The organism is Falsiroseomonas sp. (genome assembly GCF_041690465.1).
Classification (GTDB): Bacteria; Pseudomonadota; Alphaproteobacteria; order Acetobacterales; family Acetobacteraceae; genus Falsiroseomonas.
In genome coordinates, this window is sequence record NZ_JAWLHG010000003.1 from 274,770 (window position 1) to 328,666 (window position 53,897).

General features: G+C 73.3%; 58 protein-coding genes and 1 tRNA gene (2 of these 59 cut by a window edge). 25 read left to right on the plus strand and 34 right to left on the minus strand.

What is annotated here, in order from left to right; translation table 11 throughout:
* Both ACESM1_RS05265 and ACESM1_RS05270 read right to left on the minus strand, forming a co-directional pair.
* On the minus strand, positions 1-1,489 hold the 5' portion of the coding sequence (locus ACESM1_RS05265; protein WP_372618397.1) for an FAD-dependent oxidoreductase. The gene continues 122 nt to the left of window position 1, outside the view; the window shows 1,489 of its 1,611 coding nt (coding positions 1-1,489); its start codon is at positions 1,487-1,489; its stop codon lies beyond the left edge, outside the window.
* A gap of 75 nt (positions 1,490-1,564) precedes the next feature.
* Entirely contained in the window at positions 1,565-1,870 is a 306-nt protein-coding gene (locus ACESM1_RS05270; RefSeq protein WP_372618398.1) for a hypothetical protein, read from the minus strand.
* 177 nt (positions 1,871-2,047) lie between these two features.
* Here ACESM1_RS05270 and ACESM1_RS05275 point away from each other — a divergent pair, with 177 nt between their 5' ends.
* On the plus strand, positions 2,048-3,109 hold the full coding sequence (locus ACESM1_RS05275) for an AbrB family transcriptional regulator (protein ID WP_372618400.1): 1,062 nt from the start codon (positions 2,048-2,050) through the stop codon (positions 3,107-3,109).
* Positions 3,110-3,128: 19 nt separating this feature from the next.
* Here ACESM1_RS05275 and ACESM1_RS05280 read toward each other — a convergent pair whose 3' ends face one another.
* The 3 genes from ACESM1_RS05280 to ACESM1_RS05290 form a co-directional block, all read right to left on the minus strand.
* A complete protein-coding gene (locus ACESM1_RS05280; RefSeq protein WP_372618402.1) occupies positions 3,129-4,127 on the minus strand; it encodes a hypothetical protein in 999 nt (332 codons plus the stop codon).
* Positions 4,128-4,208: 81 nt separating this feature from the next.
* Complete coding sequence (locus ACESM1_RS05285; protein WP_372618404.1) at positions 4,209-6,326, minus strand: ATP-binding protein; 2,118 nt, start codon at positions 6,324-6,326, stop codon at positions 4,209-4,211.
* Positions 6,327-6,345: 19 nt separating this feature from the next.
* Positions 6,346-6,915 (minus strand): adenine phosphoribosyltransferase, encoded by a 570-nt coding sequence (locus ACESM1_RS05290; protein WP_372618406.1) that lies wholly within the window; start codon positions 6,913-6,915, stop codon positions 6,346-6,348.
* A gap of 222 nt (positions 6,916-7,137) precedes the next feature.
* Between ACESM1_RS05290 and ACESM1_RS05295 the strand changes: the two genes are divergently transcribed.
* Positions 7,138-7,332, plus strand: a complete 195-nt coding sequence (locus ACESM1_RS05295; protein WP_372618408.1) for a DUF2842 domain-containing protein — start codon at positions 7,138-7,140, stop codon at positions 7,330-7,332.
* Positions 7,333-7,414: 82 nt separating this feature from the next.
* Here ACESM1_RS05295 and ACESM1_RS05300 read toward each other — a convergent pair.
* Positions 7,415-7,491: transfer RNA gene (locus ACESM1_RS05300), tRNA-Pro, on the minus strand.
* Between the two features lie 161 nt (positions 7,492-7,652).
* On the opposite strand from ACESM1_RS05300, the gene ACESM1_RS05305 reads away from it, so the two are divergent.
* On the plus strand, positions 7,653-8,108 hold the full coding sequence (locus ACESM1_RS05305) for a cytochrome c (protein WP_372618410.1): 456 nt from the start codon (positions 7,653-7,655) through the stop codon (positions 8,106-8,108).
* Between the two features lie 52 nt (positions 8,109-8,160).
* On the opposite strand, the gene ACESM1_RS05310 is transcribed toward ACESM1_RS05305, so the two are convergent.
* The gene (locus ACESM1_RS05310) at positions 8,161-8,859 is read right to left on the minus strand and encodes a cytochrome b/b6 domain-containing protein (protein WP_372618412.1); all 699 of its coding nucleotides are present in this window, start codon (positions 8,857-8,859) and stop codon (positions 8,161-8,163) included.
* A gap of 109 nt (positions 8,860-8,968) precedes the next feature.
* On the opposite strand from ACESM1_RS05310, the gene ACESM1_RS05315 reads away from it, so the two are divergent.
* Positions 8,969-9,757, plus strand: coding sequence for a hypothetical protein (locus ACESM1_RS05315; RefSeq protein ID WP_372618413.1), 789 nt, complete (start codon positions 8,969-8,971; stop codon positions 9,755-9,757).
* Between the two features lie 296 nt (positions 9,758-10,053).
* The gene (locus ACESM1_RS05320) at positions 10,054-11,562 is read left to right on the plus strand and encodes a LysM peptidoglycan-binding domain-containing protein (protein ID WP_372618415.1); all 1,509 of its coding nucleotides are present in this window, start codon (positions 10,054-10,056) and stop codon (positions 11,560-11,562) included.
* Here the strand turns inward: ACESM1_RS05320 and ACESM1_RS05325 are convergent.
* On the minus strand, positions 11,508-11,996 hold the full coding sequence (locus ACESM1_RS05325) for a hypothetical protein (protein WP_372618416.1): 489 nt from the start codon (positions 11,994-11,996) through the stop codon (positions 11,508-11,510). The two genes, ACESM1_RS05320 and ACESM1_RS05325, sit on opposite strands and share 55 nt — an antisense overlap.
* Positions 11,997-12,041: 45 nt before the next feature.
* On the opposite strand from ACESM1_RS05325, the gene ACESM1_RS05330 reads away from it, so the two are divergent.
* From ACESM1_RS05330 to ACESM1_RS05345, 4 genes are all read left to right on the plus strand, one after another.
* Positions 12,042-12,728, plus strand: coding sequence for a phosphatidylserine decarboxylase (locus tag ACESM1_RS05330; protein WP_372618418.1), 687 nt, complete (start codon positions 12,042-12,044; stop codon positions 12,726-12,728).
* Between the two features lie 2 nt (positions 12,729-12,730).
* Positions 12,731-13,621, plus strand: a complete 891-nt coding sequence (locus ACESM1_RS05335; RefSeq protein WP_372618420.1) for a CDP-alcohol phosphatidyltransferase family protein — start codon at positions 12,731-12,733, stop codon at positions 13,619-13,621.
* 93 nt (positions 13,622-13,714) lie between these two features.
* On the plus strand, positions 13,715-14,554 hold the full coding sequence (locus ACESM1_RS05340) for a c-type cytochrome (RefSeq protein WP_372618421.1): 840 nt from the start codon (positions 13,715-13,717) through the stop codon (positions 14,552-14,554).
* Positions 14,551-14,964: a tyrosine-protein phosphatase gene (locus ACESM1_RS05345; RefSeq protein WP_372618422.1), complete on the plus strand. Its 414-nt coding sequence runs from the start codon at positions 14,551-14,553 to the stop codon at positions 14,962-14,964. The genes ACESM1_RS05340 and ACESM1_RS05345 overlap by 4 nt, the downstream gene beginning before the upstream one ends.
* Here ACESM1_RS05345 and ACESM1_RS05350 read toward each other — a convergent pair.
* The 5 genes from ACESM1_RS05350 to ACESM1_RS05370 all read right to left on the minus strand — a co-directional run bounded on the left by ACESM1_RS05350 (position 14,951) and on the right by ACESM1_RS05370 (position 19,925).
* Positions 14,951-15,865 (minus strand): DMT family transporter, encoded by a 915-nt coding sequence (locus ACESM1_RS05350; RefSeq protein ID WP_372618424.1) that lies wholly within the window; start codon positions 15,863-15,865, stop codon positions 14,951-14,953. The genes ACESM1_RS05345 and ACESM1_RS05350 overlap by 14 nt on opposite strands.
* A 61-nt stretch (positions 15,866-15,926) precedes the next feature.
* Positions 15,927-17,108 carry a 5-demethoxyubiquinol-8 5-hydroxylase UbiM gene (gene ubiM, locus ACESM1_RS05355; protein ID WP_372618426.1) on the minus strand — a complete coding sequence of 394 codons (1,182 nt, stop codon included), beginning with the start codon at positions 17,106-17,108 and terminating at the stop codon, positions 15,927-15,929.
* A 5-nt stretch (positions 17,109-17,113) separates the two neighbouring features.
* Complete coding sequence (locus tag ACESM1_RS05360) at positions 17,114-18,358, minus strand: CaiB/BaiF CoA transferase family protein (protein WP_372618428.1); 1,245 nt, start codon at positions 18,356-18,358, stop codon at positions 17,114-17,116.
* On the minus strand, positions 18,355-19,104 hold the full coding sequence (locus ACESM1_RS05365; RefSeq protein WP_372618430.1) for a CoA-transferase: 750 nt from the start codon (positions 19,102-19,104) through the stop codon (positions 18,355-18,357). The genes ACESM1_RS05360 and ACESM1_RS05365 overlap by 4 nt, the downstream gene beginning before the upstream one ends.
* Positions 19,101-19,925 (minus strand): CoA transferase subunit A, encoded by an 825-nt coding sequence (locus tag ACESM1_RS05370; protein ID WP_372618432.1) that lies wholly within the window; start codon positions 19,923-19,925, stop codon positions 19,101-19,103. Before ACESM1_RS05370 ends, ACESM1_RS05365 begins: the two co-directional genes overlap by 4 nt.
* 112 nt (positions 19,926-20,037) lie before the next feature.
* On the opposite strand from ACESM1_RS05370, the gene ACESM1_RS05375 reads away from it, so the two are divergent.
* From ACESM1_RS05375 to ACESM1_RS05395, 5 genes are all read left to right on the plus strand, one after another.
* Positions 20,038-20,274, plus strand: a complete 237-nt coding sequence (locus ACESM1_RS05375) for a hypothetical protein (RefSeq protein ID WP_372618433.1) — start codon at positions 20,038-20,040, stop codon at positions 20,272-20,274.
* Entirely contained in the window at positions 20,271-20,465 is a 195-nt protein-coding gene (locus ACESM1_RS05380) for a hypothetical protein (RefSeq protein ID WP_372618435.1), read from the plus strand. Before ACESM1_RS05375 ends, ACESM1_RS05380 begins: the two co-directional genes overlap by 4 nt.
* A complete protein-coding gene (locus tag ACESM1_RS05385) occupies positions 20,462-21,058 on the plus strand; it encodes a hypothetical protein (protein WP_372618437.1) in 597 nt (198 codons plus the stop codon). Before ACESM1_RS05380 ends, ACESM1_RS05385 begins: the two co-directional genes overlap by 4 nt.
* Entirely contained in the window at positions 21,055-21,621 is a 567-nt protein-coding gene (locus ACESM1_RS05390; protein ID WP_372618439.1) for a GNAT family N-acetyltransferase, read from the plus strand. The genes ACESM1_RS05385 and ACESM1_RS05390 overlap by 4 nt, the downstream gene beginning before the upstream one ends.
* Positions 21,622-21,699: 78 nt before the next feature.
* Positions 21,700-22,719, plus strand: coding sequence for a PEP-CTERM sorting domain-containing protein (locus ACESM1_RS05395; protein WP_372618567.1), 1,020 nt, complete (start codon positions 21,700-21,702; stop codon positions 22,717-22,719).
* 33 nt (positions 22,720-22,752) lie between these two features.
* Here ACESM1_RS05395 and ACESM1_RS05400 read toward each other — a convergent pair whose 3' ends face one another.
* Complete coding sequence (locus ACESM1_RS05400; RefSeq protein WP_372618441.1) at positions 22,753-23,457, minus strand: dienelactone hydrolase family protein; 705 nt, start codon at positions 23,455-23,457, stop codon at positions 22,753-22,755.
* Between the two features lie 61 nt (positions 23,458-23,518).
* Here ACESM1_RS05400 and ACESM1_RS05405 point away from each other — a divergent pair, with 61 nt between their 5' ends.
* Positions 23,519-24,229 carry a DUF3047 domain-containing protein gene (locus tag ACESM1_RS05405; RefSeq protein WP_372618443.1) on the plus strand — a complete coding sequence of 237 codons (711 nt, stop codon included), beginning with the start codon at positions 23,519-23,521 and terminating at the stop codon, positions 24,227-24,229.
* Positions 24,230-24,305: 76 nt separating this feature from the next.
* A complete protein-coding gene (locus ACESM1_RS05410) occupies positions 24,306-24,812 on the plus strand; it encodes a flavin reductase (RefSeq protein ID WP_372618445.1) in 507 nt (168 codons plus the stop codon).
* Between the two features lie 60 nt (positions 24,813-24,872).
* On the opposite strand, the gene ACESM1_RS05415 is transcribed toward ACESM1_RS05410, so the two are convergent.
* Entirely contained in the window at positions 24,873-26,435 is a 1,563-nt protein-coding gene (locus ACESM1_RS05415) for a sulfatase-like hydrolase/transferase (protein WP_372618447.1), read from the minus strand.
* Between the two features lie 127 nt (positions 26,436-26,562).
* On the opposite strand from ACESM1_RS05415, the gene ACESM1_RS05420 reads away from it, so the two are divergent.
* Positions 26,563-27,522, plus strand: a complete 960-nt coding sequence (locus ACESM1_RS05420) for a Bug family tripartite tricarboxylate transporter substrate binding protein (protein ID WP_372618448.1) — start codon at positions 26,563-26,565, stop codon at positions 27,520-27,522.
* A gap of 39 nt (positions 27,523-27,561) precedes the next feature.
* Here ACESM1_RS05420 and ACESM1_RS05425 read toward each other — a convergent pair whose 3' ends face one another.
* Together ACESM1_RS05425 and ACESM1_RS05430 are read right to left on the minus strand one after the other, a co-directional pair.
* On the minus strand, positions 27,562-28,683 hold the full coding sequence (locus tag ACESM1_RS05425; protein ID WP_372618450.1) for a branched-chain amino acid ABC transporter substrate-binding protein: 1,122 nt from the start codon (positions 28,681-28,683) through the stop codon (positions 27,562-27,564).
* A gap of 82 nt (positions 28,684-28,765) precedes the next feature.
* On the minus strand, positions 28,766-29,068 hold the full coding sequence (locus ACESM1_RS05430; RefSeq protein ID WP_372618452.1) for a 4a-hydroxytetrahydrobiopterin dehydratase: 303 nt from the start codon (positions 29,066-29,068) through the stop codon (positions 28,766-28,768).
* A 27-nt stretch (positions 29,069-29,095) separates the two neighbouring features.
* On the opposite strand from ACESM1_RS05430, the gene ACESM1_RS05435 reads away from it, so the two are divergent.
* On the plus strand, positions 29,096-29,515 hold the full coding sequence (locus ACESM1_RS05435) for a metallopeptidase family protein (RefSeq protein ID WP_372618453.1): 420 nt from the start codon (positions 29,096-29,098) through the stop codon (positions 29,513-29,515).
* 1 nt (position 29,516) lies between these two features.
* Here ACESM1_RS05435 and ACESM1_RS05440 read toward each other — a convergent pair whose 3' ends face one another.
* Together ACESM1_RS05440 and ACESM1_RS05445 are read right to left on the minus strand one after the other, a co-directional pair.
* Positions 29,517-30,254 carry a trypsin-like serine peptidase gene (locus tag ACESM1_RS05440; RefSeq protein ID WP_372618455.1) on the minus strand — a complete coding sequence of 246 codons (738 nt, stop codon included), beginning with the start codon at positions 30,252-30,254 and terminating at the stop codon, positions 29,517-29,519.
* A complete protein-coding gene (locus tag ACESM1_RS05445) occupies positions 30,245-30,961 on the minus strand; it encodes an NAD-dependent deacylase (RefSeq protein WP_372618457.1) in 717 nt (238 codons plus the stop codon). Before ACESM1_RS05445 ends, ACESM1_RS05440 begins: the two co-directional genes overlap by 10 nt.
* A 146-nt stretch (positions 30,962-31,107) precedes the next feature.
* On the opposite strand from ACESM1_RS05445, the gene ACESM1_RS05450 reads away from it, so the two are divergent.
* A complete protein-coding gene (locus tag ACESM1_RS05450) occupies positions 31,108-32,406 on the plus strand; it encodes a calcium-binding protein (protein WP_372618459.1) in 1,299 nt (432 codons plus the stop codon).
* Between the two features lie 221 nt (positions 32,407-32,627).
* Here ACESM1_RS05450 and ACESM1_RS05455 read toward each other — a convergent pair whose 3' ends face one another.
* From ACESM1_RS05455 to ACESM1_RS05480, 6 genes are all read right to left on the minus strand, one after another.
* Positions 32,628-32,978 carry a hypothetical protein gene (locus ACESM1_RS05455; protein ID WP_372618461.1) on the minus strand — a complete coding sequence of 117 codons (351 nt, stop codon included), beginning with the start codon at positions 32,976-32,978 and terminating at the stop codon, positions 32,628-32,630.
* Between the two features lie 48 nt (positions 32,979-33,026).
* A complete protein-coding gene (locus ACESM1_RS05460; protein WP_372618463.1) occupies positions 33,027-34,148 on the minus strand; it encodes an MFS transporter in 1,122 nt (373 codons plus the stop codon).
* A 145-nt stretch (positions 34,149-34,293) separates the two neighbouring features.
* A complete protein-coding gene (locus tag ACESM1_RS05465; protein WP_372618465.1) occupies positions 34,294-34,776 on the minus strand; it encodes a copper chaperone PCu(A)C in 483 nt (160 codons plus the stop codon).
* Positions 34,777-34,818: 42 nt separating this feature from the next.
* Complete coding sequence (locus tag ACESM1_RS05470) at positions 34,819-35,193, minus strand: DUF2946 family protein (protein ID WP_372618467.1); 375 nt, start codon at positions 35,191-35,193, stop codon at positions 34,819-34,821.
* Positions 35,194-35,235: 42 nt separating this feature from the next.
* On the minus strand, positions 35,236-35,772 hold the full coding sequence (thpR, locus tag ACESM1_RS05475; protein ID WP_372618469.1) for an RNA 2',3'-cyclic phosphodiesterase: 537 nt from the start codon (positions 35,770-35,772) through the stop codon (positions 35,236-35,238).
* Positions 35,773-35,808: 36 nt separating this feature from the next.
* Entirely contained in the window at positions 35,809-36,366 is a 558-nt protein-coding gene (locus tag ACESM1_RS05480; protein ID WP_372618471.1) for an arylesterase, read from the minus strand.
* 136 nt (positions 36,367-36,502) lie between these two features.
* Here ACESM1_RS05480 and ACESM1_RS05485 point away from each other — a divergent pair, with 136 nt between their 5' ends.
* From ACESM1_RS05485 to ACESM1_RS05505, 5 genes are all read left to right on the plus strand, one after another.
* The gene (locus ACESM1_RS05485) at positions 36,503-37,213 is read left to right on the plus strand and encodes an ABC transporter ATP-binding protein (protein ID WP_372618473.1); all 711 of its coding nucleotides are present in this window, start codon (positions 36,503-36,505) and stop codon (positions 37,211-37,213) included.
* The gene (locus ACESM1_RS05490) at positions 37,210-39,726 is read left to right on the plus strand and encodes an ABC transporter permease (RefSeq protein WP_372618474.1); all 2,517 of its coding nucleotides are present in this window, start codon (positions 37,210-37,212) and stop codon (positions 39,724-39,726) included. Before ACESM1_RS05485 ends, ACESM1_RS05490 begins: the two co-directional genes overlap by 4 nt.
* Before the next feature lie 20 nt (positions 39,727-39,746).
* Positions 39,747-40,277: a deaminase gene (locus ACESM1_RS05495; protein WP_372618476.1), complete on the plus strand. Its 531-nt coding sequence runs from the start codon at positions 39,747-39,749 to the stop codon at positions 40,275-40,277.
* A 119-nt stretch (positions 40,278-40,396) separates the two neighbouring features.
* Positions 40,397-41,200, plus strand: a complete 804-nt coding sequence (locus tag ACESM1_RS05500) for a Bax inhibitor-1/YccA family protein (protein ID WP_372618478.1) — start codon at positions 40,397-40,399, stop codon at positions 41,198-41,200.
* 237 nt (positions 41,201-41,437) lie between these two features.
* The gene (locus ACESM1_RS05505) at positions 41,438-43,426 is read left to right on the plus strand and encodes a methyl-accepting chemotaxis protein (RefSeq protein WP_372618480.1); all 1,989 of its coding nucleotides are present in this window, start codon (positions 41,438-41,440) and stop codon (positions 43,424-43,426) included.
* Between the two features lie 174 nt (positions 43,427-43,600).
* On the opposite strand, the gene cysD is transcribed toward ACESM1_RS05505, so the two are convergent.
* The 5 genes from cysD to ACESM1_RS05530 form a co-directional block, all read right to left on the minus strand.
* A complete protein-coding gene (cysD, locus tag ACESM1_RS05510; protein WP_372618482.1) occupies positions 43,601-44,521 on the minus strand; it encodes a sulfate adenylyltransferase subunit CysD in 921 nt (306 codons plus the stop codon).
* 124 nt (positions 44,522-44,645) lie between these two features.
* Positions 44,646-45,971, minus strand: coding sequence for a CarD family transcriptional regulator (locus ACESM1_RS05515; protein ID WP_372618484.1), 1,326 nt, complete (start codon positions 45,969-45,971; stop codon positions 44,646-44,648).
* 272 nt (positions 45,972-46,243) lie between these two features.
* Positions 46,244-46,576, minus strand: coding sequence for a ferredoxin FdxA (gene fdxA / locus ACESM1_RS05520; RefSeq protein ID WP_372618486.1), 333 nt, complete (start codon positions 46,574-46,576; stop codon positions 46,244-46,246).
* A 112-nt stretch (positions 46,577-46,688) separates the two neighbouring features.
* Complete coding sequence (locus tag ACESM1_RS05525; protein WP_372618487.1) at positions 46,689-46,979, minus strand: RNA-binding S4 domain-containing protein; 291 nt, start codon at positions 46,977-46,979, stop codon at positions 46,689-46,691.
* Between the two features lies 1 nt (position 46,980).
* The gene (locus ACESM1_RS05530; protein WP_372618489.1) at positions 46,981-50,010 is read right to left on the minus strand and encodes a helicase-related protein; all 3,030 of its coding nucleotides are present in this window, start codon (positions 50,008-50,010) and stop codon (positions 46,981-46,983) included.
* A gap of 91 nt (positions 50,011-50,101) precedes the next feature.
* On the opposite strand from ACESM1_RS05530, the gene ACESM1_RS05535 reads away from it, so the two are divergent.
* A complete protein-coding gene (locus ACESM1_RS05535; RefSeq protein ID WP_372618490.1) occupies positions 50,102-51,292 on the plus strand; it encodes an MFS transporter in 1,191 nt (396 codons plus the stop codon).
* 25 nt (positions 51,293-51,317) lie between these two features.
* On the opposite strand, the gene ACESM1_RS05540 is transcribed toward ACESM1_RS05535, so the two are convergent.
* The 4 genes in view from ACESM1_RS05540 to ACESM1_RS05555 are tightly spaced (at most 38 nt apart) and all read right to left on the minus strand, a layout consistent with a single transcriptional unit that may run on beyond the window.
* A complete protein-coding gene (locus ACESM1_RS05540) occupies positions 51,318-52,094 on the minus strand; it encodes a metallophosphoesterase family protein (protein ID WP_372618492.1) in 777 nt (258 codons plus the stop codon).
* Positions 52,091-52,996 (minus strand): diacylglycerol/lipid kinase family protein, encoded by a 906-nt coding sequence (locus tag ACESM1_RS05545; RefSeq protein ID WP_372618494.1) that lies wholly within the window; start codon positions 52,994-52,996, stop codon positions 52,091-52,093. The genes ACESM1_RS05540 and ACESM1_RS05545 overlap by 4 nt, the downstream gene beginning before the upstream one ends.
* 38 nt (positions 52,997-53,034) lie before the next feature.
* A complete protein-coding gene (locus ACESM1_RS05550; RefSeq protein ID WP_372618495.1) occupies positions 53,035-53,286 on the minus strand; it encodes a hypothetical protein in 252 nt (83 codons plus the stop codon).
* Positions 53,287-53,304: 18 nt separating this feature from the next.
* Positions 53,305-53,897, minus strand: partial view of a hypothetical protein gene (locus ACESM1_RS05555; RefSeq protein WP_372618497.1) — the 3' portion only. 49 nt of this gene lie beyond the right edge of the window; 593 of the gene's 642 nt are visible here — the last part of the coding sequence; its start codon lies off the right edge, out of view; its stop codon occupies positions 53,305-53,307.

Consider the following 53,897-nt stretch of genomic DNA (forward strand, 5'->3'; position numbering starts at 1 on the left):
CGAAGAGGCCGGCGATGACGCTGCCGTCAGGCCGCAGCACCTGCGCATCCGCATCGGTGCGCGGCCCGCCCTTGGTGCCCAGAATGGAGCGGTTGAACGGCATGGCGAGGAAAGGCGGCCGCGTGATCGCCTCCAGCCCGCCGCGCCGGCGCTTGTCGCCGGAGGCGGCGGCATCGGCGGCGGAGGGCCGGCCGAACTCGGCGTCGCGGCCCGCGGCGCTGGCCGCATTGTAGCGCGCCACGGTCGCCTCCAGCGTTGCGGGATCGAGGCCGACCAGCGCCGCGAGTTCTGCGATGCTCTGCGCCTGCCGCAGCCAGCCGGGATCGGCGCGCGCCGCCCAGCGCGCCGGCGGCAGGCGCTCCAGCAGACTTGCGTCGCTGATCACCCAGCAGGGCTGGTGCACCGGCTGCCCCGCGGCGTCGCGCGCATCCATCGACTCGCCGATGTTGAAGCGCAGCTCGTTGGCGAAGCGGACGGCGTGGCGGTTCACGATGATGGCATTGGGCTCGGTGTGGAACGGCACCGGGCGCGCCATCAGCCGCCCGCCATGCCGCGTGGGGACGGAGGGCGTCAGCGTCGCCTGGTCCATGCGGTCGAGTGCCGCACCCGTAGCCTCCGCCATGCGGTGGCCGTCGCCGGTGTTGGAAGGCGGACTGCCGAGGTAGTCCACCGGGCCGGGGAAGTGCCGTTCCAGCCTCTCCCGGTCCCATTCGAAGCCGCCCGTCGCGATCACCACGCCGCGCCGGGCGGTGATGCGATGGCGCGCGCCGCGATGCTCCACCACCGCCCCGGTCACCGCGCCCGCCTCGTCCTGCAGCAGGTCCACCGCGCGCGCCCGCGTCTCGACCCGCACGCCGGCATCGAGGCAGCCGCGCAGCAGCCCGGTGATGAGCGCCGTCCCCTTGCCGCGCGTATTGGTCAGCAGCCGCCAGGCCAGCCGCGGCCAGAGCTGCCAGGCGGTGCGGAAGGGGTGGTGGTAGAGGTCCGTCTCCACCGCCTCGTGATAGGTGAACAGCTCGGGGATGGTGGATCTGCGGATGCGGAAGGCGAAGCGGCCGGCCCGCCAGCGGCTGAGCGGCAGCGGCGAGAGCATCCTGCCGCGTGGCTTGGCGCCGGGCAGGTCGCGCAGCGGGTCCGGCTCGGGCGTCAGCGCGAAGCGGAGCGGCGAATGCGCCTCGACGAAGCGCAGCATGGCCGGCGAGGCTTCCACCAGCCGCTGCCACAGCGCGTCCTCGGTCTCGGCCCAGCCCTCCGGCGCGGCGGCGCGTATATAGGCCAGTGCCTCCGCCGGGCTGTCGGCGATGCCGGCGGCGGCGGCGTGGTGGTTGGCGGGGATCCAGGTGCCGGCGCCGGACATCGCGCTGGTGCCGCCGAGGCGGTCGGATTTCTCCAGCACCGTCACGCGCAGCCCGGCGACGGCGGCGGTCAGTGCCGCCGTCAGGCCCGCGGCGCCGGACCCCAGGACCAGCGCATCCGTCTCGTGCTGCACAGCCGTCTCACCGTCCCCCACCCGCGCGGATGCTAGCGGCCCGGCGGCCGTGCCGCATCCTCCCGGTGGCGGCGCTCAGCCCTCGAGGTCGAGGTCGGGCTGGGGCGGCGGTGCCGCCGGCTCGTCCGGGCCGGCGGAGCGGTAGGCGGCGATCTCGCGCGGGGAGGGCATGGTGTTGCGCACCTCGCCGACTGCGTCGCGGAACTCCAGGACCACCAGGTTCAGCTCCGAGTCGATGCGGAGATGCGGGTTGCGGATGGAGGGCGCGGAGCCGGCCGCGGCAGGCTCCGGCGTGGCGGCCGGTGCGGGCGGCGAGGCAGGGCCCGGTGCCTCGGCACGAGCGGCAGGCGGCGGGGGCAGGGCGGCGACGTCGCGAATCATCGGTGGCGTTCCGGGCGGCGCCATCCTGGCGGAAGGGGATGGCGGCACCTGATTGGCGCGGCCAATGCCCACCCTATGCGACAGGGGTTGCCGCAAGGTGAACGCACCGCGCGGATCGCACCATCGTTTGACGCGCCCGCGGCGTGAGCCGATGCTGCGCTGCGAGATCACCGCCACTTGCCCCTGCTCCCCCCGCCCCGCCGGCTTCTTTCCGTGCTGCTCACCGTCGCCGTTGCCACCCTCGGCGGCGCGGTGTTCTGGCTGCTGCAGGTTCCGCTGGCGTGGATGCTCGGCTCCATGGCCGCGACCGGGCTGCTGACCTGGCATGAGCGGGCCACGGTGCCGCCGCCGCTGCGGCCGGCGGCGCTGATCATGCTCGGCCTCGGCCTCGGGCAGACCTTCACCGCGCCGGTGATGGCGGCGCTCGCGCTTTCCTTCGGGTGGCTGGTGCTGGCGGGGCTGCTGTCCATCGTCGCCGGCGCGCTGACCTCGCGGCTGTTCGCCCGCATCGCCGGCACCGATGCGGCGACCGGCTACTACGCCTCGGTGCCGGGCGGGGTGGTGGTGATGGCGATCCTGGCGGGGCGCGCGGGCGTCTCGGTGCCCGCGGTGACGCTGGCGCAGACCATCCGGGTGATGATCGTGGTGGTGCTGGTGCCGCCGCTGATCACCTGGCTGGCGCCACGCGGCGGCGCTGCGACCGCGGCCTTCCTGGCAGACCGGCCGGAGGTGCACCTCGCGGGGCTCGCGGCGCTGCTGCCGGGAGGGCTGCTGGCCGGCCTGCTGGCCGGGCGCGTCGGGCTGGCCAATCCGTGGATGCTGGGGCCGTGCTGCCTGATGATCGCGCTCTCCACGGCCGGGATGCTGCCCTCCGGCGTGCCGATGTGGATGGTGGATGCGGCGCAGGTCGGCCTCGGCATGGCGCTCGGCAACCGGATCAGCCGCAGCTTCCTGCTCTCCGCACGCCGTCTGGCGGTGGCCTCGGCGGTGACGACGCTGCTGCTGGTGGCGCTGATGGCCGCGATGGCGGTGGGCTACGCGCTGGTTTCCGGGCTGCCGCTCGGCGCCGTGCTGCTCGGCATGTCGCCGGGCGGGATGCCGGAGATGACGATCACCGCCAAGGCGCTGGAGCTCGGCGTGCCGCTGGTGCTGGGTTTCCACCTCGTGCGGATGCTGGTCTGCAACCTCACGGTGGCACCGATCTGGCGGCTTGCAGTGCGGCTCGGCCTGGCGAGGTAGACGCGCCGCGCCAGCCGGGTCAGCCGGCCTGCCAGCCCAGGCGCCGGTGCAGCCATTCGCGGTACGCCAGGGCCACCTCGGGCTGTGGGCACATCGTCGCAAGCGCATCGGCTGCCTGCTGCGCCGCCAGCAGCCGCGTGCCGGCCGCCGCGGCTTCGGGCTCGTCCTCGATCCAGCGCCGCGCCGCGCCGCGCCACAGCGCCACCGAATCGGAGGCGGTCAGCGCCGGCAGCACCAGCAGGCCGCGGATGCGCAGCGCCGCACCGGCCGCGCGGACAGCGGCGACCAGGTCGGGCGCGGCCGGATCGGCCAGCAACTCGCCCAGTGCCGGCAGGTCCGGCAGCGCCGGATCGCGCGCCCCGGCCGGGCCGTCGAAGGCGAACCACGGCGTCAGGCCGAGCGCCGCGGCGCGTTCCATCGCCCCCGGGCCGGTCATCACCGCCGCATCGGCCGCCCCGGCCGCCACCGCCGCCTCCGCCGACATGCCGGCCGGCAGCACCACCGCGCTGCCGGTCGCGCCGAGCGCCTCCAGCGCGAGCAGCGCGGCGGTCTCCGGCGCGGCGGGGGAGGGGGTGGCCAGCCGGACCGACTGGTCGGCGGCCGCGCCGCGCCCGGCCAGGATCGCCGGCTGGAGGCTGCCGGCCACGGCCGGCCACAGGCGAGGCTCGAAGCGCGCGCGCGGATCGCCGACCAGCAGCGCCTGCGCGGCGAGGCCCGGCAGCAGCAGCAGCACCGGATGCTCGACCGGCATGGAGGTGGCGAAGCGGTTGGCGGCGGTGATGCCGTCGGGCCCGCCGACCACTGCGAAGCGCAGCGCGGCGGCCTGCACCAAGCCACGCGCAAGGCCGCGCACCGCCTCGCCGGCGAGGCGCGCGCCCGCGCCCTCCTGCGGGCCCGGCGCGATCAGCAGGGCGGCTTCCGGCACGCCGGTGGCCGCATGCAGCGGCGAGGCAGCGCCACTGGACACGGCCAGCGCGACCCCGAGCAGCCCCCTGCGGGTGGCGAGCAGACGGGTCATTGCCTCCGGCCTCCCTTCGGTTGGGCGTCCAACTAGCCTCCCGAATGGGGCGAAAAGGTGGCGAGGGGTCGCCGGCCCGGTCTACCCGTCGCTGCCGGCGGTCACGCCGGCGGCGCGCGCCAGGGCGGCGAGGGTGCGTTCCACCAGCCTTGGCAGGGCGCCGATCACCGCCGCCAGGGCGGCTGGATCGGCGGCGCCGGCGGCGCGCTCCAGCGCCGTCGCGGCTTCCCGCAGGGCGGCGGCGCCGAAGGTGCCGGCGGCGGATTGCAGGGCATGGGCCTCCGCCTCCACCGCCGCCGGCGATGGGTCGTCGGCGAGCCGGCGCAGCCGCGCCAGCGTCTCGGCGGCGAAGACGCCGATCAGGTCCGGCAGGCGCCCCGGCCCGACAGCGGCGCGCAACTCCTCCAGCGTTTCGCGCACCAGCAGGGCGTGGGCGGGGCCGGGCTCGGCGGCCGGGGCGGCGGCGCGGGCCGGCACCGAGGCCAGCAGCGCGGCCACCGCGCCGAGCAGCCCGGCGCGGTCCACCGGCTTGGCGAGATGTGCGTCCATCCCCGCGGCCAGGCTGCGCTGCACGTCGCCCGGCATGGCGGAGGCGGTGAGCGCGAGGATGCGCACCCGCCCGGCCGCCCCTTCCAGCGCGCGGACCCGCCTGGTCGCCGCGTAGCCATCGAGGCCCGGCATGTGCACATCCATCAGGATCGCGTCGTAGGAGCCGCTTGCCGCGGCGGCGACGGCGCTTTCGCCGTCGCGCACCAGGTCCACCGCATAGCCGGCCCGGCGCAGGATGGCGGCGGCGACCAGCTGGCTTGCCTCGCTGTCCTCGGCGAGCAGCAGGCGGGCGAAGGGGGCGTCGCCGGGCACCCGGCGCGGGCTTACGTCGCCGGGCACCCGGCGCGGGATATCATCGCCGGGCGTCCGGCGCGGGACAGGGGCTTCCGCGGCGCGGGGGGAGCGCGCCTCCTCCGGCGCGGGCGCCGGCAGGGCGGGCGCATCAGCCTGCGCCGGCCTGAGCGGCAGGTCGAATCGGAACACGCTCCCCGCGCCGGGCTCGCTCTCCACGTCGATCTCGCCGCCCATCAGCCCGACCAGCCGGCGGCAGATCATCAGCCCGAGCCCCGATCCGCCATGCCGCCGCGCGGTGCCAGCATCGGCCTGCTGGAAGCGGCGGAACAGCCGGCGGCGGAGCGAGGCCGGGATGCCGGCGCCGGTGTCGCGCACCTCCACGACCAGGCGCTCGCCCTCGCGCCCTTCCTCCCGAGCGCCTGCGCCCCCATGCTCCCGTGCGCCTTCGCCCCCATGTCCCCGCGCGCCTTCGCGCGACAGCTTGATCTCGACGGTGCCGGCGGCGGTGAACTTCACCGCATTGTCCACCAGGTTGAGCAGCACCTGCCGGAGGCGCCGCGGGTCGCCCATGATGCGCGGCGGCAGCGTGGCATCGAGGCTCGCGGACAGCCGCAGCCCCTTGTCGGCGGCGGCGGCGGCCTGCAGCGCCAGCACCTCCCGCATCGGCTGGCCGGGCGCGAAGGCGAGCTCCTCCAGCTCCAGCTCGCCGGCCTCGATGCGGCTGAGGTCGAGCAGCTCGTTCACCGTCCACAGCAGCGTCTCGCCCGACCGCCGCGCCGTCTCGGCATAGGCGCGCTGCTCCGCGTCCAGCGGCGTGTCGAGCAGCAGTGAGAGCGTGCCCAGCACGCCGTTCAACGGCGTGCGCACCTCATGGCTGACGAAGGCGAGGAAATCGGACTTCTCGGCGGAGGCGCGCTCGGCGGCACGCCGGGCAAGCACCTCCGCGCGCTGCGCGCGACGCGCGGCTTCCTCCGCCCGCACGCGCTCGGTCACGTCGTGCTGGATGCCCATGAAGTAGATCAGCTTCCCCGCCGCGTCGTGCACCGGGGAGATGTGCAGCTCGTTCACGAAGCGCTTGCCGTCGCGCCGGTAGTTCACCAGCCGGATGTCGAGCGGCCGCGCCGCCGCCAGCGCCTCGCGCAGCCGCGCCACGGCAGCAGGGTCGGTGCCTGGCCCCTGCAGGAAGCGGCAGTTGCGGCCGATCACCTCCGCCGGCGGGTAGCCGGTGATCCGGTGGAAGGCGGGGTTGGCGAAGACGATCGGGCAATCCGGCTGGTTCGGATCGGAGATCACCACCCCTGTCGGCGCCGCGGCGACCGCGGCGGCAAGCGCGTCGGCGAAGCGCGCTGCCTCCACCACGGCCGCCCGGCCGCCCTCACTCGTCGTAGGCGACGAGCGCTTCGAACGGGACATCGAGGCGTTCACGGCCCTTCAGGAAGGTCAGCTCGATCAGGCAGGCGGCGCAGGGCACCACCGCGCCGGCCTGCCGCAGCAGCGAGATGCCGGCCGCCATGGTGCCGCCGGTGGCGAGCAGGTCGTCCAGCACCACCACGCGCATGCCCTTCTCGACGGCGTCGGCCTGCATCTCGATCCGATCGGTGCCGTATTCGAGCGCGTAGTTCAGCCCGATGGTCAGCCCCGGCAGCTTGCGCGGCTTGCGCAGCATGACGAAGCCGAGGCCAAGTTCGAGCGCCAGCGGCGCGGCGACCAGGAAGCCGCGGCTTTCGATGCCGGCGAGCATCGTCGGCTTGTGCGGCGCCACGATGTCGGCCAGCCGCGCCATCGCGGTCCGCCAGGCGCGGCCGTGCCGGAGCAGGGTGGAGATGTCGTAGAAGAGGATCCCCGGCTTCGGGAAATCTGGGATGCCGCGGATGTGCTGCCTGAGGTCGAGGCCCGGATCGGATTCGAGCCGCGAGAAGGCGGCGGTGCTGGGCTGGTCATTCATCGTGCGTATCGCGCGGCTCCGTTCGGGCGGTCGGCACGACGCACGAAACCCGCCCGCGCGCGGTGCGGGGGTGGTCCGGATCGCCAGCCTTCCTCGCTTCGGAAGCTACGCTGGCACGGGGCGCCGCCGCAACCGGCTTGGCGGCCACCGGCGGCGGCGCGGCTCGGGCCGCCTGCGGCAGCGGGGCTTGGCGATGTGCAGGGGTTGGGCCACATCGGCGAAATGCCCCGCCCGCTTCTTGCCCTGCTCGCCGGTGTCCTCGGCTTCCTGCTCTATGTCGGCATCGTGGTGGCGGTGGCGGACTGGGTCTTGGCGCTGCACTGGCTGGTGCAACTGGCCTACTTCCTCATCGCCGGCATCGCCTGGGTGCCGCCGGCACGCGCACTGATGTTCTGGGCGGCGCGCAGCGGGGGGTGAAGCGATCCGGCGTGGGAGGCTGAGAAAGAAAAAACCCCGCCCGGGATCGCTCCCGGGCGGGGTTCCTGCGCCGCGCGCGTTCTGGTCGGAGTGAGAGGATTCGAACCTCCGGCCCCTGCGTCCCGAACACAGTGCTCTACCAGGCTGAGCTACACTCCGGCATGCGCGTGCAAGGCGCGTCCGGCCGCATCGCGGCGAGGCGGGCCGTATAGCGAAGCGGCGGCGGGGGGGCAAGCCGGGGTCACAGTTCGTGACGCGGAGCGCGGTTGTGTCGCCACGCTCATTGCGCGAGGCTTCGTTGCCAAAGTGGAGAAACCGGAATGCAGGCATGGGTCTTGGCCGCGGCAGTCGCCGCGGGCGTGGGAGTGGCTGGCGTTGCGCTGGCGCAGGGGGATGTGGTGGCCGAGCGCCGCACGGGCCTGCGTGAGATGCAGGCGCATATCGAGGCGATCGGCGCCATTGTGCAGTCGCGCGGCGACCAGCGCCAGATCGTCGAGCGGGTGGACCAGATGGTCCCGTTCTACCGCTCCCTGCCGGGGAGATTCCCGGCTGCCACGCTGACCCCGCCCGTCGCGCAGGGCACGGAGCCCGGCCAGACCCGAGCCCTGGCGGCGATCGAGGCCAACCGCGCCGTCTTCGGCGCGCGCGCGGAGGCGATGGTTGCGGCACTCGGCACGCTGCGCACAGCCGCCGCTGCCGGCTCCGTGACGCCGGACGCCGTCCGCAGCACGATCGGAACCTGCATCGCCTGCCACCGCGACTTTCGCGGCCGCTGAAGCGCCCCGTGCGCCGCCGCTCCGGCCCCTGGGGCCAGGCTGGACAGCCCGGCTAGAAGGCCGGCAGCGGCGCGCGCGAGGCGATCGCGAAGACCAGCGCGGCCGAGAGCGCCAGCAGCACCAGGGCGCGCAGCGGCCCCGCCATGCGCGGCGGCCGCACCGGTGCCGTGGCGGGCACCGCGAGCCGGCCGGTGATCATCGCCCGCACCAGGTTGCGCCCGAACACCACGCGGTAGGCGATCACAGCCAGGATGTGCAGCGCCGCGCCACCGACGATGACCCAGAACACCGTCAGGTGGACCGAGCTGGCCAGGCTGTTCCATCCCTCGTCCACCGTACGCGCCAGCGGGCCGCGGTTGAACACCAGGTCGTCGGCGAACAGCCCGCTCGTCGTCTGCGCCAGCAGCAGCGCGAGCAGCAGCAGCACCACCCAGCCGCCGGCCGCGTTGTGCCCGACCTCCGGCGGCGCTGCGCGGTCGCGCAGATGCGCGAAATGCCGCAGCGCCGCGGCCGGGCCGCGCAGGAAGCTGCCGAACCGCGCCGTCTCGGAACCGACCAGGCCCCAGGCGATGCGGAACAGCACCAGCGTCAGGATCGTGTAGCCGGAGAGGAAATGCAGGCGGAAGAACTCGTTCTCCGCCGCCCACCAGGAAAAGGGCAGCAACACCACCAGCGCCCAGTGCACCAGCCGGACCCAGGGATCCCATACCGCAAGCCGCCGGGTCGGCGCGCTCCTCTCCTCGCCCGTCATGCCGCCATCCGCCTTCGCATCTGCACAGTCTGGCCGGCCGTTGCTGCGCCGGGCAAGTTTCCGACGGTGACGATTGCCCACCACCGGCCGGGGCAGGCAGGAAGGCGCCATGGATCTCATCGAGTCGCTGCGGCCCTATCACGGCGCGGCGCTGGCCTTTGCCGTCGCGATTGCCGCCGTCCTCGCGGCCCGCGCGCTGCGCCGCCCGCTGCCGGGCGGCGTTGCCGCCGGGATCGGCGCGCTTGCCGGCTGGTGGTTCGCCTTCGGGCTGCTGACCGCCTCCCCGCGGCAATTGCCGGAGCGGCTGCCCCTGCTGCTGCTGGTGCTGGTGCTGGCGGTGCCGCTGCTTGCGGCGCTGGCGCGGCGCTGGCGCTGGTTGGCGCTGCCGGGCGCGCTGCTCGGCGCCGGCTGGGTCGGCTGGTGGATGGCCGGGGCACCGCTGACGATGCCGGATCTGCGACGCGCCGGGATGGTGCTCGTCGCCGTGGCGGGCGCGACGCTGCTGCTGGCGCTGCGCGGCGGGCCGCGCTGGGCGGGACCGGTCGCCGCTGCCGCGCTGCTCGGCGGGCTGGCGGCGGCTGCCCTGCCAGGGCCCTATGTCGTGCTCGGCGCGGCGCTGTTCGCCGCCGCCGCGGGGGTGGCGGCGCTCGGCCCGCGGGGCGGCGGGGCGGCGCCCATGCTGGATGCGCTGCCGCTCGCCGGCGCGCTCGCGGCGCTGGCAGCCATCCCGGTGATCGCGCGCGGCGCGCCGGCCGATTGGGCGGCGGCGGCCGCGCCGCTCGCCGCGCTGGCGCTGGGTGCACCGGCCGGGGCCCGGCTCGGCGGGCGGTTCGGGGCCCTGTTCGGGGCGGTGTTGGCTGGCGCTGCCTGCGCGACTGTCGCGTTCCTGATCGCATGACAGACATTTGAGTTGACCTTCCTCCTTGTGGTCCGGCGGGCGAGACGCGTAGTTTTGTGGACATGACGTCCAGCGGGCGGGCTCTCCTCATCGTCGTGGTGGTTTCCGCGGGGCTTTCGGCCTTCGTGGCGGGGCGATTCCTTGCCGATGTGTCGCCTTCCGCAACGATCTCCGCCGCGGCGCCTGCCGCATCGGCCCCGGTCGCCGAATCGCGGCCGGCTGCGCCCTCGCCGGCAACGCCGCGCACGGCCGCCGCTGCCGCGCAGCCTTCCGCCGCCGCTGTGCAGCCCGTCGCCATGCCAGCACCCGCCCCGGCGAAGCCGCCAAGCTTCGACGTGGTGCGGGTCGGTGCCCGTGGCGTCGCCGTGGTCGCCGGGCGCGCCGCCGCCGGCGCCGAGGTCGTGCTGTTCGACGATGGGCGTGAGATCGGCCGCGCGCGGGCCGATCCGCGCGGCGAGTGGGTGATCCTGCCCTCCGAGCCGCTGCGCCCCGGCACCCGCCAGTTCTCGCTGCTCGCCCGGCTTGGCGGCACGGATCTGGCCGGGCCGGATGTCGTCGTGGTCTCGGTGCCCGCGCCGGCCCCGGCGATCGCCGAGGCATCCCGCCCTGATCCGGACGGCGCCGCCCGCACCGAGGCCGCCCTGCGCGCCGAGGCGGCCGCCCGTGCCGAAGCCGTCGATCGCGCGGAGGCGGAAGCCCGCGCGCTCGCGCAGGCCGAGGCCGCCCACCGGGCCGCGGAGGCCGCCATCGCCGCCGCCCACACCGAAGCCGAACGTGCCGAGACCGCGCGCCAGGCCGCGGCGCGCCAGGCCGTCACGCTGGCCGAGGCCTCGCAACGCGCGTTGCAGGCGCGCCGCCGCGCCGATCTCGCCGCCGTCGAGGCCGCCCGCGCCGAGGCGGCGGAGCGCCGGGCGATCCAGGACGAAGCACCCGATCAGCAGGCCGCCCGCGCCGAGGCCGAGCGTCGCCGCCGCGCCGAACTCGCCGCGGCCGAACTGGCCCGGCAGGAAGCCACCCGCCGCGATGCCGCGCGTCGCGAAGCCGTCCGCCTGGAGGCGGAGGCGCGCCGCCGCGCCGACCTCGCCGCGGCCGAGGCCGCCCGTGCGGAGGCGGCGCGCCAGCAGGCCGCACGCGCCGACGCCGCGGTGCGGCAAGCCGCCCGTCTGGACGCCGAGGCGCGCCGGCGCGTCGAGACCGCCGCCGCCGAGACCTCCACCGCCGAGGCCGCCCGGCTCGCCGATGTCGCGCCGCGCGCGGCACCCGCGCAGCCGCTGGTGGTGCTGCTGCCGCAGGCGCAGGCGACGCCGCGCGTGCTGCAGGGCCCGGCGCCGCGGCAGGGGCTCGCGCTCGGGCTGGTGGATTACGACGAGGCCGGCAGCATCCGCTTCGCCGGCACCGCGGCGCCCGGCGCGACGGTGCGCCTCTATGTCAACGACCGGCACGCCGGCGACGCCAAGGCCGATGCCCAGGGGCAATGGGCGCTCGCGCCCGGCGAGACGATCGCCTATGGCCGCCACCGGCTGCGGCTCGACCAGATCGCCGCGGCGGGGGCGGTGGCGGCGCGCATCGAGGTGCCGTTCCAGCGCGACCGCGTGGCCGAGGGCCCGGCGGCGGAGGGCCGCGTTGTGGTGCAACCCGGCAACAATCTCTGGCGCCTGGCGCGGGCCGCCTATGGCAGCGGCATGCGCTTCACGGTGATCTACGAGGCCAATCGCGACCAGATCCGCAACCCGGACCTGATCTTCCCCGGTCAGGTCTTCGCGCTGCCGCCCGAGACGCCGGCGGAGTCCAACCGGTCCAGATAGGGGTCGAGCGCCAGCGCGAAGCCGACCATCGCGGCGACCAGCGCGATCGCCGTGGTCGGCGCCGGCAGCGGCACACCGGTTTCCAGCCGCAGCCGATGATCCGGCAGCACGCGCAGCCGCCAGCCTTCCGGCAGTTCCAGCGGCAATTGCCCGATCGCCGCGAGCGTGGCGGCACGGTCCACCGGCCGTTCGGCGGTGTAGGGCACCGCCCCGGCACTCACCGCCAGCCGGAGCCGGCCATCGGCGATCCGCGCCTCGCAGGCGCGGCCGCGCCAGGCGAAGCGCAGCGCCGGCACGCCGGTGGTGCGCAGCCCGCCATCCGGCTCCACCAGGAAGGGTCCGTGCGGGAAGGGCCCGTCGGGGAAGCCCTCCCCGGCCAGGAGCGCGCTCGGAACGCCGCCCGACGCTGGCGGAATGTCGTGGATGGCATGCATGCGCCCTTGTTGTCCGGAGGTGGTGAAGGGACCATAACCGCGAGCATGAGCCTTGCCTCCACCATCCGCCTCGTCATCGCCAAGCCGCACCCGGTGGGCCGCCCCTTCATCTGGGGCGGCGCCGGTGTTGCCGTGGTGGGCGGGGCCATCCTCGGCGCTTGGCTGTTCTGGCTGGGCGTAGCCTTCACCCTGTTCTGCCTGTATTTCTTCCGGGATCCGGAACGATATCCGCCAACCGGGCGCAATATCGTGGTGGCGCCGGCGGATGGCCGCGTGGTCTCCGTCGCGCCCGCCGTGCCGCCGCCCGAGCTCGGCCTGGGCGACACCCCGCGCTGGCGGGTGGCAATCTTTCTTTCCGTTGTTGACGTGCATGTGAACCGCATGCCGATCGAAGGACGCGTCACGCGCATCGCCTATCGCCACGGCGCCTTCGTCAACGCCGCCCTCGACAAGGCGAGCGAGGACAATGAGCGCAACGCGCTGGCCATCCGGACCACCGATGGGCGCGACCTGGCCGTGGTGCAGATCGCCGGGCTGATCGCCCGGCGCATCGTCTGCACCGTGCGCGAGGGCGATCAGGTGCAGACCGGCGAGCGCTTCGGCATCATCCGCTTCGGCAGCCGCACCGATCTCTACCTGCCGCCGGGCGTGCGCTCCACCGCGCTGGTGGGCCAGACGATGATCGGCGGCGAGACGGTGATCGCGGAGCTGCCCCCGCTGGTGGCGCGCTGAGCATGGAGCCGCAGCGCGCCCCGCCGCCGCTGCACCGCCTGCGGCGGCGCTTCCGCCCGCGCACGCGGCCGCGCTTCGAGGGGCTGAGCTTCAACCGGCTGATCCCGAACATCCTCACCATGCTCGGCCTCTGCGCCGGGCTGGTGGCGATCCGTTTCGCGATCGACGGGCGCTGGCCGCAGGCGGCGACCTTCATCGTCGTCGCCGGCGTGATCGACGGGCTGGACGGGCGGCTCGCACGGCTGCTGAAGGCGACCAGCCGGTTCGGCGCGGAGTTCGACAGCCTGGCCGACTTCCTCTCCTTCGGGGTGGCGCCGGCGCTGGTGCTCTATCTCTGGTCCCTGCACACGGTCGGGCCGCTGGGCTTCGTGCCGTGCCTGTTCTTCGCCGTCTGCTCGTCGCTGCGGCTGGCGCGGTTCAACGCCGCGCTCGACATCGGGCCGGGCAAGCCGAAGCCGGCCTATGCCTACAACTTCTTCAGCGGCGTGCCGGCGCCGGCGGGCGCCGGCTGCGCGCTGTTCCCGCTGTTCCTAGCCATGGCGCTGGACGAGCGCGGCTGGCTGGCGACGGCGGAATGGATCCGCCACCCGGTGCTGGCCGGAATCGTGCTGGTGGGGGTGGGCGGGCTGATGGTCAGCACCTTGCCCACCTGGTCGTTCAAGAACTTCAAGGTCCCGCGCGAGGCGGTGCTGCCGCTGCTGCTCGGCGTCGGGCTCTTTGTCGCGCTGCTGGTGGCGGAGCCCTGGGCGGCACTCGCCGCGGCGGGCATCATCTATCTCGGCATGCTGCCCTTCTCCGTCCGCTCCTACCTGGCGCTGAAGCGGGAGGCGGAGGCTTTGATCGAGCAGGTGCCGGAACCCGCCGCGTCGAAGCCGGCCGCCAACGCGCCCTGACCGGACGTTCCGGCAATGTCATTGCCGGGCCGGCGGGGTCCCATGCATGATCCTGACCGCGCGGCGCCGCCGCGGTTGGGGAAGGAACAGTTCATGCGATGGATGCTGGGCGCGGCGGTGGCCGCGTTGTGCTTCGCCGCGCCCGGCGCGGCCCTGGCGCAGGAGGCCGCGCTCCTCGAGCGCGGGCGCTACCTGGTCGAGGTGACCGGTGCCTGCGGAAATTGCCACACGCCGATGGGCCCCCAGGGCCCGCTGCCTGGCCGCCACCTGGCGGGCGGCACCGTGTTCGACGAGCAGCCCTTCCGCGCGGTCGCGCCCAACATCACGCCGGACCCGGAGACGGGGATCGGCCGCTGGACCGATGCGCAGATCGCCACCGCCATCCGCGAGGGCAAGCGGCCGGACGGCAGCATCATCGGACCGCCCATGCCCATGGCCTTCTACCGCGGCCTTGCGGATCGCGACCTCGCCGCGATGGTCGCCTATCTCCGCACCGTGCCGCCGGTGCGCAACGCCGTGGAGAAGAGCGTCTATCGCATCCCGCTGCCGCCCTCCTACGGCCCGCCGGTGGCCAGCGTGGCGATGCCGGCCGAGGATCCGGTGGCGCGCGGCGCCTATCTCGCCGGGCCGGTCGCGCATTGCCTGGAATGCCACACCCCGATGCTGCCGAACGGGCACAGCGACATGACGCGGCTCGGCGCCGGCGGCATGGTGTTCCGCGGACCCTGGGGCGAGACCGTCGGCCGCAACATCACCCCGCATGCGCTGCGCGACTGGACCGATGCGGAGATCGAGCGGGCGATCCGCACCGGCGTCTCGCGCGACGGCTCGCGGCTGCGGCCGCCCATGGCCTTCTGGGCGTATCAGCACATGTCGCCGCGGGACATGGGCGACCTGATCGCCTATCTGCGGAGCATGCCGGCGCAGCAATGACGATCCGGGGCCGCCTGCCGCTGACCGTGGCGGGCCGCGCGGTGACCATCACCGGCGGCCCCTTCGACGCGATTCCGGAGGGTGCCTTCGGCGTCTGCCTGGAGCCGGATGCGGTGAAGGCCTGGCTAGCCGATGTCGCTTTGCCGGTGCCGGATTACGGCGTGCCGGAGCCGACGGCCCTTCGCGCGGCCGTCGCCGCCGTGCTGGCGCAGCTCGAAGCGGAGCCGGGGCGCCCGGTGCATGTCGGCTGCCGCGCCGGGATGGGGCGCACCGGCCTGTTCCTCGCCTGTCTGGCGCGCGCAGCGGGGGTGGAGGGCGACGCGCTGGACCATGTGCGCGCCCATTACCTGCCGCATGCCGCGGAGACGCCGGAGCAGGAGGCGATGGCCCGCGCCTTCACTTGGCCCTGAGGCGCGCCGGCAGCAGCCGCCCGTCGATCGCCAGCAGTCCGAGCCCGATCACTGCCATGCCGGCCAAGTGCCGCGGCGCCAGTTCCTCCTCCAGCACCAGCGCGCCGAGCAGCAGCGCGGTGACGGGCACCAGCAGCGTCACCAGCATCGCATTCGTCGCGCCGGCGCCGGCGAGGATGGCGTAGAACAGCGCATAGGCCAGCGCGGTCGCCAGCAGCCCGAGCGCCAGCAGCGCGGCCACCGCCTCGCCCGGCGGCGCGGGCAGGGCCCAGGGACGGTCGAACAGCAGGACTAGCGGCAGCATCATCAGCGCCGCGACGGTGCACTGCCCGGTGGCCGCCGTCAGCGGCGCCAGCCGCGCCCGGCGCACCCGGCGCGACCACACGCCCGACAGCCCGTAGGAGAGGCAGGCCACGAGGCAGAGCGCGATGCCGAGCAGCTCCGCCCCGTGTCCGGCGGTAAAGGCCGCCGGCCCGGCCAGGACCGCCACGCCGAGCAGCCCGGTCAGCGCACCGGCCAGCCGGTTCGTGGTGAGTTTCTCGTCGCTCGTCAGCCAGTGCGCGCAGAGCACCGCGAAGACTGGCGTCGCGGCGTTCACCACCGCGGCGAGGCCGGAGGGGATGTACTGCTGCCCGACCACGATCAGCGTGAAGGGGATGGCGTTGTTGAGCAGCGCCATGCCGCCGCAGGCCATCCAGGCCTCCCGGCCGCGCGGAAGTGCCAGCCCGAGTGCCTGGCACGCCAGCGCCAGCGCAGCGGCCGCGAGTGCAACGCGGGCGAGGACGATGGTGAAGGGCGGGAAGCCCCGCAGCGCCACCGCCATGAAGAAGAACGACCCGCCCCAGACCAGCGCGAGCAGCAGCAGCAATCCCCAGAGGCGTGGCGTCATCGGACCCGGCATGGCTGCTGTCTCGGCCGGATCGCGCCAGCGCGCCATCCGACTGTTGCGCACCAAGGAGCCTTCAGGCCGCCGACGCCTCCATCAGCTGCGCCGTCACCAGCCGCCGTACCGGCGAGAGCGCAGCCCCCAGCCGCAGCACCGCCCCGCGCACCAGCCGCGCCGGCGCGCGGTCATCGGTGTAGAGGCCGGCGATCGCGTTGGTCGCGCTGAACAGCGGCCAAGTCGCGCGGCGATGCGCCATCTCGTAGCGCAGCAGTCCGCCCGGATCGGCGATGTCGCGGCCACGCGCCAGCGCCGCGCCGATCTCCGTCTCCAGCCGATGCGCGCCGGCCAGTCCGAAATTGAAGCCATGTGCGGTGACGGGATGCATCCCCACCGCCGCATCGCCGAGCAGCGCGAAGCGCGTGGCCACGAAGCGATGCGCATAGGTCGCCACGAGCGGATAGGCGTGCCGCGTGCCGATCAGCTGCATCGCACCCCAGCGCGCGGCGGTGCGCCGCGTGACGTCTGTGCTGAACGCCTCGGGCGACATCGCCATCAGCGCCTCGATCCGCTGCGCCGGCAGTGTCAGCACGATGGACGAGACGTCGCCCTGCAGGGGCAGCATCGCAACCGTCTGGCCGTGGCCGAACCACTCGGTGGCGATCCCCTCATGCGGCTTGTCGTGCGCCACGCGTGCCACCAGCATGGACTTGCCGAAGTCGCGCAGCGTCGCCGCGATACCCATCTGGCGCCGCGCCTCGGAGAAGCGGGTGTCGGCGGCCACCACCAGCCGCGCGCGGATCACGCGCCCATCCGCCAGACGCAGCGTGCCGCCGCGCGGCGCCGTCTCCACCGCCATCACCGCCACGCCGGCGAGGATCGTGGCACAATCCGCCGCCCGCACGGCGTCGAACAGCGCGCGGCGGATCAGGTGGTTCGGCACCAGCATGCCGAGCGGCTCGCCGCCCTGCCGCTCTGGTGCGAAGGTCAGCGCGAAAGGCGAGGCGCCGTCCAGCACGCGCGCCTCGTTGAGCGGCGCCATCGCATCGGCCGGGATGCGGTCCCACGCGTCCAGGTCGCGCATGAGCTTCTGCGAGCGATGCGTCAGCGCGATCTCCCGCCCGTCGAAGGCGGGCTCCGCAAGCGCCGCCTCCGGGCTGCGCTCCACCAGCAGCACGGAGAGCCCGCTTCCCGCCAGCCCGCGCGCGAAGGCGAGCCCCGCCGGGCCGGCGCCGATGACGGCGATGTCGGTCTCGATCACCCCGTTCAGCGCCGCTTCTCCACCACGATCCCCGTCGCGGCGAGTTCGGCGATCTCTGCCTCGCTGAAGCCGTGCGCGGCGAGGATCGCGGCGCCGTGCTCGTTGAAGCGCGGCGGCGCGGCGCGCGTCCCGCCGGGCGTGCGGCTCATCTTGATCGGCGTGCCGAGGCCACGATACCAGTCGAGCTCCGTCACCATCTGCCGATGCGCGGTGTGCGCGGCGGCCATCGTCTCGTCCACATGCAGCACGGGGCCGGCCGGCACGCCGCTGCGCAGCAGGCGATCGGTCAGCGCGTGGCCGTCCTCCTCGGCCAGCCGCGCATCGAGGATGGCGTCGAGCTCGGCGCGGTTGGTGACGCGCAGCGCATTGGTCAGGAAGCGCGGATCCTTCGGCAACTCCGACAGGCCAAGGAAGTCGCAGAAGCGGCGGAAGGTCGGCTCGTTGCCGACGGCGACGAAGATCTCGCAGGTCCGCGTGCGGTACTTCGAGTACGGGCTGATGTTCGGATGCGGGTTGCCCGTCGCCTTCGGCCGGCGGTCGTTCAGGAAGAAGTTAGCGGCCTGCGGATGCAGCAGCGCCATGCCGCAATCATGCAGCGTCATGTCGAGGAACTGGCCCTGGCCGCTGCGGGTGCGCTCCTGCAGCGCCATCAGGATGCCGATGCAGGAGTAGAGGCCGGTGGCGAGATCGACGATCGGCGTGCCCATCCGTAGCGGGCCGGTGCCGTCATTGCCGTTGATGGACATCAGCCCGACCATCGCCTGCAGCACCGCGTCGTAGCCCGGCAACGCGCCGAGCGGTCCATCGGCGCCGAAGCCGGAGACGCGGCAATGCACCAGGCGCGGGAAGCGCTGGCTCAGCACGTCGAAGCCGATGCCCCATTTCTCCATGCTGCCGGGCTTGTAGTTCTCCACCAGCACGTCCGCGCCTTCGAGCAGGCGCAGCAGCACGTCGCGGCCCTCGGGTTTCGAGAGATCGAGCGCGAGGCTGCGCTTGTTGCGGTTCACGCCGATGAAGTAGCTGGCATCCTCGTCATGGAAGGGCGGTCCCCAGTCGCGCACCTCGTCTCCCTGCGGCGGCTCCACCTTGATCACTTCCGCGCCGTGGTCCGAGAGGATCATCGTGCAATAGGGACCGCCGAGCACCCGCGTGAGGTCGATCACCTTCAACCCGGCCAGCGCGCCGGGAGAGAGTGCGAGGCCCCTTCCTTGTTCCCTTGGGCCCTCGGTGGTGGGAACCGCGTCGGTCATGCAGCCTGCTTCCTGTTGAACACACGCGAACAGAACTCGGGATAGGTTTCCAGCATCTCGTCGCAGACCGCGCCGCGCAGCAGGGCGAGCTCCGCCTCCGTGGGATCGGGCGTCGGCGGCACGTCGTCCGTCGCGTCGAAGGCGAAGCCTGTTTCCGCGCGGATGCTGTCCAGGCTCTCGCCGGGATGGATGCTCTCCAGTGAGAAGCGCGCGCGGTCCGGATGGAAGCGGAACACGCAGCGGCCGGTCACCAGCGCCTGCGCCGTGCCGCGGCGGAACACGCCGGGCGGCGACACGCCGGGTGCGGAGATCATGTCCACATTCTCCACCAGCACGCGGGGCGAATGCTCCTCGCGGAACAGGATCGTCCGCGGCGTCATGAAATACATGAAGGCGCTGCCGAAGCTGCCGGGGAAGCGCACGCCCGTTCCCGGCCATTCGCCGGTGCCGACCAGGTTTATGTTGGCCTGCCCGTCGATCTGCCCCCCGCCGAGGAAGAACAGGTCGATCCGGCCCTGACCTGTCAGGTCGAACAGCTCGCGCGAGCCCTCGGTGAAGGGGTTCCCCGATCGCTTGTGCAGCAGCGACAGCCGCACCGGGTTGCCCTGCTTGCGCACCAGCCAGCAGGCCGCGGCGGGGATCGGCGAGGCTGCGCCGACGGCGATGTGCCGCGCCGGCGGGGCGGTGGGGTCCAGGATCAGCCGCGCCAGCGTGGCGGCCAGGCGTTCCTCGGGCTTGATGCTCATTCGGCGGCCTGTGCGCGTGGCGAGAAGACGTGGCGGTCGAGATATTCGCGGAAGCCGGCTTCGGTCTTCGCGAGCTTCGCGTATTCGGCGACATGCGCGGCGTCGAAGCCGTATTCGTCGAGCAGCGCGACCGGCCAGGCGCCCCGCTCCGCCACCGCCACCGCTTCGATGTAGGTCGCGCTGATGCAGCCCGGAGCCAGGCTCTCATCCTCCAGCATGTTGCCCGGCACGATGCGCTCCACCGTGGCGAGCACGCGCCGCGACGCATGCGCGAGCGTCGCCAGCTCCCGCCGGCGGCCGACCCAGACATTGCCCTCCTCGTCGGCCATCACGCCGTGGATGGCGGCGATGTCGGGCGATCTTGCGGGCAGCAGCACGACAGGGTCGCCGCCATCCGCGAAGGGGTTGGGGATCACCTTCCAATCCGGCCGGTGCGCCAGGATGTCGCTGCCGATCAACCCGCGCAGCGGCATGAAGGGCACGCCCTTCTCCGCCGCCTGCAGCATGGTGTGGATGGCCGGGCAGGTGGCGTCCCGCACGGTGATCGCACCCGCCTTCAGCGCGGCGGTGAAGCGCGGCGCGAAGCCGGCCTCGCCGAGGCTCACCGCGCTGGTCTCCACCTCCGCCACGCAGCCGGCGCCGATCAGCAGGTCGGTCGCGAAGCCCGAGACCGGCACGCCGAGCAGCCGGAGGCGCCTCGCCCCTTTCCGCACCAGCGCGCGCGCCAGCGCCACCGAGGGCAGCGAATTGTCAGGCGGCAACGCCACCAGCGCGCCATCCGGCACGCTCGCGGCCATCGCCTCTAATGAGATCGGCGTCATGGCGGGCTCCTTCCCGGGGGCGGAACCTAGTCCGCCGGCCCGCAATCGCCAACCGGCGTGCGCCCGCGCCCGTCCGTGCTAGCCTGCGCACGAAGCGGAAGGAAGGACCTGCATGGCCAATCCACCCGGATCCGACCCGGCCCAGGAGATCGCCCGGCTGCGGGAGGAGGTCGCGGAACTGCGCGCCCGGATCGCCGCGCTGGAGGATTACGTCGGCCTGCACGGCCGCGAGGCCGCGGCACCGCCACCGATGGCCGCTCCGCCCGGCGACTTCGATCCGTTCGCGCCGTCCATCGAGCCTTCGGAGCCATGGGGGTTGAAGCCGCCGGGCGGCGGGTCGCAGCCTTGAGCGGCGCCACCTCGCCCGAAGGCGCCGACGCCCGCGCGGCCCGCCGGCGGCGGCGCGGCAAGCTCGTCGTGGCAGGCCTCGCCGCGATGCTGCTCGTGCTGGCCGTGGGCGCGGCCTGGTTTGGAGGCGCCCTGGTGCGGGATCCCACCTCGGGTGGCGCCACGCCGGCAGCAACGGAACGACGCCCATGAGCGCGACCGACCAGGGCCCCTGGCCCGACCGCGACATCGCGCTGCTGCAGGAGATCTACGAGCTCACCTGCACCTCGCGGATGAACGCGATCTACTACGCCAAGCGGCTCGCGGCGCTGCAGAAGGAATCCTTCTTCATGGAGGTGACCACCGCGGTCACCGCCAGCGGCTCGGGCGTTGCGGCGCTGACGCTGTGGAACCAGGGGGCGGGGCAGGTGGTCTGGCAGGGGCTGGCGCTGACCGCCGCGGTGGTCGCGGTGGTCAAGCCACTGCGCGCGCCGGGCAAGCGCATCGAGGTCTTCACCCGCCAGCAGCAGGGCTACCACGCCAACTTCTTCGCGTTGAAGAAGCTCGCCTTCGCGATCCGCCAGGGCGGCCAGGTCAGCGACGACCACCGCAAGGCGTTCGACACCATCTACGACCGCCACGTCCAGCTCAACACCGAGGACGAGACCACCCCCGACGACGATCTGCGGAGGGAGGCGCAGGAGGCGGTGCGCAAGGAGCTGCCCGCCGCCGGCTTCTGGTGGCCGCAGCCTCCCGCCCGGCCGGCCATCACCGATGCGCGCGCCGCGCTGGCGGAGGCCGAATGACCGAACCCGTCACCCTGCACGGCCCGCGCGTGACGCTCCGGCCCTGGCGCCTGCCGGAGGACCTCGACCCGCTCTTCGCCATCAACGGCGATCCGGCCGCGATGCGCTTCTTCCCGAATGTGCACGACCGCGCCGAGAGCGATGCATGGGGGCAGCGCATCGCCGCGGCCTTCGGCGATCGTGGCTACGGCTTCTGGGTGCTGGACCTGCCGGGCGAGGGCATGGTGGGCGTGGTCGGGCTGCAGCCGGTGTTCTTCGAGGCTCCGTTCACGCCTGCGGTCGAGATCGGCTGGCGCATCGCGACCCGGATGCAGCGCCGCGGCCTGGCGGAGGAGGCGGCGCGGATCGCGCTGGCGCATGGCTTCGGCCCGGCCGGGCTCGAGCGCATCGTCGCCTTCACCCCGCCGGCCAACGAGCCCTCCTGGCGGCTGATGGAGAAGCTCGGCATGCACCGTCAGGGCAGCTTCGGGCATCCGCGCCTGCCCGATGGGCATGCGCTGAAGACCCACCTGCTCTATGCGCTGGATCGCGCCGGCTGGATCGCCGACCGGCTCGGCGGCTGAGCCGCATCAGGTCATCCGATCTACTTTGTAAGAGAGCCCGACATCACCGATGCGCGGGCGGATCGGGCATGCTTGACGGTGACCATGACAGGCGTCGCGAGCATGTGGGATTTCGACCCTAAATTGCGCAATCGCGAGTTGCCGCGACATGAACCTCTGAGCTTCGAGGGGCGCCCTGTTCGGCAGGGCCGCGGCGGATTTCAGGATCGCGACGTGTGTCGGAAAATTTGGCGATACATTCCTGAAGATTGTGAGGAATCCAGCAAAGACAGCCGCTTGGGCAGCTGGCATCGCTCTTGCAGCGCTTCGCTTCGAAAGCGGCAATATCCGCCTCCGCTCCGGTCGCGCTTCGCCGGCATCAGCCTGATGAGGTTCTGCTCCATGCGTGCCAATCGTCCCGCCCTCGCCCTGGCGGTCGCCGCCGGTCTGCTGCTGGCGGCGCCCGCGGCGGAAGCGTCCTTCGTGCAGGTGCGCGACGGCAATGGCGGCAACGTCTTCAACGGCGGCCCCGGTTCGGTGAACCTGACCATCAACGTGGATGGCAGCAACCTCGCCGTCGCCGCCGGTGCCTTCGCCCTGCAGTATCGCCTCGGCGCCTCCGATCCCTGGACCGATTTCGTCACCTACTGCCTGGAGGCGGACGAGTTCCTCGGCATCTCGGGCGCCACGCCGGTGAGCGGCACCTTCGCTCCCGACATCTCGGCCACCGCCGAATACGCTTCCAGCGCCGACAGCCTGATGCGGCTCTACGCGACCTGGTTCGCGGATTCACTCACCAGCGCGACGAAGAGCGCCGCCTTCCAGGTCGCGACCTGGGAACTGACCACGGATACCGCCGTCAATCTCGGCGCCGGCGACTTCAAGCTCGTCATCACCGGCGCCGTTGCGACGCAGGCCGGCATCTATCTGAACAGCGCCAACTGGGACGATCCCGCCGATGTCGGCGTGATCCTGCGCGTCGGCAACCAGGACCTGCTGCTTAGCGCGGAAATCCCGACCGTCGATCAGGCGATCCCGGAGCCCGGTACCCTGACGCTGCTGGGCCTCGGCCTTGCCGGCCTCGCCGCCGCCCGGCGCCGCCGGCACCCGGCGCGCTGAAGCAAGGTCGCCCGGGCGCTTCCGGACGACGGATCAGAGGCCGAGGCACCGGACCAGCAACGCCTCGGTCCGCGCATGCGCCACCGCCGCCGCGCGGGCATCGAAGCTGCGCGCGCCGGCGCGGGCGAAGGCGTGGCCGGCGGCCGGATGCACCAGGATCTCGGCCAGCGGCGCATCCTGCAATGCCGCGATGATCCGCCGCTGCGCCGCCGGCGGCACGAACCGGTCGCGCCCCGCGATGTGCAGCAGTAGCGGCGCGCGCAGGCCGCGCAACTCCTCCAGCATCCCCTCGATGCCGACGCCATAGTAGGAGACATGGCAGTCGGCGTCGGAGCGCACGGCCAGCCGCGCCGCCAGCCGCCCGCCCAGGCAGAAGCCGACACTGCCCACCCGCCCGTTGCCGCCCGGCAGGGTGCGGGCAAAGGCCAGCGCGGCCAGCAGGTCCGCCACCGCCGCCGCCTCGTCCAGGCCGCGCAGCAGGGCGAAGGCGCGCTCCCAGGCGGGCGGGCCCGCATCGGGGTCGAGCGCCACGCCCTCCGCCTGGCGCCACCAGAGGTCCGGCACCAGCGCGACATGGCCGAGTGCGGCGATCCAACGCGCCAGCGCCTGCATGTTGCGGTTGAGCCCGAAGATCTCGTGCAGCAGGACCACGACGCCCGCCGGCGCGCGGGCCGGCCGTTCCAGCCAGGCCGGCATCGCCCCGCCGCCCGGGACCGGGATGGTCAGGCTTTCACCCATGATCGTTCTTCATCCGATGCCCCGCTTGCCAGCTGCGTTGTGTTACGCATTTATTGACGCCATGCGACGCGCTCCCCCCGCCGTCGTCGTCGTCACGCTGGCGCCGCTCCTCGGCGGCGCCGCGCAGCCCGCCCGTACGCCACCCGAACTCGATGCCATGGGCTGGCGCAAGGCCGAATGGACGGGGATCCGGCCGGCCGAGTTCCAGGCCACGCCCTCCGGCGGGGTTCGGATCAGTGCGCAGGGGCAGGGCAGTTTCATCGCGCGGCCGCTGCAGGGGGCGCCGGCCTGCCTCGCCTGGCGCTGGCGCGTGGATGCCGGGCCACCGGCCACCGACCTGACGCGGCGCGGTGGCGACGACCGCGCGATCGCCATCCAGATCGGCTTTGCCGGCTTCGGGCCCCAGGCGGGCTTCACCACCCGCGCGCAGCATGCGGTGGCGCAGGCCTCGGTGGGCGAGCTGAAGCTGCCGCGGAGCCTGCTCGCCTATGTCTGGGGCGGCACCGGGCAGGAGGGGCGGGGGCGGCCGAGCGGCTTCTTCTCCAGCCCGTGGACGCCGGGAATCAGCATGATCCGCGTGCTCCGCCCCGCCGAGTCGCCGCGGGGGCAGTGGATGGAGGAGCGGGTGGACCTCGGCGCCGACTGGCGCGCCGCGTTCGGCGCGTCGGAGGTCCCGCCGGTGCTGGAGCTCATCATTTCCGCCGATGTGGAGGATACCGGCGCGCGGCTTGACGCGCAGGTCGAGGGCATCCGCCTGGTGCCCTGCCGCTGAAGCCGCCGGCGCGCGGCTTTGCAAGCGCTGCCCTGCGCCCCATCTTCGACATGTGACGAGAGAGCAGCCCCCCGGCATGACGGTGACCCGCGAGGAATTCCGCGACGCGATGGCGCGGCTCGGCGCGGCGGTGAACATCGTCACCACGGATGGTGCGGCCGGCCGCGCCGGCTTCACGGCCAGTGCCGTCTGCTCGGTCACCGACGATCCGCCGACGCTGCTGGTCTGCCTGAACCGGTCGAGCCGCAACAACGCGCTGTTCAAGGCGAATGGCGTGCTATGCGTGAACACCCTGGCATCCGACCGCCAGGCGCTGTCGGATGCCTTCGCCGGCAAGGGCGGGCTGGAAGCGGAAGGCCGTTTCGCGCTCGCCCATTGGAGCAGCCTCGCCACGGGCGCGCCGGTGCTGGAGGACGCGGCCGTGGTCGCCTTCGACTGCCGCATCACCGAGGTGCTGGAGAAGGGCACGCACAGCGTGCTGTTCGCCGAGATCGCCGCGATCCGCCAGGGGGCCGCGGGCGGCGCGCTGATCTGGTACGGGCGCGACTACCACCCGGTTGGACACGCGGCGGACGCCGCTTAGAGCAGATCGCCGAAGGGCGGAATCGCCCGAAGGCGTGAATCTGCTCTACATGCGCTCCAGCTACCACTCCCCATAGAACACCCCGGCCGCCTTGTGGCGGTCGGTCCGCAGCTCGGCTTCCGCCCAGCTCAGCGTGGTGCGGCGCTTCAGGCCGCAGAACCACGCCAGCAGCCTCTCCCGCATCGCCTCGCGCACGCCCTCATGCGCGGGATCGGCGCCGAGGTCGTGGAACTCGTCGGGATCGGCGGCAAGGTCGAACAGCTGCGGCCGGTAGCCGCTGCTCCAATGGACGTATTTCCAGCGCGCATCGCGCACCATCCAGGCGCCGTGCTGGCCGGTGGGATGGCCGAGCCGGCGGCGGGCGCCGCGGAAGGTCCAGTCGAGCTCGGAGAACACCGCGTCGCGCCACGCGCCGGCCGCCCCGCGCGTGAGGTTCAGCAGCGAGCGGCCTTCCACCACATGCTCCGCCGGATCGAGGCCGAGCCCGTCGAGGATGGTCGGCACCACGTCGATGGCCTCGACGAAGCGCGCATCCGCGGTGCCGCGCGTCGCATCCGCCGCCGGCGAAGGATCGTAGAGCAGGAAGGGCACGCGCTGGATGCAGTCGTGGAACAGCTCCTTCTCGCCGAGCCAGTGGTCGCCGAGATAGTCGCCATGGTCGGAGCAGAACACCACCAGCGTGTCCTTCCACCGGCCGAGCTTCTCCATCGCCTCCCACACACGGCCGAGATGGTGGTCGAGCTGGCCGATCAGCCCCTGATAGGCAGGGCGGACGGTGCGGATGCAGGCATCGTCCTGGAAGGCGCGCGCGACCTCCTCGTCCTGGAAGGCGCGCATGACGGGATGCGCGGCGTCGCTGCGTTCGGCCGGATGGCGCGCGACCGGCAGGCACTGATTCTCGGAATAGGCGGCGTGCCAGGGTGCCGGCGCGATGTAGGGCCAGTGCGGCTTCACATAGGAGAGGTGCAGCACCCAGGGCTCGTCGCCCTGGCGCCGCATGAAATCCAGAGCGACATCGGTGGTGTAGGCGGTCTCGCTGTGCTGCTCCTTCACCCGCGCGGGCAGGCGGGCGTTGCGCATCTTCCAGCCGTTCAGCACGCGGCCCTGATCGTCCTCCACGCCGATGACGTAGTCGGTCCAGGGATCCTCGCTGTCGTAGCCCTGCGCGCGCAGCCAATGGGCATAGGCGCTGTCGGGCTCGGCGTGATGGCCGTCATGGCGGTCCACCAGCGTGAACCAGCCCTCGTTGAGCAGCGCGGCCAGGTCGTGCTGGCCATCCAGCTGCAACCGCTTCATCCCGCGCGCATCGGGCAGCACATGCGTCTTGCCGGCCAGCGCCAGCTTCCGTCCGGCCTCGCGCAGATGCCAGCCGAGCGTCACCTCGCCGACGGAAAGCGGCACGCGGTTGTGGGTGGCGCCGTGGGAGGCGACGTAGCGGCCGGTGTAGTAGCTCATCCGCGAGGGCCCGCAGATGCCGGATTGCACATAGGCCTGGGTGAACCGCACGCCCTTCGCCGCCAGCGCATCGAGGTTGGGCGTGCGCAGGAAGGGATGGCCCGAGCAGCCCATGTGGTCCCAGCGCAGCTGGTCGCACATGATGAACAGCACGTTGCGAATGGTCATCGTCCCGGCGCGCTCCCTGCCCGGCCCAGCCTAGCTCGCCGCGCATCGGGCGCCATCCCGCCGCAAAGGGTTGTTCCCGCCCGCCGCCATCGGCAGTCTGGCCCCAACGAACCGAGGGAGGATCACCATGGCCGCCACGCGCCGCGCCCTGCTCGCCGCCGCCACCCTGCTTGCCGCGCCGCCCGTCGCGCGGGCGCAGGATGTCATGCGCATCGTCGCCACCTTCCCGCCCGGCGCGGCGCTCGACGGCATCGCGCGCCTGCTGGCGGAGGCGGCGCCGAACCACGGCCTCGGCAACGCCATCGTGGACAACCGGCCCGGTGCCAACGGCAACATCGCCGCCGCGCAGGTGGCGCGCGCACAGCCCGATGGGCGCACCATGCTGTTCTCGATCGACAACACCTTCACGGTGAACCCGTTTCTCTACCGCAGCCTCGGCTTCGACCCCGCGGCGCTGGAGCCGCTGGCGGTGGCGGGCACCTATCCCGTGGTGCTGCTGGTGCATCCCTCGAGCGGCATCACTGACCTGGCGGGCTTCATCGCCGCCGCGCGGCGCCAGCCGCTGCTCTATGCCTCAGCCGGCAACGGCTCGCCGGGGCATCTGGCGATGGCGCATCTCGGCGATGCGGTCGGCCTGCCGCGCGGCGCGCTGGAGCACGTCTCCTTCCGCGGCAATGCGGAGGCAATCCGCGAGTTGGTGGCCGGCCGCGTGCAGGCCGGCTTCATCGCGATCTCGGGTGGCGCCGCCCTGGTGCGCGACGGGCAGTTGCGCGCCATCGCCATCTCCGGGCCGACGCCCATCGCCTCGATGCCCGGCGTGCAGCCGGTGGCCGCGCAGGGCCATCCCGGCTTCGACGTCCGCTTCGCCTATCTGCTGATGGCGCCGCGCGGCGTCCCGCCGGCGGTGAAGCGCAACGCAGCCGCGCTGGTGGCTGCCGTCTTTGCGCAACCCACGACGCTGCAGCGCCTGGCCAACTGGTCCGTCACGCCCGAGCATGGCGGCGCGGCGGAAGCCGCCACCTGGATCGCCACTGCCAGCCGCCGCTGGCAGCAGGTGGTGCAGGCCAGCGGCATGCGCGTGGAATAGGCGCGAAGGGGGCGGCCCGGAGGCCGCCCCCGTCGCCGGTCACATCTCCGCGTAGCTGCCGTTGCGCCAGACGTAGAAGACGTAGTCCGGCACCGTCACGTCGCCCTTCGGCGTGAAGGAGATGTCGCCCAGCACCGAGGGCCAGGGCCCGCCGGACTTCAGCGCGGTGGCGATGCGGCGCGGATCGGTGGCGTTGTTCCGCTTCGCCGCCTCGGCCCAGATCTGGATCGCGGCGTAGGTGTAGAGGACGTAGCCCTCCGGATCGATGTTCTTCGCCCGGAAGCGCTGCACCACCTCGGCCGCGGTCGCGCGCTTGCGCGGGTCGGAGCTGAAGGTCATCAGCGTGCCCTCGCCGGCGCCGCCGGTGATCTGCCAGAACTCGTTGGTCACCAGCGCGTCGCCGCCGATCAGGGTGATGTTCATCCCCCGCTCCTTGGCCTGGCGCAGGATCAGCCCCGATTCCGTGTGGTAGCCGCCGACATAGACCACGCCGACATTGGCCGCCTGCAGGCGGGAGACGATGGCCGAATAATCGCGCTCGCCCGGGTTGTAGGCGCTGAACAGCGCCTCCTGCACGCCGGCGGCGTTCAGCGCCTTCTTGGTCTCCTCCGCCAGGCCGCGGCCATAGGCGGAGTTGTCGTGCAGGATGGCGATCGGCCGGTTGGCCATGTTCTGCGCCATGTAGCGGCCGGCCACCTGGCCCTGCTGGTCGTCACGGCCGCAGACGCGGAAGGTGTTCCACTTGCCCTGCTCGGTGAAGGCCGGGTTGGTGGAGGCGGGGCTGATCTGCAGCACGCCTTCCTCGGCATAGACATCCCGCGCCGGGATCGAGCTGCCGGAGCAGAAATGCCCCGCCATCAACGCGATCCGGCGACCCGAGAGCTGGTTCGCCACGCTCACCGCCTGGCGCGGGTCGCAGGCGTCGTCGCCCACTTCCAGCGCGAGCTGCCGGCCGAGCACGCCGCCGGCGGCGTTGAGGTCCGCCACCACCTGCTCCGCCCCGGCGCGCATCTGGCCGCCGAAGGCTGCGTACTGGCCGGTCATCGGCCCCGCGGTGGCGATGCGGATCGGCCCGCTCTGCGCCGCCGCACCCCCGCCGCCCACACCCACAAGCGCCGGCGCCGCCAGGCCGCCAAGCACCACCGTCCTCCGCTTCAGCATCCGTCCCGTCTCCCTCTTCTTCGGCATGCGTGCCGTGCCGCCGAGGCTATGCCGGTTCACAGCCGGCTGTCATCCGCCCGTGTCACCCGCCCCGGGGCGCCAGCAGCGCCTCGATCGCGCGCGCCAGCCGGACATCCCGCGCCGTAAGCCCGCCCGCATCATGCGTGCTCAGCACGATCTCCACCCGGTTCCACACATTCGACCATTCCGGATGGTGGTCCTGCGCCTCCGCCAGCAGGGCGACCCGCGCCATGAAGCCCCAGGCCTCCGAGAAGTCGCGGAAGCGGAAGCGGCGGCGGATGGCGTCCCGCCCCTCCACCATCTCCCATTCCGGCAGGCTGGCGGCCAGTTCGGTGCGGGCGGCTGCATCGAGCGGTTCGACCATGCCACGATTCCCTGTCTTGACGGCGCGATGCCGGTTGAGGTGGATGCGCCGATGGCCCGCTTCCACCACCCCCCGAGCCTGGAGGACATCGTCGAGATGGCCGAGCAGGCCTTCGGCGCCATCCCCAAGGAGCTGCGCGACCTGGTGCGCGGTGTCGCCATCGTGGTGGAGGAGGTGGCCGACGAGGACACCGCTGCCGAGATGGGGATCGAAAGCCCCTGGGCGCTGACCGGCCTCTACCGCGGCACGCCGATGACGCGGAAGAGCGTGCTGGACGCGCCGGTCGAGCCAGACACCATCACCCTCTACCGCGAGCCGATCCTGCTGGAATGGGTGGAGACCGGGGAGGACCTGTTCCGCCTGGTCCGCAACGTGCTGATCCACGAGATCGCCCACCATTTCGGCTTCTCGGACGAGGACATCGAGCGGCTGGAAGGCGAGGAATAGTTCACTCGAACCGCGCCACCGCCGCGGCCGGCACGGCGTAGCCGAGTGCCAGGTCGGCGCTGACCGCCGAGAGCACGCCCGCCACCGCCCAGCCCCCGCCGCCGGGCAGTTGCACCAGCAGCGGCGCGCCGCTGGCGCCGCGCGTGCCGGCGCAGTCGTGTACGATGACGGGCAGGCCCTCCGGGCCGCGCTGCACCCCGAGCACGCGGCAATCGGTGTCGGCCATCAGCACCTCCGGCCGGTCCTGCTGGTAGCCGCCGAGCATCACCGGCGTGCGTGCGGGCGGCACGGCCCGCAGCAGCGGCAGCACGCGGCGCGGATCGCCGATCCGCCTGTCGAGCGTCAGCAGCGCCCAGTCGGCGCCGGGCGGCCCGCGCCCGGCGCCATAGCCCTCGCCGATCGCGAAGGCCGTCACCCGCGCCTCGGCCGCCCATCGGCCGCGATCGTAGCCGAGCAGGAAGTGCACCGAGCGCGGCTGCACGAAGTTGCCCGTGCGCGGCGCGATCAGGCAATGCGCCGCTGTCAGCACCCGGTCCGGTGCCACCATCACGCCGGTGCACCGGCCGCCAAGCTCCGTCTGCACCCGCCCCACCGCGTCCCAGGGCGCGAGGCGGAGATTGGCCGGGCGGCGCGGATCGTCGGCGCCGACGCCCGGCAGGGGCACGACGCGCCGCACCTCCTGCCCGGTTGCCGGCGCGGCGAGCAGCAGCGCAGCCAGGACCAGGCGGCTCAGCCCCATCGGCGCAGCAGGTCCTCGACGAAGCGCGGCACGAGTTCGGTCGCGGGGCCGTGGATCGCCTCGTCGAAGTGGCCGGTCGCGGCGGAGGGCTCGAGGTTCAGCTCCACCGTGCGGGCGCGGCCGGCGACCTCGGCGACGAAGCCTGCGGCCGGATAGACCTGCGCGCTGGTGCCGATCGCGACGAACAGGCCGCAGCCCTCGAGCGCTTCGCCGATACGCTCCATCTCCAGCGGCATCTCGCCGAACCAGACGACATGCGGCCGCATCCCGCCCGCCCGGCCGCAGGCGGGGCAGGGGGTGGCGGTGGCGAGGTCCTGCGCCCAGGGCCGCACCGCGCCGCAATGCAGGCAGCGCGCCTTCATCAGCTCGCCATGCATGTGCAGCAGGCGCCGCGAGCCGGCGCGGTCGTGCAGGTCGTCCACGTTCTGGGTGACCAGCAGCAGCTCGCCCGGCCAGCGCGCATCGAGCTCCGCCAGCGCGCGATGCGCGGCATTGGGCTGCACGGCGGCATCGCGCAGCTGCGCGCGGCGCGCGTTGTAGAAGGCGTGCACCCGCACCGGGTCGCGCGCGAAGGCTTCCGGCGTGGCGACATCCTCGATGCGCAGCTTCGCCCAGATGCCGTCTGCGTCACGGAACGTCGCCAGGCCCGATTCACGGCTGATGCCGGCGCCGGTCAGGATGACGATGCTGGGCGCGCGCTCGGCCATGCCCCGCAGCAAGCGCGAGCCGCCGGCATCCGTCAACCGCCACGCCCGGCCTGTTCCCGGCGGAACAGGCCTGCCCGTTCCGTCGGCGGCATGGTTCCCCGGCACGCCGCGGACCTCTTCGCGGCCACGAGCGACGGAGACGGAAGATGGGCCTGTTCGACCCCCAGGGCACCGATGCCGACGACAACTTCACCGGCTGGCGCGCCACCGGCCTGTTCGGCGAGACGATCTTCGCCAAGGGCGGCAACAACATCGTCCGCGGCTTCGAGGGCGACGATGCCATCCTCGCCGAGGGCGGCAACGACACGCTGGATGGCGACGCGGGCAACGACTACCTGCATGGCGGCGGCGGCCAGGACCTGCTGCGCGGCGGCACCGGCAACGACACGCTCTTCGGCCACCAGGGCAACGACACCCTGTCCGGCGGCAGCGGTCACGACGTGCTGGAAGGCTTCGAGGACAACGACCGGCTGCTCGGCGGCAGCGGGCTCGACACGCTGCGCGGCGGCACGGGCAACGACTACCTCGACGGCGGCACCGACTCCGACTCGCTGCATGGCGGCGCCGGCACGGACACCATGCTGGGCGGCGACGGCAACGACACGCTGGACGGCCATGACGGCAACGACAGCATGGATGGCGGGCTCGGCGCGGACAGCATGATGGGCGGCTTCGGCAACGATGCGCTCTCGGGCGGCGACGGCAACGACAGCATGGATGGCGGCGGCAACAACGATGCGATGGGCGGCGGCGAGGGCGCCGACCGGATGTTCGGCAGCGCGGGCGCCGACACGCTGAGCGGGGAGGGCGGCAACGACCTCCTCGACGGCGGCAGCGAGAACGACCTGCTGCTCGGTGGCGCGGGCAGCGACCTGCTGCGCGGCGGCCTCGGCGCCGACACCCTGGACGGCGGCACCGAATCCGACCGGCTGGAGGGCGCGGATGGCGACGACCTGCTGCGCGGCGATTTCGGCAACGACCTGCTGCTCGGCGGCGCCGGAGCCGACATCCTGCAGGGGGGCAGCGGCTTCGACACGCTGGAGGGGGGCACGGGCCGCGACGTGCTGGCCGGCGGCGGCGGGCTCGACACCTTCGTCTGGAGCCGCCTGGTTCCCGGCTCCGCCACCAGCGACAGCGGCGTCGGCGCGCTGCGCGACGTGGTGACGGATTTCCAGGGCGGCGCATTCGGCCTGGCGGGCGACAAGCTGGACTTCTCCCGCATCGACCCGATCGCCGGCGGGCTGGACGATGCCTTCACCTTCATGGGCACCAAGGCCTTCGCGGTGGGCCCCGTACAGGGCGGGCAGATCCGCTACGAGGTGCAGGGCGGCTCCACGATCGTGCAGCTGGAAGTCACCGGCGACGGCATCGCAGACATGGAGGTGGAACTGGTCGGCGTGTTCGCCCTGCAGCAGAACGCCCTCGTCCAGGATTTCATCCTGTAGGCCGACGGCGAGGCGCGGGCGTCGGCCCGTGCCCCGCTTCCGCCGGCCTGCCGGTCACAAGCTGTCCCGGCCCGTCCTTCTCCCCATCCGCGTGTGCCCTCGTCTGGGCTTGGCGGCGCCTGGCAACCCGCGGTGCTCGCCCAGACCACCTGCCTTGGCCGCGCACCGCGCGTCGCCCCGATCCCGGCGCGTTCTTCGCGCGGTCCGGCGGGACGTCAGGGCTATCGCCTCCAGCGCAGCAGGCTCACCACCGCCCAGGTGGTGGCCACCGCGATGCCGATCGCCAGCAGCGGATGCTCGCGCGTCGCGTGGCGCAGCCGGTCCGTGGCGTCGAGTGCGGCGTCGCGGCCGCCGCGCAGATACCGCCCGCCCTCGCGCGAGGCGTCGCGCACCGCGGGACGCGCCCGGTGCTCGACCAGGTCCTCGAGCTGCGACCACAGGCGCTTCAGCTCCGCACGCGTGTCCACGCCACGCCCGCGCATATCGTGGGCGGCATGACGGCCGTATTCCTCGGTCTCGGTGCGCAGCTGCCGCGCGATACGGCGCAGGCTTTCGGGAACCGCATAGGTCATAAAGCCCTCCTTCCCGGCGATTGCACATCCTCAACGGCGGCGGCGGCATCAGGTTCGCCCCGGCGGAAGGCGGCCGATCAACCAGGCGAGCAGCAGCGCCAGCGCCAGCACCATCCAGGGCACCGCTGCCGGCGCGACCAGGTCCGCCGCCAAGCCCATCGCGCCCGGCAGCGCCGCCACCCCCGCCATCGCCGCGGCCACCTGGAAGCCGATGGCATGCACCGCCACCGGGGCGCCCAGTCGCGCCGGGGTGCGGGCCATCAGCGTCGGGTAGACCGGCGCCAGCGCGGCGGCGAGCAGCACCAGCGCCAGCCGGTCGGCCAGGCCGAGCGCGAAGGCCGCGGCGGCCAGCACCGCCACCGGCGCGGCCAGGCGCAGCAGCCGGTCGGGCCCGATCCGGTCCACCACGAAGCCGAGCCCGATCCGCGCCGCAGCCAGCCCGGCCCAGAACAGCGTCGCCGCCGCCGCACCCTCGGCCGGGCTCGCGCCGCGCGCGGCCAGCACCGTCGCCGCCCATTGGCCGGCACCGGCCTCGAGCCCGGTGTAGACGAAGAACACGCCCATCTGCAGCCGCACCGCCGGCACCCGCAGCGCGGAAAGCGCGCTGACGCGGGTCGTGGCGGGCGGCGCGCCGCCATCCCAGCGCCGCCGCGTGAGCAGGCAGGCCAGCGCCAGCGGCGCCAGCAGCAGCGCCACCGCCCCATAGCCTGCCTGCCAACCCGCTCCGGCGGCCAGCAGCCCGGCCGCCAGCGCCGGGCCGAGCGTGGCGCCGATGCCCCAGCAGGCGTGCAGCCAATTGAGGTGGCGCGGCGCGAAATGGCTGGCGGAATAGCCGTTGAGCGCCGCATCCACCGCCCCGCCGCCGAGCCCGGCCAGCAGCGCGAGCACCACGAACACCGCCCAGGGCGGCGCCAGCGCCTGGCCGCCGGCCGCCAGCGCGGTGGCCGCCAGGCTCGCCGCCAGCACGCCGCCGATGCCGAGCGCCTGGATCAGCCGCCCGGCGAGCAGCCCGGCGGCGATGTAGCCCACCGCCAACCCGGCCAGCACCAGCCCGAGGGCGGCGTTCGGCAGGCCATAATCCGGTGCGACCTCGGGCCACAGCGTCCCCGGCAGCGGGTCCGGCAGGCCGAGGCCGATGAAGGCCAGGTAGGCGAGGGCGAGAAGCGGCACCCGCCCCGCCTAGCTTGGCCTCTGCCGGCGGCCTAGCCCGCGATCGCCCTGGGTGTGCACGCCGCAGGCGGGCACGCCAGGGCGTGAATCGCCGGCTCGAAAGGGCTGGACCCGAGTTGCCCGGACACAGTCCGGGCAACTCGGTCTAGTGGCCGTGCCCCTGGGCCGGGCCCCGGGCGCCGGCGGATTCGACGTGCAGTTCCACCGTGACCTCCCCGGCGCGCTCGAACACCAGTGTCACCGGCACCCGCCCGCCGCGTTCCAGCGCGGCACCGAGCCCGATCAGCATCAGGTGCAGCCCGCCGGGGGCGAGGCGGACCTCCTGCCCTGCCGGCAGCTCGATCGCCGGCACCGGGCGCATCCGCATCACGTCGCCCTCGCGGATGTGGGTGTGCAGTTCGACCGCCCGGGCCGCCGGGCTGCGCGCCGCGACGATGCGGTCCGCTTCGCTGCCGGTGTTGCGGATCGTCATGAATCCGGCCCCCGTTCCGCCGGCGCGCATGGCACGGCTCCAGGCGGCGCTGATGCGCAACGGGCCGGCGGCGACCTCCTGCGCGCGGGCCGGGGCGGCGAGAACAAGGCTGATCGCCGCGCCGATGGCGGCGCGGCGTGAACAGGCAAAGGACATGAAGGGACTTCCTGGATCCGGGTGTCGAACGGTGTGGGCGGATCAGGAGGTCGGCGGCGGCGCCCTTGGCTGGCAGGAGCGCGGCGGCGTCGGCCCTGGTGCCGGCGAGGAAGGCCGCGGCGGATCGGCGCTCTGCGCCAGCAGCACCGGTGGCGCCAACGTGACCGGCGGTGCCGGCAGCGCCGCCGCGGCCGGACCTTGGCAGGCCGGGCACAGGCCCGCGGCCGCGACATGCCCGGGGTCGTGCCCATGCTCTTCCAACGGCAGCGCGACCTGGCGCAGCCCCTCGGTGGTGCAGATCTCCACCGCCAGCGTCGCCGCGGGCGCGGCCAGCTTCAGGCAATGGGCGAAGGCCGTGCCCCATTGCAGCAGCAACAGGGTGGCGAGCAGCGCGGTCAGCAGGGGGCGGTTGCGCACGGCCGCCACGCTATCACCGCCACAACGGAGAGGGGAAGCGGATCATGCGAGCTCGTACTCCACCTCCGGCACGTAATGCGCCGCCTCCTTCCCCAGGTGGGAGGAGAACAGGGTGAAATGCTCCACCGGCACCGGCGGCAGGCGGAACAGCGCATGGGTCTGGATGAAGGAGATCAGCTTGAGCGTGTCCGCCCGGTCGGTGCGCGCCAGGGTGACATGCGGCGCGAAGCGGCGCCGCTCCGGCTCCAGCCCGGTGCGCTGCAGCGCGGTCTCCACCTTGGCCTGCAGTCGCGAAAGCCCCTCCGACCGCTCGGCCGGCACGTAGAGCGACTGGATGCGCCCGCCCTTCTCGAAGGTGCCGATGCCGGCCAGCGCCAGTTCGAAGCGTGGCGCGCGGATGGCGGCCAGCGCGGCGTCCACCTCCTCCGCGCGCCAGGGCTCGATCTCGCCGATGAAGCGCAGGGTGAGGTGGTAGTTCTCCGGCGGCACCCAGCGCGCGCCCGGGATGCCGCCCGCCAGCGCGGCCAGTTGGGTCTTCACCAGGGCGGGCAGGGCGAGGGCGACGAACAATCGAAGCATGGCGGGTCGCTCCTGCGATTCGGGCCTTCGGCCGGCTCAGCCTGAGGCAGGAACGCGCACCCGGTCCAGCAGGGTTTCGATGAAAGGCAGCATCCGTTGCGCAATGAGGTCGGCGCCTTCCGCGCTGGGGTGGATGCGGTCGGGCTGATTCAGCGCCGGGTCGCCGGCCACGCCGTCGAGCAGGAAGGGATAGAACACGACGTCCGGATTCTCGCGCGAAAGGCTCTCGAACACCTCCGTGAACTCGCGGCCGTAGTCGCGGCCGAGGTTGGGCGGCGCCATCATCCCGGCCAGCAGCACCGGGGTGTCGCGCTGCGCCAGCGTGTCCAGGATGGCCGCGAGGTTCGCCTTCATCTGCGCCGGCGTCAGGCCGCGCAGCGCATCGTTGCCGCCGAGCGCCACGATCACCGCATGCGGCCGGTCGGCCAGCGCCCAGGCCAGCCGCGCCCGCCCGCCGGCGGAGGTATCGCCGGAGACGCCGGCATCGATCACCCGCACGTTCCGCCCCGCCTGGCGCAGTCGCGCCTGGATGCGCGCCGGCAGGCCCTCCGGCCGGGCCAGCCCGTAGCCGGCGGTGATGGAATCGCCGAGCATGAGCAGGCGGATTTCCTCGCCCGGCCCCGCCTGTGCCCGTGCGCCTTTCGTTCCGGCGAGCAACAGTCCGAAACCGGCGGCTGCCTTTCGCAGCGCGGCACGGCGACCATATCTGCCCGGCAAGCCGGAGAGACCCGTGACAGAAAAGCCGCCCAGCCTGATCGCCGCCCAGGGGCTCGTCTTCACCGCCGCCGCCGCCTCTGGCCCCGTGCAGGTGCTGCGGGGGGTGGATCTGGCCGTGGGCGCGGGGGAGGCGGTGGGGATCGTCGGACCTTCGGGTTCGGGCAAGACCTCGCTCCTGATGCTGCTGGCCGGGCTCGAGAAGCCGACCGCCGGGCGTCTGATGGTGGCGGGGCGGGACCTCGGCGCGCTGGACGAGGATGCGCTGGCCCGCTTCCGCCGCGATGAGATTGGGATCGTCTTCCAGGCCTTCCACCTCGTTCCCACCATGACGGCGCTGGAGAATGTCGCCATCCCGCTGGAATTCGCCGGCCGCCGCGACGCCTTCGACCGTGCCGCTGCGGCGCTCACCGAGGTCGGCCTCGGCCACCGGCTGGAGCATTATCCCGGCCAGCTTTCCGGCGGCGAGCAGCAGCGCGTGGCGCTGGCCCGCGCAGTGGTGGCGGAGCCGCGGCTGATCCTGGCCGACGAGCCGACCGGCAACCTCGACCGCACCACCGGCGCGACGGTGATGGACCTGCTGTTCGGCCTGCGCGCGCGGCTGGGCACCACGCTGCTGCTGATCACCCACGACCCGGCGCTGGCCGAGCGCTGCGGCCGCCAGGTGCGGATCGAGGACGGGCTGATCGTCAGCGACACCCCGGCGATGCGGCTGGCGGCGGAATGACCTCCCACCTCCTGCAGGGCTGGCGCCTGGCCCGGCGTGAGCTGCGCGGCGGCCTGAAGTCGCTGCGCATCGTGCTGGCCTGCCTCGCGCTTGGCGTGGCGGCGATCGCCGCGGTGGGCACGCTGCGCGCCGCCACCGAGGCCGGGCTGCAGGCCGACGGCGCGAGGCTGCTCGGCGGCGACATCGAGGTGGAGACCAACCAGCGCGCCCTGCCGCAGGCGGCCAAGGATTGGGCGACGGCGCGCGGCGCCATCCTCTCCGAAGTCATCGAGATGCGCGCCATGGCCGTCGCGCCCTCCGGCGAGCGCGCGCTGGTGGAGCTGAAGGCGGTGGACGGCGCCTATCCGCTGTTCGGCGAGTTGGTGCTGGCACCAGCCGGCGCGACCCTGGCGCCCCGCGATGGCCGCCACGGGGTCGCACTCGAAGCCTCGGTGGTGGAGCGGCTGGGGCTGCGGCCGGGCGACCCCGTCCGCCTCGGCGAGGCCACCTTCACCTTCGTCGGCGTGGTGGCGAACGAGCCCGACCGCATCGCCAGCCCCGCCGTGCTGGGGCCGCGCGCCCTGGCGCTGGCCTCCGCGGTGCCCGAGACCGGGCTGATCCAGCCCGGCTCGCTGTTCGACTACGACACCCGCGTCCGCCTGCCCCCCGGCACCGATCCGCGCCGCTTCGCCGAGGACTGGCAGGCGGCGCATGGCGATGGCGGCTGGCGGGTGCGGTTCGCCGGCGAGGCGGAACCCCGCGTCAGCCGCTTCCTCGACCGCGCCGCCTCCTTCCTGACGCTGGCGGGGCTCACCGCGCTGCTGGTCGGCGGCATCGGGGTCGCGACCGGTGTGCGCGCCTGGCTGGAGGCGCGCGGGCGCACCATTGCCACGCTCCGCTGCCTCGGCGCGCCGGCCGGCACCATCCTGGCGACCTACCTGATCCAGGTGATGGTGCTGGCGGTGCTCGGCACCGTCATCGGGCTGGTGGCGGGCTTCGGCCTGACCTGGCTCGCGGCGCAGGCGCTTGAAGGCGCGTTGCCGGTGCCGCCGCGCTTCGGCATCTACCCGGCGGAGCTCGCGCTCGCCGCGCTCTACGGGCTGCTGACGGCGCTGGCCTTCGCGCTGTGGCCGCTCGGCCGGGCGCAGCGCATTCCCGGCGCGGCGCTGTTCCGCGACACCGTGACCGCGACGCCCGGCTGGCCCTCGCGCGGGCTGGTGCTGACCAACATCGCCGCGGCGCTGGCGCTGGCGGTGCTGGTGGTGGCCACCGCCGAGCAGCCGCGCTTCGCCATGGGCTTCGTCGCCGGCGCGGCGGCGACGCTCCTGCTGTTCCGCCTCGGCGCCACGCTGCTGATGCGCGCCGCGCGGGCCTTCCGCCATGTCCGCCGCCCGGCCTGGCGCCTCGGCCTGGCCAACCTGCACCGGCCGGGCGCGCCGACGCCGATCATGCTGGTGGCACTCGGCATCGGGCTGACCACGCTGGCCGCGATCGCCACCATCGAGGGCAATCTGCGCCGGCAGATCACCGAGCAGCTGCCGGACGCCGCACCCTCCTTCTTCTTCATCGACATTCAGAACGAGCAGGCCCGGGAGTTCGACCGCATCGCGCAGGCGCAGCCCGGGGTGGCCGAGGTGAAGCGCGCGCCCTCGCTGCGCGCGCGCGTCGTCGTGGTGGACGGCGTGCCGGCCGAGCAGCTCACGGTGCGCGAGGACACGCGCTGGGCGCTGCGCGGCGACCGCGGCCTGACCTATGCCGCGACGCCGCCCGAGGGCACCCGGCTGGTGGCCGGCGAGTGGTGGCCGGCGGATTACGACGGCCCGCCGCTGCTCTCCTTCGACGCCAACATCGCCGAGGGCTGGGGGATCGGCCTCGGCTCGGTGATCACGGTGAACGTGCTCGGCCGCGACATCGACCTGAAGATCGCCTCGCTGCGGGAGATCCAGTGGCGCGGGCTCGGCATCAACTACGTCATGGTCGCCTCGCCCGGCCTGCTGGAGGCGGCGCCGCACACCCACATCGCCACCGTGCGCAGCACGCCGGAGACCGAGACGGGCGTGCTGCGCGCCATCACCGACGCCTTCCCCAACGTCTCCGGCATCCGCGTGCGCGATGCGCTGGAGGCGGTGGCGGGGCTGCTCTCGCGCGTCGGCGTGGCGCTGCAGGCAACCTCCTCGGTCACGCTGCTGGCGGGGATGCTGGTGCTGGCGGGCGCGGTGGCGGCCGGGCAGCGGCGACGGGTGCGCGATGCGGTCGTGTTGAAGACCGTCGGCGCCACGCGCTCCCAGATCCGCGCCGCCTGGCTGGTGGAGTTCGGCATCCTCGGGCTGGTGGCGGGGCTGCTGGCGGCGGCGGCGGGCTCGGCGGCCTCCTGGGCGGTGGTGCGCTTCGTCATGCGCGGCGAGTGGGTGTTCCTGCCCGGCACGCTGGCCGTGGTGGTGGCGGGGTGCGTGGTGCTGACGCTGGGCTTCGGCTATGTCGGCACGGCGCTGGCGCTGCGCGTCCGCCCGGCGCCGCTGTTGCGCAATGAATGAACAAGGCGTTGGATCCGCGGATGGACGACTCCGCCCCCGACGACGCCGCCCCGGACGACACCGGCGAATCGGATGACACCCATCTGCGCCACGCCTTTGCCCTCGCGGCCAAGGCACGGGCGCGGGGAGACCGCCCTTTCGCGGCAGTGATCGTCGCGGAGGACGGCACCACCCTCGCCGAGGGCCTCTCGACCCAGGGAACGGGCGGCGGCGGAACCCTGGCGCATTCCGAGATGAATGCCTGCCAGGCGGTGATTGCCGCCGGCATTCCCCGCCCTCGGCTGCGTCGCGCCACCATCTATTCCTCGGGCGAGCCCTGCGCCATGTGCGCCGCGGCGATCTTCTACACCGGGATCGGGCGGGTCGTTTACGGCCTCTCGGCCGCCGCGATCCTGCATCTGCGCAACGCGCAGCCGCACACCGCCGGTCTCTCGCTCTCCTGCCGCGAGGTGCTGGCAAGCGCGGCCGAGCCGGTGGAGGTGGTCGGCCCCTGCCTCGAAGCCGAAGGCGCCCAGCCGCATGCGGGCTACTGGCAACAGGACGCCGCCTGATCTCGCGCATCGTGAAACGAATGTGAGACCCCGGTTGATCCGGATTACGAAAACTCCATATAATGCACGACGCCGGGACGGCCTTCCCACCCTCGTCCCGCCGGGAGGATGAACTGACCATGGCTATCGGTCCCGACAACCGCTTCCAGACGGGCGGCTCGGCCTGGACGCAGCCCTTCGGGCGGTCCGCGGCCGTTGACTCCGCCCAGCTCGATGAGGGGCTGCGGACGTATATGCTGCGGGTCTACAACTGGATGGCCTCCGGCCTCCTGTTGACCGGCATCGTCGCCTTCCTCATCGCCAGCAATCCCAGCATCGCCAGCATGTTCTACGAGGTGGTGCGCACCCCGCGCGGCAATGCGGTGGTACCGACGATCCTCGGCTGGGTCGCGATGTTCTCCCCGCTCGCCTTCATCCTGGTGCTGAGCTTCGGCATCAACCGGATGAGCAAGACGACGGCGCAGGCGCTGTTCTGGGCCTTCTGCGCGGTGATGGGCGCGTCGATGTCGAACATCTTCGCGATCTACACCGGCGCCTCGATCGCCTCGACCTTCTTCATCACGGCGTCGATGTTCGCGGCGGTCAGCCTGTACGGCTACACCACCAAGGCGGACCTCACGAAGCTCGGCTCCTTCATGCTGATGGGCCTGATCGGCATCATCATCGCGAGCGTGGTGAACATCTTCATCGGCAGCTCGGCGCTGCAGTTCGCCATCAGTGTGATCGGTGTGGTCGTGTTCGTCGGCCTCACGGCCTACGACACCCAGCGGATCAAGGCGGACTACATCGAGCACGCCTACGCGGAGGGCACGGAGCTGGCGGGCAAGCGGAGCGTCTTCGACGCGCTCGGCCTCTACCTGAACTTCGTCAACCTGTTCCAGCTGCTGCTGCAGTTCATGGGCGTGCGGCAGAACAGCGAGTGAGCCTCGCGGCCCGGCCGGCCCGAAAGGGTGAACCGGGCACGAAGAATCGCTGAAGCGCCTGTCATGCGGACCCCGGGGGGCAACCTCCGGGGTTTGTTTTGTGCGCGGATCGCTGTCGCGCATGTAACCTTGTTGTCACACTTTCACGGTGAGATGGCCTGAGACGGCCGCCCCCCGGCGGGCAGGCCCGGCTCAACTGGCAGCCGCGCCAAGCGGAGCCCATGGAAGGCAAGGCACATGCGCAACAACGGACCAGTGACCGATCGCGAGATCCTGCTGCCCGAAACCGAGATGCTGGTGTCGCACACCGATCCCGGCGGGCGGATCAGCTTCTGCAACCACGAATTCGTCCGCATCAGCGGCTTCGACGGCGCGGAACTCACCGGAGCGCCGCACAACATCGTCCGCCATCCCGACATGCCGCAGCAGGCCTTCCGCAACCTCTGGGAGACGATCAAGGCCGGCAAGGTCTGGGAAGGGCTGGTGAAGAACCGCACCAAATCGGGTGACTTCTACTGGGTGCGCGCGAATGTCACGCCGGTGATCGAGGCCGGCCAGTTGCAGGGCTTCCTCTCCATCCGTGTCAAGCCCGAACGCGCCGAGGTGGAGCGCGCCGCCGCCGCCTATGCCCGCTTCCGTGCCGGCACCGCCGGCGGGCTCGCATTGCGAGAAGGCGAGATCGTCTCGACCAGCCCGATGGCCAGGCTCGGCCGCGCCTGGCGCAGCGTCACCGGCCGCCTGGCGCTGGCGGGGGCGAGCTTCGCCGCGACGCTCGGAACCCTGGACTGGCTTGGCGCGGCCGGGGCGCCGGTGGCGGCGCAGCTGGCTGTCTCGGCGCTCGGCCTGGGCCTGTCGGGCACCCTGGGCTGGCTCGCCCTCGCGCTGATGCGCGCCTCGTTGGCCGAGTTGCAGCGCTGCTTCGCCATGGTGGCGGATGGCGACTACCACACGAAGATCCCGGCGCCCCCCGCCGCGGAGTTCCACGACGTCGTCATGCGGCTGCGCGGCATGCGCGCGAAGCTCGGCTACACCGTGCAGGAGCGGGCCGAGAGCGAGCGTGCCGCCGCCCTGGACCGCAAGGGCGCGATCGCCGACATGGCCGAGCGCATCGAAGGCTCCGCGCGGCAGGCGATGGAGGCGATCAGCGCACGCACCGCCGAGATGGCGCGGGAGGCGGACGGGATGGCGGCGGCGGTCACGCAGGTCCGCCACGGCGCCGAAGGCGCCTCGGACGGCGCGCGCGAGGCCCTGGCCAATGTGCAGGCGGTCGCCGCCGCCACCGAGCAGCTCGCCGCGTCGGTGCGCGAGATCACCGAGCAGGCGGCGCGCGCCGGCACCGCCACGCAGCGCGCGGTGGAGCAGAGCGAGCGCAGCCAGGCGACGATCCGCGCCCTCTCGGCCTCGCTCGGCAAGGTGGAGGAGGTGGTGCAGCTGATCCGTCGCATCGCCGAGCAGACCAACCTGCTGGCGCTGAACGCCACCATCGAGGCGGCGCGCGCCGGCGAGGCCGGCAAGGGCTTCGCCGTGGTCGCGGGCGAGGTGAAGGAGCTCGCCACCCAGACGGCGCGCTCCACGGAAGAGATCACCCGCCACATCGGCGAGATCCTGAACGGCAGCCGGGCGGCGGTGGCGGCGGTGGACGGCATTGGCCAGAGCATCGCGGAGATCTGCGGCGTCTCCTCCTCCATCGCCGCGGCGATGGAACAGCAGGCCGCGGCGACGCAGGAGATCGCGCGCAACGTCGCCGGCAGCAGTGCGGCGGTCGGCCAGGCCAGCAGCAGGGCGCAGGAGGTGCAGCAGGCCGCGCAAGGCGCCGGCGCGCTCGCCGAGGCGGTGCGCGGCGGCAGCGAGCAGGTGGACAGGGAGGTCGGCGCCATGCGCGGCGCGCTGGTGGAGCTGGTCCGAACCTCCATGGCGGATGCCGACCGGCGGTCCGAGCCGCGCCTTGCGGTGCAGCAGGCCTGCACCGTCCAGGCCGGCGCGGCACGGCACGAGGCATCGCTGCTGAACGTCTCGGGGCATGGCTGCCTGGTGGCGGGGCTGCCCGGCCTCGCGAACGGCAGCGCGCTGACGCTGACGGTCGCGGGCTGGGGGATCACCGCACCCTTCCGGGTGAGCGGGGCGAGCGCACGGGGCCTGCACCTGGCGCTTGCGGACGGGCAGGGTGCCGAGGGCTGGACCGCACAGGTCGCGCGGCTCATCGCCGGCGGCCGGCAGGCGGCGTAGCCGGCAGGGGCAGGCGCAGGGCGGGCCGGGGCCGGCGCCCTGCGCCCGCCCCGGCCGGCTCTAGCCCGCGATCGCCCTGGGTGTGCACGCCGCAGGCGGGCACGCCAGGGCGTGAATCGCTGGCTCGAAAGGGCTGAACCCGAGCTGCCCGGACACAGTCCGGGCAGCTCGGGTCTAGAAGTAGCCCTCGCGCTTCTTGCGCTCCATGGAGGCGTCCTGGTCCTTGTCGATCAGGCGGCCGGCACGCTCGCTGACGCGGCTTTCGCGCAGCTCCTCGATCACCTGCCCGATGGTCTCGGCCCGGCTCTCATGCGCCGCGGTCAGCGGCCAGTCGCCCATGGTGCGGAAGCGCACCCACGCCATCTCCACCTGCTCGCCGGGCAGCAGCGGCATGCGCTCGTCGTCGCGCATGATGATCATGCCGTCGCGGCGCAGCACCGGGCGCTCGGCCGCGTAGTAGAGCGGCACGATGGGGATGTCCTCGGCGGCGATGTAGTCCCACACGTCGAACTCGGTCCAGTTGGACAGCGGGAACACGCGCATGCCCTCGCCCTGGGCGATGCGCGTGTTGTAGAGGCCCCAGAGCTCCGGCCGCTGGTTGCGCGGCTCCCAGCTATGGCCGGCGGTGCGGTGGCTGAACACGCGCTCCTTGGCGCGGGCCTTCTCCTCGTCGCGGCGGGCGCCGCCGATCGCGGCGTCGAACTTGCCGGCGTTCAGCGCCTGCTTCAGCGCCTCGGTGCCCATGACGTTCATGTGCACCTGGCTGCCGCTGTCGATCGGGTTGATGCCGCGGGCCAGGCCATCGGGGTTGGTGTGGACGATCAGGTTCAGGCCGAGCTCCGCCGCCCGGCGGTCGCGGAACTCCAGCATGGCGCGGAAGTCCCAGCCGGTGGCGATGTGCAGGCAGGGAAAGGGCAGCCGGCCGGGCGCGAAGGCCTTCATCGCGATGTGCAGGACCACCGAGCTGTCCTTGCCGATCGAATAGAGCAGCACCGGGTTGCGGAAGCTCGCCGCGGTCTCCCGCAGGATGCCGATCGCCTCGGCCTCCAGGCGCCGCAGATGAGGTGTCAGCCGGGTCGCCGCCTCGGGTCGCATAAGTTGGGGGTCCTCGGGAATTGGCTGTGCGCCCGGCGTGAAAGCACGCCCGCGGGTTGAGGGGAACCCCTGCCGTGTCGCTGGAATCGTGCCGGCCCCGAGGTGCCTCGCGCCACTGGACGGCTCAACTGGATTTCAGCACGCCTTGCAGCTTTTCCGCCGCCGTCGGCTTGTCGGTGCGGTCGATGGCGGCGAGCTCGGCGGCCAGCCGGTCCAGGGCCTGTTCATAGATCTGCCGCTCGGAGAAGGACTGGTCGGGCTGGCCGGAATTGCGGTGCAGGTCGCGCACCACCTCGGCGATGGCCAGCGGGTCGCCGGAGTTGATCTTCTGCTCGTATTCCTGGGCCCGACGCGACCACATGGTGCGCTTGATGCGGGCGCGGCCGCGCAGGATCTCCAGCGCCTCGTTCATCATCTTCTCGCTGGCCAGCATGCGCAGGCCAGAGGAGGCTGCCTTGTTGACCGGGACGCGCAGCGTCATCCGGTTCTCCTCGAAGGTCACGATGATGACCTTCAGCGACATGCCAGCGACAGGCATCTCCTCGATGCCCTGCACCTGGCCGACGCCATGGGTGGGATAGACCACGTGGTCGCCGGCCTTGAACTCGACATTCGGGCTCCGCGCGCGCGGCGGTGCGATGTGGTGCGAGCCGCCCGACGGGCGGGAGGGGTGCGGCGGGCGCATCGAACGCGGCGGGCCGGGGGCGTGGTGCGCGGCGGCTTCGGCGGCCGCCATCACAGCGGCCGTCATGGCGGGCAAGGGCGCGGCAGCCGGTGGCGGCGCCTCGGCCTGAGCTGCGGCAACGGCTTCGACGGCCGCCACCGATGTGGGGGCGGCTTCGGGAGCCGCCGGCTTGGGAACCGCCGGTTGCGAACGCGGCGCGGCGGGGCGCGCCGCGTCCGGCGCCGGCGCTTCCTTGGCGACCGATGCGGGCGGCTTGGCGGGTGCGATCCGTGCCGCGGCAGCCGACTTCGCGGCGGCGGGCTTGGAGGCGGGCGGGCGCGAGGCGGCCGGCGCAGCATTGGTCGCGGCCACGAACCTGGCCACGGGCGCCGCCTTGGTGGGCCTGGCGCTTGCGGCGACCTTCGCGGGGGCGGCCTTGGCCGCCGGGCGCACCTTCGGGGCAGCTGCCGGCTTGCCGGCGGCAGGCTTCGCTGCAACCTTCCGCGCCGCAATGGCCGGCGCCGCCGCAGCCTTCGGCTTGGCCTTGGCGGCGGTCTTGGACGCTGTGGCTTTCACGGATGCGGGCCGGGACATCGCGGCGGCAGGCTTGCGGGCCGCCTTGACCTCCGGCTTCGCGGCGGGCTTGGCCGCCTTGCGACGGGCGGTGGCAACCTGCTTGGCCTTGGTCGCGGGCTTCGCGGCCTTCGGCACCGATTTCGCGGCACGTGAGGGCTTTGCGGCACTCTTCCCGCTGCGGCCGCTCGTCGACTGGGCGGTTGCCTTCATATGATGTCCGCTGTCCGCGCTCCCGGGTTACCGCGACCCCGGCGCTCCGTCGCAGGGTTCGTTCCCGAGCAGGCGGGCACGGCGGGCGGCCCTAGCCGGTTTGCCCTGCGCCCACATGCCAGTACCGACCCCGGATCAGCGTCCGCGGCGATACCCTGTTCCCGATCCCGTTGAAAAGATAATGCAATCCGCGACAATTATCCACCCCCGGACGGAGTCGGGGCGTCGCGCGTCGTCCAGCAGGGCCGGAACGGTGTTCCGGCGCCCCTCGGTCAGGGCTTTCCGGGTTCCGCGCTGAACAACTCCCGCTTGCCCGGCTTGTCCTTCCAGTCATCGGCGTCGCCGGGCGCCTCGCCCTTGCGGGTGATGTTCGGCCATTGCGTGGAGTAGGTGCGGTTCAGCTCGACCCAGGCCGTGGCCTTCTCGTCGGAATCCGGCACGATCGCCTCCGCCGGGCATTCCGGCTCGCAGACGCCGCAATCGATGCACTCGTCCGGATGGATCACGAGCATATTCTCGCCGACATAGAAGCAGTCCACCGGACAAACTTCCACGCAGTCCATGTACTTGCACTTGATACAATTTTCGGTGACGACGTAGGTCACTTGCGCCTCCGGCCGCGCACGGGTGCCCGCGCCACCGCGCGGCCGTCCCGGCGGCAGAGAATTGGCCTGCCGCGCCGCACAACGCAACCCCGGGCGCTGCCCCGGCGTCGGGTCAGGACCGATCCTCGGACAGATCCTCGTAGAGCAGCCGCGCCTCGGCCGGCGGCCCGCGGCGCGCGGCCAGCGAGAGCACCCGCCACACCCGCACCCGCCCGTGCAGCGCGAGCGTCAGCACGTCGCCGACGCGCAGCCTTGCATGCGCCTTGTCCGTCGGCTGGCGATTGAGCCGCACCGCGCCGCCGGCAACCAGGCGGGTACAATCCGCCCGGGTCTTCGCCAGCCGCGCGCACCACAGCCAGAGGTCAAGCCGCTGCCAGTCGGCATCGACCCCCGGCTCTGCCATTCTAGTCCTTCTTGAGCTTCAGCTGGGCCAGCACCGCGAAGGGCGAATCGGGCTTCGGGCCGGATTGGTACTCGCGCGGGCCGCGATCGGCCTCCCGGTCGCGGCGGGGGCCGTCAAAGCGCGGGCGATCCGGCCGGGGACCCCGGTCGTCGCGCCGCCCCTCGCGCGGCGGACCCTCCGGCCGCGGACCGTCGCGGCGCGGGCCTTCGAAGCGCGGGCGGTCCGGGCGCGGGCCCTCCGGGCGATCGCCGTCCCGACGCGGGGGCGGCGCGCCGGCCGGCCCTTCGCGGCGCGCGGCATCCGGGCGCGAATCGGGGCGCTGCCCGGGCGGCCCGTCGCGGCGGAAGCCCTCGCGGCGGGGGCCGCGATTCGGGCGGGGGCCGCGCAGCTCGCGCGGGATGGGCGGGCCGAACATCACGGCCGGATCCCAGCGGGGTGCGTCTCCGTGCCCAGGCTTGCCGGCGTCGCGGCCGCCGCCGCCGCGGGCCTCGGCGCCGTCCGTCCGCGGCGGCCGCGGCTGGCGGTCCTGCCGTGACGGGCGGCCATGCGCGCGCTCCGGCCGCAGCACGCCGATGCGCGCCGGTGCCGGCGGGCCGTAATGCCCCTCCTCCACCGGCATGGCCGGGATCAGGCGGAAGCCCATCGCCTCCAGCACCATCCCCAGCACATCGCCCTTGATGCCGAGGCGCGAGGCGAGCCCCTCGGGCAGCGGCGCGGGGGCGCGGCGGGTCAGGAAGCCGAGCTCGCCGGCGATCCGCTCCACCACGTCGAGCCGCAGCAGCACATGGCCTGCCTGCAGCCAGCCGGCGAAGGCGGCGAAGCCGGGCGGCCAGCTTTCCGGCGGGCGCGGTGCCTGCGGGTCCTCGGGCGGCGGCTGCGGAATCTCGGGCAATGTCACCGCGACCAGCCCGGCATTGGGCAGCGCCGGCGTCGGCAGGTGGTGGCGCAGCGCCCAGAACTGCGCGCGCAGCGCCATCGCGCGCGGCTTCATCACCTCCGGCAGGTACAGCGCATACCGCCCCGCGCGGATGCCGATCGCCTTCAGCCGCGCGCGCAGCTCGGCGGGGATGTCGCGCTCGGTGCCGCCGGGCACCAGGCCCATGCCCTCGCGCAGGCGGAAGGCCGGGCCGCGCAGCGTGTTCTCCTCGGCCGCCTTGGTCTCCACCGCGGCCAGCGTGCCGAGCTCGCGCTTCACCATCGCCTCAAGCCAGGCGGCGATGCGCGCCCGCACCCGCTCGCGCTGGGCGTTGTCGAGGAACTCGGTGGCGACCGGGTCCACCTGCGGCTTCAGCGGCTCCGGCCCCGGGCGCAGGCGCGCCACCTCGGCGCCGTCCCACAGCACGCGGTGCTGCGGCGTCAGGCTGAACGCCTCGTCCTTCGCCGTCTCCAGCGCGGCCAGGCGGCGCGGCATCTCCTCCCGCAGGGCGCGGCGCGCGGCGCGCAGCACCAGGCGCTTTTCCTCCGCCTCGGTCGCCGCCGGGTCGGGCTCGAAGTGGAAGCCCTTCACGCGGCCCACCGTGTGGCCTTCCACCACCACCTCGCCCTGGCGGGTGACGGCGGAGAGCAGCTCCTTCTCGGAATCGTCCAGGCTGCGGATCAGATGCGCGGCGCGGCGGTCCACGAACCGCGCCAGCAGGCGCTCGTGCAGCGCGTCGGAGACGTTGTCCTCCGCCTTGCGCGCCTCCGCCTGGTGGCTCGGCGCATCGGCCAGCCAGTCGGCGCGGGCGGCGATGTAGGACCAGATGCGGATGTTCGCCAGCCGCGACATCAGCGTGTCGAGGTCGCCCTCGGTGTTGTCGAGGCCGGCGATGCTGCCCGCCACCCACTCGTCGGGCAGCCGCCCTTCCTTCGCGAGATGGGCGAAGATGCGCCCGCACAGCCTGGTGTGGCTGTCATCGGCGATCTTGCGGAAATCCGGCACCTGGCAGGCTTCCCACAGCAGCCGCACGCGGGCGCGGCCCTGGGCGAGCTCGCGCATCTCCGTCTCGCGCGACAGCGCGTTGAGCGTGATGTGGTCCACCGCGTCGTTGCCCTTGGCGAGCCCGGCCATCGGCGGCGGCGCGGCGAGCGAGGCCAGCAGCGCGTCCACGCTGCCGAAGTCGAGGTCGCTGTTGCGCCAGGCGAGCTGGGTCAGCGGCTCGAAGGCGTGGTTCTCGATCTGCTTGGCCATCTCGTCGGGCAGCGGCGGGCAATCGGCGGTGGAGCCGAAGGTGCCGTCGCGCATCCCTCGCCCGGCGCGGCCGGCGATCTGGGCGGCTTCCTGCGCATTCAGGTCGCGCAGCGTGTGGCCGTCGAACTTGCGCAGGCTTGCGAAGGCGACATGGTCCACATCCATGTTGAGGCCCATGCCGATCGCGTCCGTGGCGACCAGGAAATCCACCTCGCGGTTCTGGTACAGCGCCACCTGCGCGTTGCGCGTGCGCGGGCTGAGGCGGCCCATCACCACCGCGCAGCCGCCGCGCCGGCGGCGCACCGCTTCGGCGATGGCGTACACCTCCGTCGCGCTGAAGGCGACGATGGCCGAGCGCGGCGGCAGGCGCGTCAGCTTGGCGGCGCCGGCATGGGTCAGCTGCGAGAGGCGCGGCCGCGTCTCGACCTCGGCCTGCGGCACCAGCCGCTGCAGCAGCGGGCGGATCGTCTCGGCGCCGAGGAACATGGTCTCGACCATGCCGCGGGCGTTGAGCAGCCGGTCGGTGAAGATGTGGCCCCGATCGGCGTCGGCGCAGAGCTGGATCTCGTCCACCGCGACGAATTCGGTGCGCCGGTCGAGCGGCATCGCCTCCACCGTGCAGGCGAACCACTTCGCCTCGGGCGGGACGATCTTCTCCTCCCCGGTGATCAGCGCAACGTGCCTCTCGCCCTTCACCGCGACCATGCGGTCGTAGTTCTCGCGCGCGAGCAGGCGCAGCGGGAAGCCGATGATGCCCGAGGCATGGGCGAGCATCCGCGTGATGGCGAGGTGCGTCTTGCCGGTGTTGGTCGGGCCGAGCACGGCGCGGACACGGGCGGGGAACATCTGGCGGTCGGACATCGGGTTGATCGGTGCAGTCCGTCAGGGGGGGTGCCGACGCGTGGCACGCCCGCGCCTGCTTGGCAACCTTCGGGCCCGCGGCGAGGCATGCGTGGCGGCGCCCTTCACGCGGCAGCCACGGCACGGCAGCCTGCGCAAAGTGACCCCCGCCGCCCGCCATGCCCTGCTCTACGCCGCGCAGTTCTTCGCCTTCGGCGTGATCCTGCCCTTCCTTCCGGCGGTGCTGGCGGGGCGCGGGCTCGATCCGGCCGAGGTCGCGGCGGTGCTGGCCGCGGGCTCCGCGGTGCGGCTGGTCGCCGGGCCGCTCGGCGGGCGGCTGGCGGATGCGCTCTCGGCGCCGCGCGCGGTGCTCGGCCTGGCGGCGGCGGCGGCGGCGCTGGCCGCTTCGGGCTTCCTGCTGGCGGCCGGCTTCCTGCTGCTGCTGCTGGTGCATGTCGCGCTCAGCCTGGCGATCGCGCCGATCGTGCCGCTGAGCGATGCGGTGACGCTTGGCGCGATCCGGCGGCACAGCTTCGACTATGGGCGGGTGCGGGCGGCCGGATCGGTCGCCTTCATCCTTGCCGCGCTGTTGGCCGGGCAGGCGGTGGCGTTGCTGGGGATGGACTCGGCCGTGGTGCTCATCGTGCTTGGGCTGGCGGGCACGGCGGGCGCGGCGCTGCTGCTGCCGGCCGGCGAGCCGAGTGGCGGCCCCGGCGCGGCGCGGGGGCTTTCGGCCTTCCTCGCGCCGCTCGGCATCCCGCCGCTGCGGCGGCTGCTGGTGGTCTCCGCGCTGATCCAGGGGAGCCACGCCTTCTACTACGCCTTCGGCACGATCCACTGGCAGGCGGCGGGGCTCGGCGCGGGGCTGATCGGCGCACTCTGGGCGACCGGTGTGGTGGCGGAGATCGCGCTGTTCCTCTGGGGGCGCGGCGTGGTGGCGCGGCTCGGGCCGCTCGGCCTGTCGCTGCTTGCCGCCGCGATGGGGGTGCTGCGCTGGGGCGCGACGGCGCTGACGACCGATCCGCTGCTGTTGTTCCCCTTGCAGATCCTTCATGCGGCGACGTTCGGCGCGCAGCACCTGGCGACGATGCAGGTGCTCGGCCGCGTGGTGCCGCCGGCGCAGGCGGGCACGGCGCAGGCACTGCATGCCTCGCTCGGCGCCGGACTCTCGATGGGGGTGATGACGCTGGCCTCCGGGCCGCTCTACGCGGCGTTCGGCGGCGGCGGCTACTGGGCGATGGCGGTGCTTTGCCTGGCGGCGGTGCCGGCGACGGTCGCGCTGGGGCGCGTGCTGAAGGGGTAGCCGGCGCGCGCACTGCGCGGGTAGCTCACGCGCCCGGCGGCCCGTCGGTCCAGGCGCGGCCGTCCCACACCCGGGCCGCCAGCTGTGGCACGCCGCCTGCCACCGTGATCAGGTGCCAGGCGTTCGGCGCCCCCCGCAGCCGGTGGGAGGTGGCGCTCGATCCCTGCACCAGCAGCAGCCGCGCGCCGGGCGGCAGGTCGCGTGCCGGGGCGATGTCCGGCAGGTGCAGGTGTCCGCTCAGCACCATCTGCACATCGTGCCGCACGAAGGCCTGCAGCGCGCGCACCGCGCCGCCGACCAACGACGCCGCCGGGCTGGCCGCCGGCGCCGTGAAGGGATGATGCGCGACGACGATGCGGAACAGGCCCTTCGGCAGCGCCGCCAGCTTCGCCTCCAGCCGCGCCAGCCGCGTGCGGCCGACGCGCCCCTGCTCCCATTCCAGGTCGAAGCCGCCACGGCGGGCGGTGTTCAGCCCGACCACGGCGACCTCGGCATCGGTCCAGACCGGCTCCGTCTCCGGCGCGACCAGGCGGCGCCAGCGTCGCCAGGGATCGGCGAAGCGCATCACCGGGTCGAAGAACGGCACGTCGTGGTTGCCGGGCACGGCGAGCACGGGCGCCGGCAGACCGCGGAGGAACTCGATCGCCGCGCGGTATTCCCGCAGCCGCGCGCGCTGCGTCAGGTCGCCCGAGACCGCGACGAGGTTGGGCTTCGCCGCCGCGACATCCTCGGCGAGCGCGGCCACCACCTCCGGGATCTCGGCGCCGAAATGCAGGTCCGAGAGATGCGCGATGACGGTCATGCGGCCGGCACCGGCGGCGGCGCGATCACGCGCAGCGCGCGCGGCCGGATCCGGTAGGTTAGCGGTGGCGTGAGCAGCAGCGCCTCGCCATCGTTCATCACGCGCAGCGCGGTGCGCGGCGAGGCGATGGTCACCTCGCGTGCCGCGCGCTCATGCACCAGGCGCCCGCCGCGCCAGGTGCCGAGGAACATCCCGACCGCCGCGCGCACCCACCACCACAGCCCGTAGCGCCGCGCGACGTAGAGGGTGAGGTGACCGGCATCGAGGCTCTGCCGTGCCATCACCAGGCCGAAGCCCTCAGCATAGCGGTTGCTTGCCACCGCCAGCGCGCGCGTCCACAGCCGCACCGGCCTTCCGCCATCCAGCGCCACCGAAAGCCGCATCGGCCGGTGCTGCCATTCCGCGCGCAGCGCCGCCAGCGCGAAACCGAACCGCGTGCGCAGCGAGGCGCGGCCGCGATGCCGCTCGCGGTGCCGGCCGAGCCAGGAGGGCGAGCCGATCACCGAGTTGCAGAGGAAGACATGGCCGTTCACCTCCGCCGCATCGATCGCACGGATCGCGCCATGTGCCAGCGCCTCCGCCGCCGCGGCGAGTTCCAGCGGGATGCCGAGGTCGCGCGCCAGCATGTTCATGGTGCCGAGCGGCAGGATGCCGAGCGCGGTGGACGTGCCCACCAGCCGCGCCGCCGCGGCGGCGATGGTGCCGTCGCCACCGCCGACCACCACCGCATCGGCGCCGCGCGCGATGGCGTCGTCGAGCCGCGCGCAGAGGCCATCCGGGTGATCGGGCACAAGGATCGCATCCAGCCCGGACGTGGCGAGGTGGCGCGCGACCTCCGCTTCGGCTTCGTGGCGGCCGAGCAGCGATCCGGCGGAGGTGTTGAGGACGACGGCGACGCGCATGCGGGGCTGCAACGGGCGCGGGCGCGGAAGGTTCGCGCTCAGCGGCTGAGGCGCGCGCGCAGGTCGGCCATGTGCGCGATGCCGGCCAGCAGCAGCCCGAGCGAGACCAGCCACCATGGCGCGCCGGACAGCGCGGCCTGCAGCGCGATCACGAAGCCGGCGCCGGGCAGCACCGCCAGCAGCCCCGCATGCGGGGCGAAGCCGCGGCGCGCAACGAGCCAGGCGGCCTCGGCGGCGAGCACCAGCAGCAGCAGGGCGGCGATCCAGCCCTCGCGGAACAGCGCCTCCATTGCCCTGCGGCCGCGCCGCTAGCCGAGCACGATGTCGCGGCCGGCGAGCAGCGCCCCCGGCTCGATCCCCTCGGCGCGTTCCAGGCGCAGCAGCACCGCCTCGCGCTGCGCCGGGGCGAGCCGGCGGAACAGCCCATCGCGTGCGTTGAGCGGTTCGTCCGCGACGTAGAACTGCGTCACCAGCGGCTGGCGTCCCGGTGCGATGATGGCGGCGTGGATGTGCGGTGTGCGGCCGGGATAGGGCACCGGGCGGATGGTGCGGAAGGCGTAGCTGCCATCGGCGCCCGCCGCCACGCGGCCGCGCCCCTGGAATGCCACGTCGCGCCGGCCCTGGCGATCGCGCGGGTGGTGATAGACGCCGAAGGCATCGCACTGCCAGATCTCGACGACGGCGCCCGGCACCGGCGCGCCCGAGGCATCCAGCACGCGGCCGCGCAGATGCGTCACGATGCCCTGCGCGCGGGCATCCTCGCCGGTCACGCGCACCAGGTCGGCATCGGCATCGCCCGACCAATCCACGGGATAGAAGGGGCCGGTGCTCTGCGCCGGCGTGGGCTGCAGCTGCGCCGCGGCATGGCGCGGCAGGCCGGCGATCGCCGCCCCGGCCAGGC

Coding starts and splice junctions, on each gene's coding strand:
- ACESM1_RS05270 (WP_372618398.1), bottom strand. CDS start 1,870: ATGATTCGCGACGTCGCCGCCCTGCCCCCGCCGCCTGCCGCTCGTGCC.
- ACESM1_RS05280 (WP_372618402.1), bottom strand. CDS start 4,127: ATGACCCGTCTGCTCGCCACCCGCAGGGGGCTGCTCGGGGTCGCGCTG.
- ACESM1_RS05290 (WP_372618406.1), bottom strand. CDS start 6,915: ATGAATGACCAGCCCAGCACCGCCGCCTTCTCGCGGCTCGAATCCGAT.
- ACESM1_RS05295 (WP_372618408.1), top strand. CDS start 7,138: ATGCCCCGCCCGCTTCTTGCCCTGCTCGCCGGTGTCCTCGGCTTCCTG.
- ACESM1_RS05305 (WP_372618410.1), top strand. CDS start 7,653: ATGCAGGCATGGGTCTTGGCCGCGGCAGTCGCCGCGGGCGTGGGAGTG.
- ACESM1_RS05310 (WP_372618412.1), bottom strand. CDS start 8,859: ATGACGGGCGAGGAGAGGAGCGCGCCGACCCGGCGGCTTGCGGTATGG.
- ACESM1_RS05315 (WP_372618413.1), top strand. CDS start 8,969: ATGGATCTCATCGAGTCGCTGCGGCCCTATCACGGCGCGGCGCTGGCC.
- ACESM1_RS05320 (WP_372618415.1), top strand. CDS start 10,054: ATGCCAGCACCCGCCCCGGCGAAGCCGCCAAGCTTCGACGTGGTGCGG.
- ACESM1_RS05325 (WP_372618416.1), bottom strand. CDS start 11,996: ATGCATGCCATCCACGACATTCCGCCAGCGTCGGGCGGCGTTCCGAGC.
- ACESM1_RS05330 (WP_372618418.1), top strand. CDS start 12,042: ATGAGCCTTGCCTCCACCATCCGCCTCGTCATCGCCAAGCCGCACCCG.
- ACESM1_RS05335 (WP_372618420.1), top strand. CDS start 12,731: ATGGAGCCGCAGCGCGCCCCGCCGCCGCTGCACCGCCTGCGGCGGCGC.
- ACESM1_RS05340 (WP_372618421.1), top strand. CDS start 13,715: ATGCGATGGATGCTGGGCGCGGCGGTGGCCGCGTTGTGCTTCGCCGCG.
- ACESM1_RS05345 (WP_372618422.1), top strand. CDS start 14,551: ATGACGATCCGGGGCCGCCTGCCGCTGACCGTGGCGGGCCGCGCGGTG.
- ACESM1_RS05350 (WP_372618424.1), bottom strand. CDS start 15,865: ATGCCGGGTCCGATGACGCCACGCCTCTGGGGATTGCTGCTGCTGCTC.
- ACESM1_RS05360 (WP_372618428.1), bottom strand. CDS start 18,358: ATGACCGACGCGGTTCCCACCACCGAGGGCCCAAGGGAACAAGGAAGG.
- ACESM1_RS05365 (WP_372618430.1), bottom strand. CDS start 19,104: ATGAGCATCAAGCCCGAGGAACGCCTGGCCGCCACGCTGGCGCGGCTG.
- ACESM1_RS05370 (WP_372618432.1), bottom strand. CDS start 19,925: ATGACGCCGATCTCATTAGAGGCGATGGCCGCGAGCGTGCCGGATGGC.
- ACESM1_RS05375 (WP_372618433.1), top strand. CDS start 20,038: ATGGCCAATCCACCCGGATCCGACCCGGCCCAGGAGATCGCCCGGCTG.
- ACESM1_RS05385 (WP_372618437.1), top strand. CDS start 20,462: ATGAGCGCGACCGACCAGGGCCCCTGGCCCGACCGCGACATCGCGCTG.
- ACESM1_RS05390 (WP_372618439.1), top strand. CDS start 21,055: ATGACCGAACCCGTCACCCTGCACGGCCCGCGCGTGACGCTCCGGCCC.
- ACESM1_RS05400 (WP_372618441.1), bottom strand. CDS start 23,457: ATGGGTGAAAGCCTGACCATCCCGGTCCCGGGCGGCGGGGCGATGCCG.
- ACESM1_RS05405 (WP_372618443.1), top strand. CDS start 23,519: ATGCGACGCGCTCCCCCCGCCGTCGTCGTCGTCACGCTGGCGCCGCTC.
- ACESM1_RS05410 (WP_372618445.1), top strand. CDS start 24,306: ATGACGGTGACCCGCGAGGAATTCCGCGACGCGATGGCGCGGCTCGGC.
- ACESM1_RS05415 (WP_372618447.1), bottom strand. CDS start 26,435: ATGACCATTCGCAACGTGCTGTTCATCATGTGCGACCAGCTGCGCTGG.
- ACESM1_RS05420 (WP_372618448.1), top strand. CDS start 26,563: ATGGCCGCCACGCGCCGCGCCCTGCTCGCCGCCGCCACCCTGCTTGCC.
- ACESM1_RS05425 (WP_372618450.1), bottom strand. CDS start 28,683: ATGCTGAAGCGGAGGACGGTGGTGCTTGGCGGCCTGGCGGCGCCGGCG.
- ACESM1_RS05430 (WP_372618452.1), bottom strand. CDS start 29,068: ATGGTCGAACCGCTCGATGCAGCCGCCCGCACCGAACTGGCCGCCAGC.
- ACESM1_RS05435 (WP_372618453.1), top strand. CDS start 29,096: ATGCCGGTTGAGGTGGATGCGCCGATGGCCCGCTTCCACCACCCCCCG.
- ACESM1_RS05440 (WP_372618455.1), bottom strand. CDS start 30,254: ATGGGGCTGAGCCGCCTGGTCCTGGCTGCGCTGCTGCTCGCCGCGCCG.
- ACESM1_RS05445 (WP_372618457.1), bottom strand. CDS start 30,961: ATGGCCGAGCGCGCGCCCAGCATCGTCATCCTGACCGGCGCCGGCATC.
- ACESM1_RS05450 (WP_372618459.1), top strand. CDS start 31,108: ATGGGCCTGTTCGACCCCCAGGGCACCGATGCCGACGACAACTTCACC.
- ACESM1_RS05455 (WP_372618461.1), bottom strand. CDS start 32,978: ATGACCTATGCGGTTCCCGAAAGCCTGCGCCGTATCGCGCGGCAGCTG.
- ACESM1_RS05465 (WP_372618465.1), bottom strand. CDS start 34,776: ATGTCCTTTGCCTGTTCACGCCGCGCCGCCATCGGCGCGGCGATCAGC.
- thpR (WP_372618469.1), bottom strand. CDS start 35,772: ATGCTTCGATTGTTCGTCGCCCTCGCCCTGCCCGCCCTGGTGAAGACC.
- ACESM1_RS05480 (WP_372618471.1), bottom strand. CDS start 36,366: ATGCTCGGCGATTCCATCACCGCCGGCTACGGGCTGGCCCGGCCGGAG.
- ACESM1_RS05490 (WP_372618474.1), top strand. CDS start 37,210: ATGACCTCCCACCTCCTGCAGGGCTGGCGCCTGGCCCGGCGTGAGCTG.
- ACESM1_RS05495 (WP_372618476.1), top strand. CDS start 39,747: ATGGACGACTCCGCCCCCGACGACGCCGCCCCGGACGACACCGGCGAA.
- ACESM1_RS05500 (WP_372618478.1), top strand. CDS start 40,397: ATGGCTATCGGTCCCGACAACCGCTTCCAGACGGGCGGCTCGGCCTGG.
- ACESM1_RS05505 (WP_372618480.1), top strand. CDS start 41,438: ATGCGCAACAACGGACCAGTGACCGATCGCGAGATCCTGCTGCCCGAA.
- cysD (WP_372618482.1), bottom strand. CDS start 44,521: ATGCGACCCGAGGCGGCGACCCGGCTGACACCTCATCTGCGGCGCCTG.
- ACESM1_RS05515 (WP_372618484.1), bottom strand. CDS start 45,971: ATGAAGGCAACCGCCCAGTCGACGAGCGGCCGCAGCGGGAAGAGTGCC.
- ACESM1_RS05525 (WP_372618487.1), bottom strand. CDS start 46,979: ATGGCAGAGCCGGGGGTCGATGCCGACTGGCAGCGGCTTGACCTCTGG.
- ACESM1_RS05530 (WP_372618489.1), bottom strand. CDS start 50,010: ATGTCCGACCGCCAGATGTTCCCCGCCCGTGTCCGCGCCGTGCTCGGC.
- ACESM1_RS05540 (WP_372618492.1), bottom strand. CDS start 52,094: ATGACCGTCATCGCGCATCTCTCGGACCTGCATTTCGGCGCCGAGATC.
- ACESM1_RS05545 (WP_372618494.1), bottom strand. CDS start 52,996: ATGCGCGTCGCCGTCGTCCTCAACACCTCCGCCGGATCGCTGCTCGGC.
- ACESM1_RS05550 (WP_372618495.1), bottom strand. CDS start 53,286: ATGGAGGCGCTGTTCCGCGAGGGCTGGATCGCCGCCCTGCTGCTGCTG.